A 57,671-nucleotide genomic window follows, 5' to 3' on the forward strand; every position below is an offset into this window, starting at 1 on the left:
AGGGACAAGTTTACAACCACAACTTTTTCACCATCGACGGCATGACCACGGGCCCGGACACCGAGATCCGCCTCCCCTTCCGCCCCGAAGGCGACTGGCGCGAGGCGTATGACAGCGTGGCGCTGACCGACACCGGCATAAATTTTTCGCGCGAACTAAACGCCGGCGAAAAAGTTTTCATGGGCAACCTCCACGGTCACGATCCCGCGCAAACCGGCTACGCCTTCGAACTGCACAACCGCAAATCGGGCGCTGGAGTGCGCGCCAAGGGCAGCGGACACCTCTCGCACATCGTCTTCTGGGCCTGCCCCGCAACCGCCTGCATCGAGCCCTACACCACACGCCAAGTCCACCCCGGCCAAACCGCACGATGGACAATCGAGTATGAATTTTTCGAGCGCTAATCGCGGCGTCGCCACGTCGCAAAAACTAAGCCCCCGCCACTCGCGCGGCGGGGACTTTGGCATGATCGTATCTTTCCAAAAAACCGGCGGCGCCGGTTAATTGATTTCGATTTTGCGAGGCTTGAGCGCCTCGGCTTTCGGAAGCGTGACGGTCAACACGCCGTCGGCAAACTCGGCATGGATTTTTTCCACGTCGATCCGGCCCTCGTGCTGGAACGAAAGCGCAAACGCCTCGTCGCCGGTTTCGCGATGGAGCGTGGTCCACTCCTTCGGGCTTTTCCACGCGCGTTCGCCGCGAATGCCCAACACCCCGTTTTCATCGGTGATGGAGAGGTCATTCTTGGCAACGCCCGGCAGGAACGCCTTCAGCGTCCACGATGTGTCGTTGGCGACAATGTCGTAGCGGGGCCGCACTCCGGCGGTCGTGTTGTGGTTCGCGGACTCGGCGCGATTTGCAGCCGGGAATATGGATTTGATGAGTGACATGATGTGTTTTCCTTTCTGTTTGAAATGCGGGTTAATGTTCATTCGCGGTCAGTTGACGGAGATTGTCAGCTTGCGCGGTTTCGCCTGCTCCTGTTTTGGAAGCGTGATCGTGAGGATGCCGTTCTCGCTCGCGGCGCTGATTTTGTCGGCCTGCGTGTTCTCGGGGAGAAGGACGCTGCGCTTGAGCGTGACGGTTTGCGAATTGTCGCCGTCGCCCGTCCTGCGCGCCGCGGAAATCTCCAGCGAGCCATCAACCACCTCGACCGTGATGTCGCCGCGGGCGATGCCGGGAAGCTCGGCGCGGACATAGCTGTTGTCCTTGTCCTCGTAGATATCGAGAGGGAAGAATTCGCCGTTGCAGGAGTTGCCCTTGCCACCCCAGAACAAGCCGAACAAATCCTCGAATTGTGTATCGAAATCACCCGCCATCCTGCGCGCCAGTTCGGTGCCGAACGCGGAGGCCGGGCGGAGTGTGCAAGGATATGCGTAACGTGTCATTTTCATGGTTGTTGCCTTTCTGTTTTTGGTTGTTGGTGAAAAGTTGTTCATGTGATGAATGGCCCCGTGGCCGTGATGCCTCCTTGTTAAGCTGAAACGGTGCCGAATGTGCGAAACGCGCAACACGCGCACTTTCAAAGACTTGATTTTCGAGCGCTGGGACACCTGTGAAAAGTTGTCCGCCCGGATGTCACACGCATCGGGAAATTTCGGCACGCCCCGCGCTTTTCCTTTTGCGGCGGCGACGGCGGGCGTGCAAAAATCCGCCAACAACAATGAGCGCGAAACTTGCCTTCACATGCGGAGACCCGGCGGGCGTCGGCCCGGAAATCATAGCGGCATGGCTTGCCGCGCATCCAGCGCGGGCGCGCGATGTCGCCGTGATCGGCCCCGCGCAATGGCTGCGCGCCCTGCCCTCGCACACACCCGCCGCGAAGGATGCGACGCTCGTAAGCGCGGACTCCGGACAATTCGAAATGACGCCGGGCCGCCCATCCGTGGAAGGCGCGCGCATCGCGCTCGCCGCCATGGAGCGCGCCGCCGAGGGTGTGCGAAATGGCGAGTTCTCAGGCGTCGTCACCGGCCCCGTCAGCAAAAGCTGGCTGCAAAAAGCGGGCTACCCGTTTCCCGGGCAGACGGAGTTTTTCGCGGCGCGCTGGGGCGGTGTTCCGACGATGGCGTTTTGCGGAGGTCGGCTGCGCGTTGTGTTGCTGACATGGCACATCCCGCTGCGCGAAGTGCCGGAACATTTAACGCCGGGGGAAATCTCGCGCGCCGTGCGCGCCGCGGACGAACTCGCGCGCGCCGACGGCATCGCCGCGCCGCGCATCGGCGTGTGCGGCCTCAACCCGCACGCGGGCGAAGGCGGCATGCTCGGCGTCGAGGAACGCGACACAATCGACCCGTTGCTCGACACACTGCGCGCCGGCGGTTGCCCGAAACTCTCGCGCTGCGAACCGAGCGACACGATTTTCGGACGCGCATTGCGCGGCGAATTCGACGTGATCGTCGCCCTCTACCACGACCAGGGGCTCGCCCCGTTGAAAACAATCGACTTCGACGAGGCGGTGAACGTCACCCTCGGCCTGCCGCACGTGCGCACCAGCCCCGACCATGGCACCGCCTTCGGCATCGCGGGCAAAGGCGAGGCAAACCCGAGAAGTTTCACCAACGCCGTGACCGTCGCACAACGGTTGATCGCGCTGCGGGCAGGATGATTTAAAAACGAGCACGGCACCAAGGGCGCCGCACAACGTGGCCCGAGGGTTGCGACGCGTGCGCAAGTAGGCGCAACTCTCGTCGCGCAGGGGCATCGCAAGCAGCGCGCGCAACCCATGAAATTTTCGCCCCAACAATTCTTGGATTGCCCGCGCAAACCTATCCATGCTCGCTTTCATCACCATGGACTTCTTTCAGGCTCAGGATAACGCGCGCAAGAAATCGGCGCGACTCGTGTTTTTCTACATCGCGGCGGTAATCGCGATCATCGCCACGATTTATTTCGCCATAGTATTAGGCATGCGCCTGCTCATCTCGGAGAGCAACAATCCCGATTTGTATTTTCCAATCTGGCAGCCGGAAGTATTTATTGGCACCGCGGGCATCACCATCGCCGTGATCGGGCTCGGCAGCCTTTTTAAAACGCTGTCGCTGCGCTCGGGCGGGGGCGTCGTCGCGCGCTCGCTGGGCGGGCAGCTTGTCTCGCCAAACACAAGCGATCCGCAACGCCGCCGGCTCGTCAACATCGTCGAGGAAATGTCCATCGCCGCCGGCGTGCGCATGCCTGAAGTTTACGTGCTGCCGGAGGAGGGCATCAACGCGTTTGCCGCCGGCTACTCGCCGGACGACGCCGCGGTGGCCGTCACGCAAGGCGCGCTCGACTCGCTCTCTCGCGACGAATTGCAGGGAGTGGTCGCGCACGAGTTCAGCCACATCCTCAACGGCGACATGAGGCTCAACATCCGCCTGATCGGATTGCTCTTCGGCATCCTGCTCCTGACGATCATCGGGCGCGTCATTGTGCGAATCGGTTTCTCGTCGGGGGGACGCTCGTCAAAAAACAAAAGCGGCGGCGTGGTCGTGATGGCGTTGCTCGGCCTCGCGCTCATCATCATCGGTTACATCGGCGTGATTTTCGGGCGTCTGATTCAGGCGGCGGTTTCGCGCCAGCGGGAATTTCTGGCCGACGCGTCCGCCGTCCAGTTCACACGCAATCCGGACGGCATCGCGGGAGCCCTGAAAAAAATCGGCGCCGCGACGTCGGGCTCGCGCATCGAAAGTCCGCACGCCACCGAGACCAGCCACATGTATTTTGCGAGCGCGCTGCGCTCATCGTTCGGCGGCGCCTTTGCCACGCACCCGCCGCTCGACGCGCGCATCAAGGCCATTGATCCTTCGTTCGACGGAAACTTCAAAGCGGCAAAAAAAACATCCATCGCAACCGAGGCGGCGCAAACTCGCGCCAGCGCAAACGCATCGCACCCGCCGCGCGTTCCCGGCATGCCCCCGCCATTGCCCTCGGCAGTCGGCGCGGCGGCGTTTTTGGCGGCAATCGCCTCCGCCGAGGCTCCCGACGCGCAAAAAGGCGCGGAAATACTGGCGGCGATCCCGGAGGATTTCCGCGAGGCCGCGCGCGATCCCGAACGCGCGCGCGCAGTGCTACTGGCGACGTTGTATGACAAGACCAACGCCGAGGCCGCCGCCAAGCAGGACGCCGCGATCGCGCGCGCGCTGAGCACGACGGAACGCGTGGCATTCATTGACCTGGTGGCGCGCATCGAAACCGTTCCCTCGTGGACGCGCATCGCACTCGGCGACCTTGCGCTCTCGGCGATCCGCCACGTGGACGCACGCCTGATCAACGCCACGATCGACGCGGTGGACGCCTTCATCGAAGCCGACGGCGAGGTGAGCCTGCACGAATACGCCCTGCGCAAGGTAATCCACCGCAACCTGCGCCCGCCCGGAAACCCCGGCGTGCTCATCAAAACGTGCGCGGCCGTCGCGGACGAAATCGCGCTCATATTGAGCGCGGCGGCGCGCGCCGGAAGCTCGGCGGAAGCTTCGCAACAACACGCATTTGAAACGGGCGCGTCCGCCATCCGCGAAACGCAACCGGACATCGCGCTCTCAATGGCAAGCGCAACCGGCATGAGCGCCAAAACCCTGACCCGCGCGCTCGACCGCCTCGACATCTGCACGCCCGCCGTAAAACGCACCGTGATCAACGCGCTCGTGCGAACCATCTCCGACGACGGAAAAATCGAGGTGGAAGAGCAAAACCTCCTCCGTGCCATCGCCGCCGCGCTGAACTGCCCGGCGCCAGTGCTGGTAGAGTGATGCGCACATTAATGATGAGCAAATGACAAAACTGCGTTTGTCAGAATATTAAGGAGCGTAAAATAACATCGGCATGAAAACACGGAATGGCCGCTTGCGCATCCCCAACGGGGATGAGTCCCTTAGCCCAGGGTTGGCGCGAGCTGCAAGCGCCTACCCTGGGTGTCATGAAAAAGAAAGCACAACCCTGAAGGGGTTGCATCCTCTGAAAACGCCCGCCGGCCAATCAGGCCACAACCCCGTTGGAGTTGTTTATTGTGTTTATCATTCCCAGAATAGTTCGCCGCGCTCGCAACCCTGGGCTAAGAGGCGGAAGCCCGTTGGGCTTCATTCGATGTCCCTTTATTTCGAAAAAATTGATAACACTGTTTTACACAAATGAGCATCGAGACAAAAACCCCCATTGATACTGCCGTGATCGTCCATGAGAAGCCGCCATCAGGAGCGTTCGATGAGATTCTATTTGGCCACGATCATGGGAATACACTTTGGGTGCTCTTTAGTGATAAAGATGGTATCCTTGAGTGGATAGGAAAATTTGCGTGTGGGTTTTCTTCATCAATGCGTGTCATTAAGCTTGTAGAGCCTGACCGTTTTTTAATCGTCGCTGGCGGAAATGCATATCTCATTGATGCGTCACGCAGAATGTTAATGAACCAATACTCAGGCATTTTCGGTGAAGAGATTGCATACGATCCAGAAAGGAATCATTTCATTGCGGCAGATGTTTGTTTACGCATCATTGAAAATGGCCAGGAAATTTGGACAAGTAAACGCATTGCCCTTGATGCTATCTACAACATGAAAATCGAAGGTCGCATACTTTCGGGCATGGCAGTCGTTGATTACAATGGTGACGAGAACAACGAGGAGCAGTTTGCGTTCAATCTTGATTCACGGGAGTTCATCTATGGCCCTGATTTGTCAGTGTGGGATACTCCATCTGCGCAAGCGAAGCCGAAACCGTGGTGGAAATTTTGGTGACTTTAACGGCGCCCGCACAGGCAGCCGCGCACGACGGCATGATAAACCGCGAGGAACAGGAAATCTTGCGCGCCATCGCCGCCGCATTAAACTGCCCCGAGCCGGTGCTGGTGGAATAGTGCGCAATCCCGAAGCGCAAAAGCAGCCCGCATCATTTTGAAACTTGGCAGGCTGTTTTTCCGGAGTCATGGATAGGCATCTTCATGCGTTCCAAGCAGACAAGGCTTCTTGACTCAATTTCGGATGCGTTTCCTGTGTGCGCAACACATGCAACACTTTCCTTGCGACAGGGCGACGAGATTGACTCATATAACACACCTCCCCCGGATATCGTGCCAGCTGACTGGCGTAATATTCCTGATGGCGATCTGGAGGCCTTCCATTGGGGATTCACGCATCTCGACACCGATTCTTGGCGCTTCTATTTGCCTGCTTTCCTTGCATATTCAATTCGACACATGTCCTGCGGCGAATCGCTCGTAATTCATGCCTGTCTCGGCAATCTTCGGCCACCAGACAGGATTCCAGCGCGTTTCAACACGCTCAACGACCAGCAACGGCGGACTGTGGTCAGCGTGTTGGAGTTTCTGGCGTTTGACTGCGAATCGGGTTTCGCGGCTGCCGCCTGTCAGGTCTTGGAGGAATATTGGATCAAGAACCCGTTTAACTCGGATACCTGATGCGTATTTCTTTCGATATTGATGACACTTTGGTCATCCACGCCCCGAACACGCCGACGGAACCCCGACGCTTTCCAGTCTTCGTTCACCGTTGGTTTGGCGAGCCTCTTCGTCGAGGCACTTGTTCACTGATGGCCGGGCTGCGCCGTCGCGGATGTAGCATTTGGATTTATACTTCATCAGGCCGCACACCATTTGGCATTCGCTTGTGGATGTTTTTGTATGGCATTCGAATTGATGGAGTAATCAACGACGAACGACATCGGCGCAATTTGAGCAAACACCGGTTTATTCGCATGCCATCAAAGTTCCCGCCTGCATTTGGCATAGATTTGCACATTGATGATTCCGAAGGCGTTTTGATGGAGGGACGGGATCACGGCTTTCGCGTGATTGTCGTCAGCCCGCATGATGAGCGGTGGACAAAAAAGGTGATGGATGCAGTAGATGCCGTGGATTCGGACATTCTTCCAAAGACTCCGGTCATCCCTACGCCGCCGCGCGGGTCAGGCGGTCGTTGAGGGCGGCGGCGAGGGCGCGGTCTTTTAACGCGGGACTGGCAGGGGCAAGCTCGGCGTGGATTCTTTTCCAAATTTTTTCCGGACCGTCGAGGGCTCGCAGGGCGGCGAAGAGGTTATGCGCGGCTTCGCCCAGGTCTTGTTTCTCAGAGAGCGGAAAGATGTTTTCGTCCCGGAGTTTTTCGGAGGCGAAGAGCGGGAGAACGGCTTCGTTCTTGGGAATGCGGGCGATAAGCGCGGGCGTGATGCGGGCGTGCAGCACAACGGGGGTTTTCGGGCTGTAGTGTTTGCTCAACATTCCCGGGGCGAGTTCGGCGCGGGCGGTTTTGGCGGGGCGTTTTTTTGCAGCCGCGGTCACGGGCACGCGAAGGACGCGGGCGATTTCAGCGGCGCCGATTTTTCCGGGGCGCAGAATTTTCGGGCAGCGCGGACCGCGCAGGTCGACAATAGTCGATTCGAGCCCGATGTCGCAATCACCGCCGTTTAGGATATGACGAATTTTTCCACGCAAACCGTCGCGCACATGCGCCGCGCAGGTGGGGCTGATGTAACCGAAGGGGTTTGCGCTCGGGGCGACGAGCGGCAGGCCGCACTTTTTGAGGAGCGCGCGGAAGAGCGGATGCGCGGGCATGCGAACGGCAACGCTCGGCAGTCCGGAGGTGGCGAGGTCGGGCACGGTGTCCTTTTTCGGGAGGACGAGCGTGAGCGGGCCGGGCCAGAAGGCGCGGGCGAGTTTTTCCACGGCGGGATTGCGGTGCGCGAGTTGATCGAGTTGCGCGAGGTCGTGGATGTGAACAATGAGGGGATCGTTTGCGGGGCGGCCCTTGGCGCGAAAAATGGCGGCGCAGGCATCAGTGGAGAACGCATTGCCCGCGAGCCCGTAAACCGTTTCGGTGGGCACGGCGACGAGCTCGCCGCGTTGAAGAGCCGACGCAAGCATGGCAAGGTTGCGCGGCGTGCCGCGATAGATGCGGGTTTTGAGGAAAGGCATCGGGGAAAAGTTTAGGTTTTAAGTTTAAGAGTGGCTGACTGTCGCTTCGCTCGAAACCGGCACTCCGGCCCTTGGTTTTCTGATTTTCAACCTTCAGGCTTCCATCTCTTCAGTTCTTCTCTCCAGAGGGCACAAAAAAGGCCGGAAGCATCCGGCCTTGGAAAGGTTGTTGCGCGGAACGATGGCCTGCCTTACTGGGCGAGGAGCATGTTGCGCGAGCGCTTGATGGTCTTCGTGATGCGGCGCTGCTGCTTGGCGGTGAGGTGCGTCCACTTGCGCGGGAGAATCTTGCCCGTGTCGGAGACAAAGCGGTTCATAAGCTGCGGCGCGGTGAAGGGAAAGTTCTCCGGCGTGAGGCTCTGTTGTTGTGGTGCGTCGGGCTGTTCTGTCGTGCTCATTTGAAAAAGAATGTGAATAGATAGGCGCTGAATCCCCGCTGTCAACAGGCGATTTTAAGCGTTTTTTTGGCAGGCGACGGTCAACTCATCTCAAATATTTTCGATGAATGAGGCGTTGCTTCCAAACCAAGCGGCGGTTGGCGGGCTGCCGGCCTCCGGTCTCGAAACCAAGTCACGGGGACGAGGCGCAGCGCGTCCCGCATGCCCTTATGCCTTTGGTTTTCGTGGCGGGTTGGTCACAGGGGCGGTTTCCTTGGCGTGTATTCGGGTGTCAATTCCGGTAACGGTGGCGATTGAGCGCTTTATCAATAATCTCATTGTATCTGTCCTCAAAATACGCATGCGTGGCGAGCTCCACATGTGTGAGCTGTTGCTGGTCGCGCCAGATTGCCAAAGTCACATGAAAAAAGCCGCATCTTCCATATGCGGAATACGAGCCACTGCGATTGTTCACCGGAGTCAATGCAATGCCCCGCGACTGAAAATATGCCCGCATTTTGGAAACAACCGCATCGCGCGTTTCATCCGTCGCATAAATGCAAGACTCAGCGCGAATCATTGGATGCGATACCGTTTGCTCATAGATGACATTCTCCCTTCGCACCTTGTCCCCTGGCAGCGGCGCGTTCGCGATCAAATCGGAAAATGTATAAAATGCCCCCGACATCGGCTCGCCGTGGCGAACCGTGCGAACCCATCTGGAGCCCGCTCTTTCACCGTAACTAAAACCGCATGTCGTGCAGGCAAGCGCCTCATTGCCCTTGCCCGCGCCGGCGGCAACCACGGTCTCATGCCCAAACGCGCATGACGTTGGAGGGCCAAAGTCGCAAAGCGGCAGATAGTCATCGTTGTGAAGCGCAACGGGAATAACCGTGACTCGCACCGGAACCGTGCGCGTGTATAACGCAAACGCGGCGATCACAAAAATGTAGGTGATCCAGCGGAACCTCGATATTTTGCGAAGAAAAGGGCTTTTTTCAGGAAATGGAGCGGTCATGGAATTAATGTGGTTGCACGCAATTAACACGCGCAACTCGGGGGAATATTAATGACCAAAAGCGGCCGCCCGAAAAAACTGCGGTTCTTCCCTCATTCCCGCACGAATTTATCCTTTGGCACCGGCAGGGACAGCTCGTTCAGTTTCCCCGCGGCGGAGACAACTTCGTAGGCTGTGCGGAAATGCAGCTTGCCGAACTCGCCCAAGGCGCGCGCGCCAAAACGCTCGATGATTTCCGTCGCCTGTTTTTTCACAAGGGGGCCCGCGCCTTTTTGCAGTTTTGCGCCAAAACGCTTTGAAAGTTTTTGCATCTGCCGCACGTATTCCGCGCGCGCGCAAATCGACGCGGCGGCGACGACCGGGTCCTCCTCCGCCTTCGTGCGCATGCGCAATTCGAACCCCTTCAGATTCTTCTTTTTCAATTCGCGTTGCACGAGCGGCTGCTCGCTGAACTGGTCGAGCAAACCCCACGGCACTTTTTTCTTGGCAAGCGCGGCAATCAAGCCCCGCGCGTGCTGCCAGGCGAGAAGCAGGTTCAGATTCGCGCGAGGACGCATCATGAGCTCGTTGTATTTTGTCATGTATTCCCACGCGAACACCTCCACGACCACGCCCGGTGTTTTGCGGATAATCTCGTCGAGTTTGACGATTTTGGTGTCGGCAACTTTTTTGGAATCGCGCACCCCCTCCTTGATCCATGACTCGATGGCCGCCTTGTCGGCAATGACCGTCGCAGTGATCACGGGGCCGAAAAAGTCACCCTTGCCGCTCTCGTCGAGGCCGGCGTGAGGCTCGAACCAGTCGGGGTGCAGCACCTCGTCGTAGCCGAGCTTGGCCGCGCCGGTGATTTCCGGCTCGATCACGTCGCGCACAAAATCCTCCGTGCCCTTCCCCGCAATGACGACCTTGCCGCTCGTGTAGGCGGTGACGTTGAGTTTCAGGTGGTCGGCCTTGTAGGCAAAACGCGAATACGCGACCTCGAACGACAGCCACAGGCGGCGCTCGCAGTAGGCGCGCAGTTTTTCCATCTGCGCGTCGTCGAGCTTGATTGTGTAACTGCTGAGTTTCTTCGGTTCCTCGTCTTTTGAGGGTTTCTTTTTTGCCATGAACTATAGGCCGCAAAATTCCCGCGAAATCACGAGCAGAAAAATCAATTCGCTGCCGCGGCTAAACGCGCCCGGACGCGGACGCGCCGCAAGATTATGCTTTTCGCATGAGCAACTTTTCACTTTTGATCCACCGCTTATGTCGCAAATCCAGCGCCAATATTTCGGCACCGACGGAGTTCGCGGCCCCTTCGGCGGGCCGGTGATCAACGAAATCTTTGCCGCGCGCCTTGGCATCGCCGCCGCGCGCTTCGCAAAAACCGGAAGAGTGCTCATCGGGCGCGACACGCGCGAGTCGGGTCCGCCGCTGCAGAAAGCCGTCGCCGCCGGACTCGCCTCGGCGGGCATGGAACCGGTCATTCTCGACGTCATCCCCACCCCCGCGCTTGCGATGGCCGTCGTCGCCGAGGGCGCCTCGCTCGGCATCATGGTCACGGCCTCGCACAACCCCGCCACGGACAACGGCATTAAATTTTTCAACGCCTCCGGCCTCAAACTCACCGATGCGCAGGAAGTCGAAATCGAATCACTGCTCGGCGACGAAGCCACCGCCCGCGACGCCCTGGCCCGTTTCGCATCGCGGCAAGGCGCCCCGCAAACACAACCACCGCCCGCCATCGGGGAACTGCGCGCGTATTTGGACAAAATGGCGTCGGTCCTTCCCGCGCGCGCACTCGACGGATGGTCCGTCGTCCTCGACACCGCCAATGGCGCGACCTGTGTCACCAGCCCGAGCATACTCGCCTCGCTGGGCGCAAAACTCACATTGCTGGGCAACGAGCCCGACGGCCGAAATATCAACGCCGGCGTCGGCAGCGAGCATCCGCAACCACTCGCCGCGCGCGTGCGCGAGACCGGCGCGCGGCTCGGCATCGCGCACGACGGCGACGGCGACCGCTGCGTCCTCTGCGACGAGCGCGGGGAGGTTTTGGACGGCGACGAAATCCTCACGCTGCTCGCCCTCCACGCGCTCCGGCAGGGCAAGCTCGCCGCCGGCACGCTTGTCGTCACCGTGCACAGCAACCTCGGCGTCGACGCCGCCGTCCGCGCCGCCGGGGGCAAAGTCGCGCGCTCCAATGTCGGCGACCGTTACGTGGCGGAAAAAATGCGGGAAACCGGCGCCACGCTCGGCGGCGAATCGTCCGGCCATATTATTTATTCCGAAATTTCCTCGACCGGCGACGGACTGCTCGCCGCGCTCAAAGTCCTCGAGGTAATGCTCGCCACAGGCAAACCGCTTTCCGAACTGCGCCAAGGGTTGAAAAAATTTCCGCAAGCGACAATCAACCTTCGCGTGCGCGAAAAAATCCCGCTCGCCCGGCTCCCAAAACTTTCAGCCGCCATCGGCGCGCTTGAGCACGAACTCGGGGACAGGGGCCGCGTGCTCGTCCGCTACTCCGGCACCGAGGCCAAACTGCGCCTCCTCGTCGAAGGCCCGTCGGACGCGATTGTGCGCGCCGGCGCCGAAACGCTCGAGGCCGCCGCGCGAAGCGAACTGGAAACAACGGCGTAAGGCTCGCGCACGCGTTCCGCGGCTGCCATGTTTTTCAGGGGCGAACTTGCCAACCGCGCGATGAGCCCCGCTTTATTTCCTCACTTTTTGCATCCATGACACTCGATCTTTGGCAATGGCTCGCGGTTGTTTTTGCCGCGCTCCTCGTTGGTTTCTCCAAGACCGGAATCGCCGGGCTCGGCATTTTGTTTGTCGCGATTTTTGCGAGCGTGCTGCCGAGCACCAAACAGGCGTCGGGAATCGTGCTGCCGCTGCTTATCATCGGCGACACCATCGCCGTGATCGCATACCGGAGGCACATGCGCTGGACGCATTTCTGGAAACTTTTTCCATGGGCCGCGCTCGGCGTGTTTGCAGGCTGGCTCGCGATGGGACGCATCGACGACGCACAGGCGCGCCTGCTCACGGGCGCGATCATCGTCGCGCTCACGGCAATGCACATCTGGCGGCGACGGCAGGCGTCGCGGCGCTCGGCGGCGGGCATCACCGATGAGCCCGCCCTGCCCGTCTGGTTTGCGCCGATGATCGGCGTGCTCGCCGGATTCACCACGCTCATCGCCAACGCCGCCGGTCCGCTCGCCGTGATTTATTTTCTGACGATGCGCCTGCCCAAGATGGAATTTGTCGGCACCCACGCCGTGTTTTTTATGATCCTGAACTGGTTCAAGGTGCCCTTCATGGTGTCGCTCGGACTGATTAATTTTGATTCGCTCAAGTTCAACGCCGTGCTCATCCCCGCGGTGCTGGCCGGCGCCGTGGCGGGCCGGTGGATGCTTGGCCGCATCAACCAAAAGATTTTCGAGAACGCGACTCTCGCGCTCGGCGCGCTCGCCGGGCTGAACCTGCTGTTGCGATAGGGCGATCCTCCGCCGACCGGGGGCATCGCGCCCTCCGGGAAACAGCCCGCTCGCAGTTCCTACGAAAGCCTGTCCGAGCCGAACATCACGAACAAATTGCCCAAATCGTTTTTCACGAACTCCGCGCGATAGCGTTTCTCGAGCTGGCCCTCGCGGGTGAGCTGGCGTTCGAGCGCCTCATCGGGATTTTCCGGCACCAACGACGGATTGCGCAATTGCTCGCGCTCGGCGTCGCGCTCGGCGAGCCGCGAAATCAGCTCGTCCCAAAAAATGGCGTTCTCATATTGTTCGAGCGTCGTCGCCGCCGGCGAATCCGCCTCGAGGTCCATTGACGGGTGATAAAAATCCTCCACCTCCTCATCCGCCTCCACATAGTTCGGACAGGCACCTTTTTGCGCGGCGAGTTTGTAAATTTTTTGAACAAGCTCGCCGTAACGCCCGCCGCCCGCCCCGGCATTATCACCAGCCTCGAGCACAACATTTTCGCCCATGTAAACGAGTTCGACCAACCGCCTGAATTCCTTGCGGGTAAGAGTGATGTTCATGCCCCGAGCATTTTGCGAAACCCTCGCGCGTCAATCCCGAGTAACGCCCCGCGGCGCGGCTTCGCGCTATGGCCGCCCGCCTGCATCGTCCGCATTTTGATTATTTGCGGCGGAGCGCGCATCGGCGGCGCTCGCGAGGCGGTTCAGAAGCGTGCCCGCGCCCATCACGACGGGCCCCTTGTGCTGCCCCGGCCGCGCGGCCCACGGTGCGGCGGAGGCCAGGCGTCGCGCCAGCAAGTAGGTGACGCCCATGAAAAACACCGACATGATGCCGACATACGAATACCCGACGAGGCGACCCGTCTCCGGGTCGCTCGAAACAAGCAATCCCGCGCACATCGTCGCGAGTCCGCCGCCCGCCTGCTGCACCGCCGCGTTCACGCTCATGAAACCTCCGCGATAGCGCGCCTCGACGGCGTTGGCGATCATCGCCATCGTCGGGCCGAAGCGCGACGACATCGTCGTTGTGAAAAACGTCGCCGCCATCAACGCCGGCACCAGCGACACGCGCGGCAGGTTCGTGAGAAGCACCACCGCGCAGATGGCGATGGCCGAAAAAACCCCAATCAGCCGCACCTTGTCGCAACGATCCGTCCAGCGGCCGATGAGCGGCGTGGTCATGAACGTCACCGCGCCGCCGCACAGGTAGATGAGAAACAAGTCGTCCTCGGGGATGCCGGCATTGGCCACCATCGCGGGAGCCATGAGCGGGATCACCGACGCGCCGCCAAAAACCAGCGCGATCGTCAGCACGAAACAGCGCCTGTGAACCGGGTGCGTGACGATGTCGCGCATTTGCCCCCACGGATTCGACGCCGGCGCAAACGCCTGGATCGACGGCAGGGTTTTCACACCCACGCCAAACACGATCGCGCTCATCCCCACGAGCATGAAAAACGGCGCGTGCCACTCAAACGCCCCCGTGAGCTTGAGTCCGAGCGGAATGCCCATGATCGACGCCAGCGGAAACGCCGCGCCCACAATGGCCATCGCGCGCCCGCGCTGCTCCGGCGGTATGATGTCGCCCACCATCGCCACGACCACCGAGCTCGCCACGCCGCCAAAGGCGCCCGCCGCGCAACGCGCCGCAAGCAGCGCCCAATACGTCGGCGCCAGCGCGCAGCACAACGTGGACAGCGCAAACCCGCCGTAAAGCGTGAGCAGCGCGTGCTTGCGATTCACACGATCGAGCACAAAACCCGCCAGAAACCCCGAGACCGCCGCCGCGAGCCCGTAAACGGCGACCAGTCTCGTGAACTGCCCCGGCGTGATTGAAAACACCGCCATCAGCCGCGAGCCGAGCGGCTGCATGATCATAAAATCGAGGATGTGCGTGAACTGCACCGCCGCCAGCACGAACAACGTGAGACGTTCGTTAATGGGTTTTCCGTTCGGAAGCGTTGCGGGCGTGAAGCTCATAAATAAACCGCGAACCATGCCCCCGCGCCCCCAAAACTGCTAGCCATTATTTTCCCATCCGCCGAAAAACAACGCGCGTAAGCGCGCTTCCGGCCGGCGCTCCGTAACGCGCATGGCGACATCGCGGAATGACATGCCGCGAGAACAACAGCAGAAGGGGCAAACAAAGCGGCGCGCCTGAAAAATGTTTTTGAACCGCGGATGCGGACGCGAGCCGTCCGCCATATTTATATTTTTTGCGAAAATAGCTTTCATGAAACAACTCACTCCCGTAACAAATGCGCTGTTACATAAAAATAATCTTTGCGACTTCATGCAATCACCTCACTCAAACAACCCCACTTGCGCAGTTTTCGCCACGACCCAGTGGAATGTTGTTTACGCCGCCGCGCAATCACAGCAACCCGGCGCGCGCGACGCGCTCACGCAACTCTGCCGCAACTACTGGACGCCCCTCTACGCCTTCGCGCGCCGCCAGGGACTCGAACCGCACAGCGCGCGCGACCTCGTCCAAGGTTTCTTTGAGTCACTCCTCGCCAACCGCACCTACGCAAACGCCACGCCCACGCGCGGAAAATTCCGCACCTTTCTCATCGGCGGATTAAAACATTACCAAAACGGCCTGCGCGACCGCGCCAACGCCCAAAAACGCGGCGGCGGCGCGCCCATGCTTTCGCTCGACGAAAACATCGCCGAAACCCACTACGCCGCGGACTCCACCACGCTCACCCCCGAAAAAATCTACGAACGCCAGTGGGCGCTCGCCGTCATCGACCACGCGCTCGCCAATCTGCGCGCCGAGTTCGCCGGGACCGGCGACGGCGCGGCATTCGACATCATGGCGCCGTTCCTCACCGGCGACAGCGCGCAGTCCTACGACGACGCCAGCGCCGCGCTTGGCATCACCGCCTCGGCCTTCAAGGCGCAACTGCACCGCCTCCGCGTAAAGTTCCGCGCGCACCTGCGACGCGAAATCGCCGGCACCGTCGGCACACCGCTCGAAATCGACGAGGAAATGCGCAACCTGCGCCAGGCCCTCGTTTCCTGACTCCAAAACAAAACCGCAACCATCCGGGGAAAAATCCCAATATCCCCGGTGAACCAGCCACACTCCCCCCTTGGACTTTACACCCGCCAGCACCTGCCCGCGTTGCCATAACCCGATGCCGCCCCCCGTCGGCGGCATGCCGCCCCTATGCCGCGTCTGCCTGCTCGACGCCGCGCTCGACATCACCGACGAAACCGTCGACACCCAATCCCCCTTCGCCCTTCCCTCGCCCGCCGAACAGGGCAACTTCGGACACTTCGTGATGGAGGAGGAAATCGGACACGGCGGCATGAGCATCGTATATCGCGCGCGCGAGTGCGAATCGAACCGCATCGTCGCGCTCAAGATGCTCCAGCTCTTTCTGCTGCGGACCCCGGAAATGCTCCGCCGATTCGAGATCGAAGTGCGCGCCATCGCCAACCTCGACCACCCGAACATCATGCCAATGTATGAGGTGGGCCAGCACGAAGGCATCCCCTACTTCAGCATGAAACTCGCCGAGCGCGGCTCGCTCGCGAAAAATATGGACGCCTATCGCGGCAAACCCCGCGACACCGCCCGGCTCGTCGCCAAACTCGCGCGCGCCGTGTTTTACGCCCACCAGCGCGGCGTCATCCACCGCGACCTCAAGCCGGGCAACATACTTCTCGACGCCAACGGCGAACCCTACATCGCCGACTTCGGCATCGCGAAATTCATGAACGCCGACGGCGACGACGCATGCCACACCACGGCCATCGGCACGCCAAACTACCTCGCGCCCGAGCTCGTCAAGGGCACCTCCGGCGAGATCACCCTCGCCGCCGACATCTACGGCCTCGGCGCAATTCTCTACGAACTGCTCACCGGCCGCCCGCCCGCCATCGGCAAGACCCCGCTTGATGTCATCGACAACCTCTCCAAAGGCCCGCCTCCCCAGCCCCGCACGCTCAATCCCGCCATCCCCCGCGACCTCGGCACGCTCTGCATGAAGTGCCTCGCGCACAACCCCGCCGAGCGCTACAACAGCGCCGCCGATCTCGCCGACGACCTCGGCAACTACCTCGCGGGCCGCCCCGTGATGGCCAGCCCGCCCAACCTCGCCGGCCAGTTCTGGCGCTTCTGCCGCCGCCAGCCCGTCGTCACCTCGCTCACCGCCGGCATCATCCTCCTGCTCGCCACCATTGCCATCAGCAGCGTGCGTTACGCCATTGACATTACCGCGCAACGCGACCGGGCCCTCCACGCCGAGGAATCCGCCCAGAACCAGCTTCACAATTCGCTCCTCATGCAAATGCGCCTCGGGCGGCAAACGGGAAAGGCGGGCCACCGCTTCGACGGCCTCGACGTCCTCCGGCAGGCCGCCGCCATACGCATCACCGACGAGCTCCGCAACGAAGCCGCCGCGCTCCTCGCCCTCACCGACATCCGCGTCGAGCGCACCCTCGAGGCGCGCCCCTCGCAAGCCTACGCCATCGCCTTCGCCCCCTCGCTCGAATACTACGCCGTCTGCACCGCCAGCCGGGAGGTCTCGCTCCGAAGCACCGCCGACAACTCCGAGCTCGCGCGTTTTCCCGGCACGGGCCAGTCCATCATCTCGCTCTCGGAATTTTCACCCGACGGGCGCCACACCGCATCGCGCCATTACAGCGGCCACATTCGCGTGTGGGACGCGCGCGAGCGCCGGCTCGCGTTTGAGCTCGAAAACCGCACCCCGCGCAGCCGCCCCTACATGAGCTCGCGATTCTGGTTTGGCTGCGCGTTTTCGCACGACGGGAAAACCGCCGCCATCGAATTGCCCGACGGCGGCTACACGTTGCACGACATAAACGACGCCGGGCGCGAAACCGCGCGCCTCCCCCTCCCCCGCGGCCCGCTCGCCCTCGCCTTCGACTCCTCCGACAAACGCCTCGCCGTCTCCAACCGCAGCACATCGACCGCCGAGATTCGCGACACCGCCACCGGAAAAGTCCTGCATGCGTTTCAACATCCCGCGCGGGTCATTTCACTCGCATGGGAGCCCGACGGCTCGCGCCTCGCCGTGGCCTGCCTCGACACAAACATCTACCTCTGGAACACCGCCACCGGCGAATGCGACCGCGTTCTCGGCGGCCACCGGGACCGCGTCCACCACGTGGCCTACTCGCCCGACGGACGCCTCCTCGCGTCCACCTCGGTTGACAAGACCATCATCCTCTGGGATTCCGAGCGCGGCACGCGCCTCGTCACCCTGGCCGGCCACGGCGACGAACCCGTTCTGCGCTTCTCGAACGACGGCGCGCGCCTTGCCACGGGCGATTTCAGCGCAACGGTGTCCATCCTCGAAATCGCAACCGGCGATGACATCTGTCTCACCTTCACCCCGCCGGGCAACGCCAGCATGTCCGTCATCACCGCCGGCGTCGATTTTTCGCCCGACTCGCGCTGGCTCGTCACCTCGACGCGCGAGGCGGTTCACCTTTGGAACCTGCAACGCAACCGTCTCGCCGCGGTCCTGCGCCCCGGCCCCGAAACCGAAACCTCGGCGCTCTTCACGCCCGATGGACGCTCGATGCTCGTGGCCAGCCGCAACACCGGCCTGACAAGTTATCCCTTTGACACAAACGCTGCGGACAATCCCCTCGGCGCCCCTGTCAAGCTCATGACGGAAAAGGGATTCACCCTCAGCGACTTTGGCTCCAGCGCGCAACACGCCATCCTCACGCATCGCAGCCAGGGAATCGCCTTGCTCTGGCCGCTCTCGCCCGCGGCGGGCAAACCCCGCCGCATCCGGGTGCAAACCGAGGCGTGGGACGCCGCGCTCTCCGCCGACCGCAAAACGCTCGTCACCACCTGCGCCGCGCAAGGCGACCGGCCGGACTCGAAACGCCTTCAACTCTGGAACGTCGAAACCGGAACGCAAATCACCGAACTCGAAGGCGGACAAGGCGGCCTCGTGCGATTCTCGCACGATGGGAAACGCATCTTTTCATCGAGCCGCGGCGCGCGCGGTTTTCACATCTGGGATTTTCAGTCGCTCGAACCGGTTTCCACCGCGCCCGTTTTTTCCGGACTCTTCGCCTACAACCTCTCCGCGGACGGACGCTATCTTTGCGTCCCCGTGCAGCGCGACATATGGCTGTATCAAGGCGTCAACTACGAAACACCCGTCATCAAGCTCACACCGCCCGGCGGGCCGAGCCAGATTCCCAAGATGGCATTCAACCACGACGGGGGCCTGCTGGCGATCCACGAAAGCGACGGCGTCGTCCACCTCTGGAATCTGCGCAACCTGCGCGCCGCGCTCGCCAAATACAACCTCGACTGGGGCGATCCGGCGCAGTGAGCGCGCGGCAAATCACAAGGCCGCGTCGCCTTGCTCCCCGGTGCGGATGCGTGTGATTTGCCCGACAGGCAGCACGAAGATTTTTCCATCGCCGATCTTGCCGGTCTTGGCCGAGGCCTCGATGGTTTTGACAACCTTGGCGGCCATGTCGTCGCTGACGGCGATCTCGATTTTCGCCTTGGGCAGAAAATCGACCGTGTATTCGCTGCCGCGATAGATTTCGGTGTGCCCTTTCTGACGCCCGAAGCCCTTGGCCTCGATGACCGTCATGCCGTCAACGCCAATGTCGGCGAGCGCGGTCTTAACATCCTCCAGTTTGAAGGGTTTGATGATTGCGATGATGTATTTCATTTTTGTGCGGGTTTGTGCTGGCAATCCACCGTGCGGGGATGCGGGAAAAAGGGATTTTGCGCCATGCTCCCTCGCGCGCAAAGCATTATTGATGCCAGCTTTCGCCAGTTCGCAAAAAACAAAAAAGGCGCGCGCGGAAATATCCGGGCGCGCCGCAAAAAATGAATAGGGCCCCAGAATCAGACCGCCGCGTCGCCGCGCTCGTCGGTGCGGATGCGCACGACCTCATCGACAGGCAGGACAAACACCTTGCCGTCGCCGATCTTGCCGGTCTTGGCCGACTTCTGGATGGTGGCGACGACCTTGTCCTTGATCTCATCAGTGACCACGATCTCGACTTTCACCTTGGGCAGAAAATCGACCGTGTATTCACTTCCGCGGTAGATTTCGGTATGGCCTTTTTGGCGCCCGAAACCCTTGACCTCGGTGACGGTCATGCCCTCGACGCCGATTTCGGCGAGCGCATCCTTAACTTCCTCCAGCTTGAACGGTTTAATAATCGCAATAATGAGTTTCATAATGGTGAATGGTCTAGTTTTGCTGCGAACAGATATTGAATGGAATCACACGAGCCAACCAGCGCAAGCACGCAGACCTCAAAAACGGGATTTTTTCGCCTGTTTTGCAAACCGCCCCCAAATAACAACCCCTCCGGTATGCGCCGGAGGGGCGGATCGAAGAGGGCTGTGAGTGCGATTTCGCACGTTTTGAATTCGCGAGGTTCGGCTGCCTATCCCTGTATCTCTGCATGTGTGTGCTGTCCGTTTGCGCCGGCCTGGGATTACTGAACCTTGACCTCTCTGCCTTCCAGCCCGGCGTTTTGTCTTTCAACCAACCTGTCTGCTTCCGACCACTATCGGCAATCGATCTTCGCGCTGTTTGTGCCTTTTGCTTCAACCGAAATGTTAGACTCAAAAAACCGGAATTGGTTTCGAATTTTGCCCCGCCAAATAGTTGTTTTCAGGGAAGTGCGCGATTCCGTCTCGCCGCCTAAATTTCCCCGGTTTGCAAAACCGTTCCGGTCACGCCGGGCTCACCCCGCGCGCACGACCACTTTTTCAGTCAAACAATCGTTCTTGGGCAATGCTTTCGCGGATTCTTTCCCTTGCCCATGCCGGATTGGTTCGCCACGGTCTTGCGCTTTAAAAGACCAACCTCAACCCAAGCCAGCATGTCCTCCACAAATGCGGAGCAGTCCGCTCCGTCCGCCCCCGCCCACGACCTTCCCCAAAAACGCAAGCGATTCCCAGGCACGTTCTGGCTCCTCAACTCGATTGAGATGGGCGAGCGCCTCGCCTACTACAACCTGCGCGTCGTCGCGCCGATCTACATCATGCAAGCCGACAATCCCGGCGGCCTGCACCTGACCGCCGCCGACAAGGGCACCATTTACGCATGGTGGGCGATATTCCAATCGCTGCTGCCCATCGTCACCGGCGGACTCGCCGACCGTTTTGGCTACAAAAAAACACTCTTCGGCGCGATTACCACGATGATGATCGGCTATCTGCTGATCGCATTCATGCGCGACATCAATTTTGTCAGCAATTACACCGCTTTCTTCTGGTCTATCATGGTGCTGGCCACCGGCACGGCGTTCTTCAAGCCCGGCATCCAGGGCGCGCTCGCAAACACCCTCACCAAGGAAAATTCATCGATCGGCTGGAGCCTTTTTTATTGGGTTGTCAATGTCGGCGCGCTCATCGGGCACTTTATCCCGACGATCCTCCTCGTCATGGGAGGAAACTCCGCCGAGGCGTGGCGCAACGTCTTCCTCGCGTCCGCGGTCTTCACCGGCTTCAACCTCGTTTTGCTCACCCGCCTCAAGGACGTGCCCACCGGCGCATCGCAAACCGAGCCGATTCTCAGCGTGCTCTGGCGCACGCTTAAAAACGTCTTCGAGCCGCGCCTCCTGTGCTGGCTCGCGATCATGTCCGGTTTCTGGCTGATGATGTATCAGCTCTGGGATCTGCAGCCCAATGTCATCGCCGACTGGGTGGACAGCTCGGCGCAGGCCCGCTGGATACAGGAAAACGCGCCCGCGTTCATTCACGGCAACCTCATTGAGGAAACCGCGCGCGGCCCGCAAATCCCCCAGCAAATCCTTCTCGGGCTCAACTCCCTTTCAATCATCTGCGGCGTTGTTCTTGTCGGCTACCTCACCCGCCGCATGCGCACGCTCTCCGCCATGCTCATCGGCATGGCGATGGTGGTCGTGGGCCTCCTGGTCGCCGGATGGACAATGAGCCTCTGGATGCTGCTCTTCGGCATTGTGTTTTTCTCGCTCGGCGAAATGACCGTCGGCCCCAAGAAAAGCGAATACCTCGCGCTCATCGCCCCGCCCGGCAAAAAAGGCCTCTACCTCGGCTATGTTAACATCCCCACCGGCATCGGCATTTTTGCCGGCTCAAAGCTGGCCGGTTACGTTTACGGGCACTACGGCGAAAAAGCCATGCTCGCCCTCCGCTACATCGCCGAAAAAACACCATTCGGCTCCGGCAAAAACTGGAACGGCGACGTGATGGCGCTGGAGGAAACACTCGGCATTGCCCGCCCCGAGGCGATGGCAAAATTGCAGGAACTCACCGGCCTTGACGCCGCCACCGCCACGCGCCTGCTCTGGGACACCTACTCGCCAAACGTCAACGTCTGGATTCCCTTCGCCGCGGTTGGCGCGGTTTCCGTGATCGCCCTTGCCATCTTCGCCCGCATGGCCCGCCGCTGGTCGGACATGAACGCATAAAAAATCCCTCCCTCCCCTCCCCTCGCACCCACTCCTCCACTTCCGCTCCAAATCATGCTCAAGAAATTCCCCGGCACCTTCTGGCTGCTCAACGTCATCGAAATGGGCGAACGCCTCGCGTTCTACAACCTGCGCGTCGTCGCCCCGATTTACATTATGCAGGCCGACAATCCCGGCGGCCTGCATCTCACCGCCGCCGACAAGGGCGCCATCTATGGCATCTGGGCGCTCTTTCAATCCCTGCTCCCCATCCTCACCGGCGGCATCGCGGATCGTTTTGGTTACAAAAAAACCCTGTCGTTCGCCATCACCATGATGATGGTCGGCTACCTCATGATCGGCTTCATGCGCGATGTCGGCTTTGTCAGCAACTACACCGCGTTTTTGGTCTCCATCATAGTGCTCGCCAGCGGCACCGCGTTTTTTAAGCCCGGCATCCAGGGCGCGCTCGCAAACACCCTCACCAAGGAAACCTCCTCGGTCGGATGGAGCCTCTTCTACTGGGTCGTGAACATAGGCGCGTTTGTCGCCCACTTCATCCCCACCATCATCCTCGTGGCCGGCAACAACTCCGCCGAAGCCTGGCGCAATGTGTTCCTCACCTCCGCCGCGTTCACCGGCCTCAACCTCATCCTCCTCGTCAAGCTCAAGGACGTCCCCTCCGGCGCGTCGAAGACCGAGTCCGTCGTCTCCGTCCTCAAGCGCACCATCGCCAACATTTTCGAGCCGCGCCTCATTTGCTGGATGCTCCTCATGTCCGGGTTCTGGGCGATGATGATGCAACTCTGGGATCTCCAGCCCAACGTCATCGCAGACTGGGTCGACGGCTCCGCCCAGGCGGCATGGCTGCAGGCCAACCTGCCCGATTTCATCCAAAGCAAACTCATCGAGCAAACGGCGCGCGGCCCGCAGATCCCCCAGCAAATCATCCTCGGGCTCAACTCGTTCTCGATCATCTGCGGCGTTGTTCTCGTCGGCTACCTCACCCGCCGCATGCGCACCCTCAGCGCCATGCTCATGGGCATGGTCGTGCTCACCATCGGCCTCCTGGTCGCCGGCTCGACCATGAGTCTCTGGACGCTCCTCATCGGCATCCTCTTCTTCTCCTTCGGCGAAATGACCGTCGGCCCCAAGCAAAACGAATACCTCGCCCTCATCGCCCCGCCCGGCAAAAAAGGCCTCTACCTCGGTTACAACAACATCCCCGCCGGCATCGGCACCTGGGCCGGCTCGATCATGGCCGGTTATGTTTACGGCCACTATGGCGAAAAAGCCATGCTCGCCCTCCGCTACATCGCGGAAAAAACACCGTTCGGCGAAGGCAAAAACTGGGACGGCGATGTGACAAACCTCTCGGAGACCCTCGGCATCGCCCGCACGGACGCGATGGCCAAGTTGCAAGAACTCACCGGCCTCGACGCCCCCGCCGCCACGCGCATGCTGTGGGAGACCTATTCGCCAAACATCCACGTCTGGGTGCCCTTCGCCATCCTCGGCGTGGTCTCCGCCATCGGCCTATTCATCTTCGCCCGCATGGCCCGCCGCTGGGCGGACATGGATGCGTGACACGATCCGTTTATTGATCTGCGCATTTGCGAATGCCGCAAGTGCGTGGCAAGTTTTGAGCCATGAATGACACCAATGCTCATGAACCGGTAAGGCACAACGCGGCCAAGTCCCGCTACGAACTGACGCCGCCAAACGCGGGCGAGCCATCCGTGCTCGAATATGTGCTGGAGCCGCAAACCAACCGGATGATCTTCACGCACACGTTCGTGCCGCCCGAAATGCGGGGCAAGGGCGTGGCGGAAAAATTGGTGCGCGCCGCCCTGGCCGACGCGCGTGCGCAAGGCCGCCGTGTCGAGCCCCAGTGCTCGTATGTGGCAAAATTCATCGAACTGCACCACGCGGAGTTCGGCGATTTGTTGGCGTAGGACGCAGCGGTCACGGAGGATAACGCCAGGAGTCTTATAGCGTTGGCTCGCCGGCGAACCGCATTCACTCACGTTGCGGTTGATAAAGAAAATCAACAAAATCCCACCCTTTCCCTTTTTCATCTCCTTCCGTCCAATTTCAAGTTTTTGTTAACAAGTCTCGGATTGACCCGTTTTTGACTTCCTCTTGCACGAGGAGCCTGGCTCGGCGTTTCCCATAAAATAGCTCCTGGCCAAAATCTTGGCACACTCGTTGCTATTGGTTGCCACATTTGCACCTTGCTTTCTTAAACAGAAGTAAAGCACCGATACCAATTATTGGTATAACAATACATATTACAAATATAATTTTATTTGATTTTATATATTGATTGTCCTGTTTTTCAATCATGCTCTTACTGAAATTCCAAATTTCTGGATTTTCTATATACTCTTCAATCTGCTTGCGATTTAAATAAAATGATATGACATATTCGTTATTGGGATTAATACCTGCTTTTAGGCGGATATATAAATAATCATCAACCGTTTCTTTCTTTGCCATTAATGATGTTAAGTAGAGATTTGCATTATCTGATCTAGTTGACATGTCCTCCGGGGCTGTTTTTAAAGTTTCTCGCTGAATGGATTCATTTAATATATGGCGATATTTTTCGACCAATGCAAGAGATCCGTCAGGATCGTTTTTTTCTGTCATAACAGCAAGCAAGGGCACTGAAAAATTTCTTTTAAGAAATACTACAGCATATTCACCATCTAACATATCTGACACATGCCTATTAACCTCTTTGGCATTTTCCATGACATAATTTCTTCCGCTAATAACTAGAGCGGAAGGCTTTTGATAATCATAAAGACATAGATTACCAGTCAACGCCGCCATTGCGGCAATTTCCACAGTCCATGTTTCCTTAGCCCTGCAAACCTGAAGAGAAATCAAGGACATGGATATATATATTATTGCTTTGTGTAACATAAATTAAATTAGTAATCATCAACAAGAGTGTTTCCTGTTTTTGAATCTATAGCATAACAGCGGGCGGACTTTTGACGGTGCAAGGGGGAATACTCAGAAAGATTGCGCCGTCCGCAGTCATTGACAAGCGCAACCTCTGGAGTGTCCCGCGACCTTTTCGCCCCTCCTTCTGACAATCCTCAAAAATCAACAAAACTCGGCCCGCCCCCTTTTGCCTCCCCGGCGGGCGCGCGATCTGCGGCAGGGCGTTCGCGCGACGTTGCCGCGCTGGCGGCTAAGGGGAAAAATCAACATCAGTGTCGTCGGAGGCTTGTCGGCCATTCAAGATATTCATTATTTTTATAATATTCTCCCCAAATGGCAGTGGATTTATGCATAATTTTTTGGTTTTTTCGCCTACTTTGTATTTTACAATCAACGCGCTGAACTGCATCGCGCCTCCAAATCGCAATGGCACCTTTTCCGTTCCGTGCCTGACGTTGATTATGTCAGAGCGAGATATGATGGTCGTCTTATAGCATCCACTGCGGTATTTCAATTCGTCTTGGCTGATGCGCACCAAAAAACCGCGGAGCCAGATGATAAAAGAAAATCCCCATATAATACATCCGACTATAGCCCATTCATATCCTTGATGAGTATAAAGCCTTGGATAACAAAGTAGCCCCATCACTATCCAAGGCCCAACCAACACAAAGTAACCAAATGCGCCAGCCCTATAATACAAGTGTTTCATTTTCGTGAACTACAGGACGGGAAGGCAAAAACAGGGCAATCCGAGACTTGTTAATTTTTCATCATTGCTCATTGCGACAGCGAGACATTCCTTTATGAAAACAACAAACCTTCAGCACATCGTGGTTTTGCGAAGCGCGCATAGCGGGCGGATTTTTGACGGTGCAAGAGGGCATGCACAGAAAGATTGCGCCGTCCGCAGCCATTGACAAGCGCAACCTCTGGAGTGTCCCGCGACCTTTTCGCCCTCACGAACGCGGAGGAAACTCCAGCCTTCTTTTTTGCAAAAACACGCTTTAGCTTTGGCACCATGCGTTTTCTTCTCACCAACGACGACAGTCTCGACTGCCCTTTTCTTCATGTCATCGCGCACGCCTTGCGCGAGGCGGGTCACGACCTCTGGGTTGTCGCCCCCAAAACCGAGCAGAGCTGGATCGGCGCGTCGAAATCCCGGCATCGCCCGGTCACGCTCGAGCAGGCGGATCGCGGCCTGGGATGCCCGACGTGGACCGTCACCGGCACGCCGAGCGATTGCGTGAACATCGCGCTCGCGCACATACTGCCGGAATATCCCGACGCGGTGATCAGCGGCTTTAACGTCGGGTTCAACGCATCGCTCGGCTTCATCCTCGCGAGCGGCACCATAGGCGGCGCGTGGGAGGGCGCGTTGCACGGTTTGCCGGGAATCGCGATTTCGCAGGATCTGCCCTTCGAGGTTTTCGACAAGATCAAGGAGCCCGGCACCCCGCCCGAGCCCGAGGTCGGGGAAACACTGAAACACTCCGCGGCCCATGCCGCGCGGATGATTCCCGAGCTCGCGCGCGACACGCCGCCGCGCAGTTTCATCGTGCACAACCTGAACTTCCCCTACCCTTGCCGCCCGCACACCGAGGTGAAACGCACCGTGCCCGCGCGCGTGATTGTGCCCGAGATTTTCAGCCCGCAGGCGGACGATGGCACGCATCGTTTTCTGTTCACCCTCGGCGAAATAATCGACCCGCCCGGCGGCCCGCTCACGGATCGCGCCGCGCTCGCCGCGAAGCAGATCAGCCACACCGTGCTTGATTACACGAAGATCGGGCGGATGCCGGAAAAGGCGTAGTTGCGAGCCTGGCGCGCGCCTTCCGCGCCCGCCCGCTTTGCGGTTGCGCATGCAGATCGTCCTTCGAATACGAGGGCGCACGCAAGGTGCGCCCCTACGGGGAATCGTCCGGTTTTTCTGAATCGGATTTGGCTTCCGCGCCGTTTTCCGCGCTTTGCGCCCACACGCGCTGGCGCACGCCGAAGGCGATCACGACAAGCCCGCCGAGCGCGACGATGTGCCCGATCGATCCGAGTATCGCGGAGGGTTTTGCGTCAAATTGTGGAGCCACCAGACGGACAATCGCCACGCCCGCGAGGGATGTGGCGATTCCGATTATCCAGTAAAGCGCCGTTTTGGTGCGGCGGGTCATTCGCAATCAGCCTCAGAGTTTTTCGAGGATGGGAATCAGCGTCACGTAGATGCCGGTGATGATCGCCGAGGTGATAACGCCGGAGATATTGGCACCGAGCGCCTCGGGCAGAATGATCGAGTTCGGATTGACCTTGGAGACTTCCTTTTGCGCGACCTTCGCGGTCGTGGGCACGCAACTGACACCCGAGATGCCGATCACCGGGTTGATTTTGCGACCGCTCACGATGTAGAGGATGTAACCGCCGCAGATGCCGCCGACGCCGGAGAGCAACAGCGCGAGGATGCCGAGCACGAGGAGCATCACGACTTTCGGGTTGAGAATCGTCGAGGCTTCGCAAAGCACGCCGAGCAACAGGCCCAGGAACATGGTCGCGCCGTAGAGGAACACGTTTTCAATCATGACCGTGAACACTTTCAGGCCCGCCTCGCGGACGGCGACGCCGAGGAAGAGCGAGAGGAAAAGCGGAGCGGCCGAGGGAAACAGCAGGCAGAGCACGCCGCAACCGGCCACCGCGAAGGCGAGTTTTTCACCCGCGGTGATTTTCACGACGGGACGCTGCGGGAGCTTGATCCCGCGCAGCTTGGCAGGCACGAGCAAGCGGATCAGGTAGGGATATCCGCCGTAGGCCAGGCCGAGATACAGATAAGCGACGACCGTGATCGGCACAAACATGTGCTTGGCAAGATTGAGCGATGCGAAGAGCACCATGGGGCCGTCCGCGCAGCCGACGAGCGCGATTGATGCGGCCTCGCCGAAGGAAAAGCCGAGCGCCTTGGCGATTGGAAAGGTGATGATCGTGCCAAACTCGCACGCCAGCGCGATGAACATGCTCAAAAACGGACGAGCCAGAAGGAAGCCCACGTCGAGCAACACGCCAATGCCCATGAACACGAGACACGCGATCAGGCTGTTGCCAAACGCGAACGTGTAGATCGGCTGCAGCGCCGTGATCTGCTGCATGTCCATCAATTCCTTCGGCTGCTGCACAAGCGGCGCAATCATGAGGTTGCCCGGCATTTCGCCGGACTGCGCCTTGTCCATGTCGGCGAGATATTGCACTCGGCCGGCCTGCATGGTCTCGAGCTGCTTGAACGCCTCGCCTCCGTTCGCGCCGGTAAAGGCAAGCTCAACCCGCTCGCGCGGCTGCTGGCCGATGGGCGCCGAGGGCTCCAACCCCTGGCGATTCGCGCCGATCGGGGAGCTTTCGATTGCGGTGCCGGCGCTCTTGCCCGTTGTGAAAAGTTTCCCGTTGATCGAGTAGGTGACGTCGACTCCGTTGGCCGCGCTCTTTTTGTCCGGGCGCGAGAGAAACGCGAGATTGTGCGCGGCCGCGGCGGCCTCGGGACCGGTCACGATCACCTTTCCGTCCTCCGTGTAGGCCGCCTCGACATTGGTCGTGATGGAAATGTATTCGGCGACGTTTGACTCGAGCGAGCCGCGGGTGACGGTTTCCGCCATCTGACTGGGCATGAAAAGCACGCCCGCATTGACGGCGACCATGCCGAGCCCCATCGGAATCATGAGCAACGGCTCGAGCGTGCCCTTTTTGCCCAAATAAACGAGCACCCCGCCGATTAGAATCAGCCCGATGCGGCCGATCATGATGTGCGAGGGCGAGTCGAAGAGCGTCGTGATGCCTTGGAAGATGTTGAGAATATCTGAAAATTGCATTGTCTAAAAAATGAAAACTATTGGCGGGTCATAATGAGTTATTGGCGCGGATGCGTGCGGTAAATCAGCCTTTCTTTTTTCCCGTAAAAATACGTAAAGCGCGAAATGACACGCTAATAAGCACAGCCACAAGCATGGCTATGACTGCTGCAATTCCATAAATAATGGCGGCATAGATGACTGGTTGCATAAAAAACGGTGTTTAAAAAGAGGTTTGGGAGGTCAAAATTTGAGAAAATTAGAGAAAGTTATGACCTATTCTTTTACGAGATGAAATGGGAAAATGCATTTTTTCCCATGGAAAACAGTGAGGTATTACCAATTGTGTTGGAAGCGTTGATTTTTGCTACTGACACGCGCGGGCGTCACGCCAGGGCAATTTGCCGCGTTATCTGGCAGTGAACGCCCTCGCTACGCAAAGTGGCAAATCCGCGTCACGGCCATCTTGCATTCATGCGAACACAATCCCGGCACGCTCCCGAACCATGGTTGGGTTTCGCCACAAAGGAGAGGCGTTCGCAACGGAGTTGGGTCGCCATGAGTCACTGAAGCTCGGCGACGCATCCCAATTTTTAGAGTTTTTTAGGTTTATCCTGTCGCATTTGAGGCAGGGCGAACCGTCCCGGTGAGCCGCAACATTACCGGCTCACCGGGGACGGTTCGCCCTACCCAACGCGGATACAGCCTCAGCTTTATTTAAACTGATCTAAAACGTGCCTTTGTTTCGATGGTCGGCATGGGGGCGCACGGTGCGCTTTAGCGGGATTGACATGCCGCCGGTCGATTCGAGCCAGTCGTAGAGTTCCCCCGTGAGCTGCTTGATGAGCGCCTGGTGCTCGGGAGCGGCGATCAGGTTGCGCATTTCGTCGGGGTCGTTTTGCAGGTCGTAAAACTCGTTGCAGTCCCAGATGCCGTAATAGCGCACGAGTTTGTATCTGTCGGTGCGCACGCCGTGCATTGTCGGGGTTTCGGGATGATTATACTCCCAGTAGTATTCGTAAAAGATGCGGTCGCGCCATGGCGTTTGTTTGCCTTTTAGCAGGGGCACGAATGATGAGCCCACCATGTGCCCCGGTTTTTGCAGGCCGGCGAGTTCAAGGATGGTCGGGGCGATGTCGGTGTTTTGGATCATGTTTTCAACAACCTGTCCGTCACGGAACAACTCGGGGCAGGTGGCGAGCATGGGAACGCGCACGGATTCCTCGTAAAAGTGGCGCTTGTCTATGACGCCGTGCTCGCCCCAGGAGAATCCGTTGTCGCCCATGTAGATCACAAGCGTCGATTCATACAGGCCGGCTTCCTTAAGGTATGCGATCACACTGCCGATGCTGTCATCCAGGGCGCGCAGGGTTTCGCAATAGCGAACAACCTCGTCCTTCCACGGATGCCTGCCGTGATACGCGTAATCCACGCCGTGATGGCTTTCGCGCTGCGCTTTCAACCAGTCCGGATGCATGGTCTCGCCGTAATAAGCCGCGCCGCCGGCGGGCGCGCCGGTTTTGGCGTCCGTGCTGGGGAGCGCGGGCGTGCCGTATTTGGGGGTTTTATACGAGCGGGGAAGCGGCACCTCCTTGCCGGCATAACAACCGGCGTGGCGCGCGGCGGGGGAGAAGTTGCTGTGCACCGCCTTGTGGGAGAGATAAACAAAAAACGGACGCCCGCTGTTTTGCTGTTCCTTCATCCAATTGATTGCGTGCTCGGTCAGCAGGTCCGTGGTGTATGTCTTGTCATCATACTTGGTCGGTTTGCCGTTAATGTTGAGCGTGACGCCATAATACTTCCCCTGTCCGCGAAAACTTTCCCAGTGGTCGAAGCCCGGGCGGGGCGCGGCGGTGGCTTTTCCCATGTGCCATTTGCCAAAAAAGGCAGTCCGGTATCCGGCTTTTTGCAGGTATTGCGGGAAAAACACGAGGTTCCCGGGCACGGGCGCGGCGTTGTCCACAACGGTGTGCTGGTGCGAATACATGCCGGTGAGAATCGAGGCGCGGCTTGGCGAGCAGAGCGAGGTGGTGACAAAGGCGTTTCGCAAATGCGCCCCTTCTCGCGCCATGCGATCCATGTTGGGCGTCTCAAGCCAGGGGACGCGTTTCATGAAGCCCATGAAATCGTGCCGGTGGTCGTCGCTTAATATAAAAACAACATTTCGCGGAGTCCCCGCGTTGGGGATGCGCGGCAGGTCGAGCGATTGCGGCTGGCTTTTGAGCGGTTGCGCGCCGACGGATGCCAGCAAGGGCAAAAGGCCAAGGTATTTGAGGCGGCTGAGGTTCATGCAGAGGGAAGCGATGTGGATTGTTTACGATACCATGGGTAGGGCGAGCCGTCCCGGTGAGCCGTTCACTGTCTCGGCTCACCCGGAGGGTTCGCCCTACCAAAATCAAAAGGCGAAACCTTTCCAGAAATCCATTTTTTCATCGCCCGCCGGACGGGCGGCGAGCAGGTGGTCGCGCATGGTTTTCACCTTGCCGGCGTATTCGGGTTTGCCGGCGAGGTTTTCCATTTCGAGCGGGTCCGCGGTGATTTCGAAGAGCTGCGTTGTGCGTGTGTTTTTGACGTTGTATTCGATCAGCTTGTATTTCCCGTCGGAATACGCGCGCTGGAACTGGCGAAACGCGAAATACATGCCGCCGCGGTGCGCCCGCGCCGGATTCGCGAGGGTCTTGGCAAAACTTTCCGTCTGCACGGAGGAGGGAATCGTGAAGCCGAGTTTTTCACAGAGGGTCGGATACACGTCCATGAGGTAGCAGCGCGCCTCGCTTTTGGCGTTTTTGGCGATGCCGGGGCCGGCCCAGATCATGGGGATTCCGATGCTGTGCTCATACAGGCTTTGCTTGCCCATCAGCCCGTGTTGCCCGACGGCCAGGCCGTTGTCCGCGGAGAACACGATGATGGTGTTCTCATACTGGCCGCTTTTTTTCAGGGCCTCAATAATGCGGCCCACTTGCGCGTCGAGGTGGCTGATCGTGGCGTAATAGTCGCGGATTTCGGCGCGCACGGCGCGCTTGCCGCGCGGCCATCCGAGCAGGCGTTCGTCGCGGCCTGTCATGTGCCCGTTGTCGAAGGGGTGCTCGGGCAGGAAGTTTTTCGGGAGTTTCGCCGCGTCCTTGCCGTCATACATTGCGTAGTATTTTTGCGGCACCTGCCTCGGGTCGTGCGGAGTGGTGAACGCGACATACATGAAGAACGGCCGGCTGGCGGCCTCGTTGCTTTTTATAAAGTCAACCGCGGCGTCGGCGAATATCTCGGCCGAGTGACGGTTGCTGTAAACATGGTCGCAAACTTGCCTGCGATCCCGCGCCCATTCGAATTTGTCGTATTTGCCCGTCTTGTCGTAGTGCGCGAGGGGGATTTCAAACTGGTTGTAGGTCATGCCGCCGAACAATATTTCGGCGCCGCCGGCGAAGGAGCGGTTGAAGGACGCGGTGCCGTTGTGCCACTTGCCGATGCCGTGGGTGGCGTAGCCGTTTTTGGCAAAAACCTCGCCGAGCAGCGTGTGCTGTTTGTTGATTGTCTGGCCGTTGCCGTCGAGTCCGAACATGGTTCTGCCGGTCATGAGCATGGCGCGGCTGGGCATGCACACCGCGCCGGTCAGGCCGCCCATGTTGTAGGCGCGGGTGAACGCCACGCCGGCCTCGGCGAGTGCGTCGAGGTTGGGCGTTATGAGCTCGGGGTGCCCGAGCGCGCGAATGGTTCCCGCGCGCATGTCGTCGGCGAGAAGCACAATCACGTTTGGTCGGGGGGCGGCGCGGGTTTGCTGGGGCGCGGCGGAGGCCTGCGACGCGGCGGCGCACGCGAGCGAGAGGGACAGCGCCACGCCGGCGGCGGGCGAGTTGGGGAGGTTTGCCATGTTCATTTTGTTGTTTTGGGTCGGGTTGTTATTTTTGGGTTTTTGACTGTGACTTTTTGGGCTTGGGCGCCAGCGCCGGCACGTTGAGGAATTTGGGGTTGATAAACTCCCATTCGCGCAATGTCGGCTGCCAGTGCTCGTTTGTTATTATTTGTTCGAAACGGTTTATCATTTCGGAATGGCGCGCGGAGAGGTCGGTTTGCTCTTCACGATCCTGATGCAGGTCGAAAATCTCCCACGTGCCGGGGCCTTCGTGCATGTTGCTTTTCACGCCTTTCCAGCGCCCGTCCTTGATGATGGCGATTTGCCCCGTTTTTTCCGTGAACTCGAAGTAGAGGTATTCGCGCGGCGTTTGTTTTTCGCGCGCGCCGAGCAGTGTCGGCAAAATGGAAATCCCGTCGGTTTCCCAATCACCCCGCGCGCCGGTCAATTCGCCCAGCGTGGCAAGCATGTCGTATTGCGCGGAGACGAGGTCGCACACGGAGCCTTTCGCAACCTTGCCGGGCCAGCGCACGATAAAGGGAATGCGAATGCCGCCTTCGTAGAGGTCGCGTTTTCGTCCGCGCAGGCCGCCGGTGGAATCGAAGAATTCGGTTTGCGCGCCGCCCTGGTTCGCGGTGGCGCCGTTGTCGCTGCTGATCATGACGATTGTGTTTTCGTCCAGGCCAAGCTCCTTCAACAGCGCGAGTATTTTGCCCACTTGTTTGTCGGCGTGGGTGATCATCGCCGCGTAAGTGGAGAGCGGATGTTTGCTGGGCACGTAGTTGCCTTTCAGATACGGCGTCTCCTCCGGGAATTGTCCGATGTATTCGGCGATCGCCTCCTTTTTGCACTGCAACGAAACGTGCGGCGGCGTGTAGGGCAGGTAGAGGAAAAAGGGGCGGTCCTTGTTGGCTTTTATGTAGCCGAGGGTTTTGTCCACCATCCGGTCGAGCGAATAATCCTCGCCGGTGAAGGCGTCGAAATCGGAGTCGGGCGCGTTCGGGGGCAGGTTGAATTTTGAGTGCAGGCGGATGGGTTTGTTTTTGAGCGGCACGCGGTTTCCGTTTTCCCAGAGATGCGTCGGGTAGTGATTCTGGGCCTGCTTCTGGTCGTAATAACCATAAAAATAATCGAAGCCGTGGCGGAGCGGATCGCCGCTGGTGTTCCTGAATCCGAGGCCCCACTTGCCAATCGCCGCAGTGGCGTAACCGGCCTGCTTCATGACGCGCGCGATGGTCATCGAGCCCTCGGGCAGGGGCATGTTGCCGCCTTCCTCATCGTCGGTGTGTCCGCCGAATTCGTAGTTGCCCCGGACATGCGCGTGCCCCGAATGCCGCCCCGTCATCAACCCGCAGCGGGCGGGCGCGCTCACTGGGAATGTCGTGTAGTGACGGGTGAAACGCATTCCCTCGGCGGCGACCCGGTCGATGTTCGGCGTGCGAATTTTTTCCTGCCCGTAGCATCCCAGCTCGCCGTATCCCAGGTCGTCGAAATAGATATAAATGACGTTCGGCTTTTGGGGACTTGCCGCGCCCGCGGCCAAGGCGCCGGCGCACAAGGAGAGCGCGGCGGCGGTTGCGAGTTTCTTTTTGTTCATGGGATTTGGGATGGTTATTTTGCGGCGGCGGTTTGTTTCACAGAATGGTTAACAAGAATAGCCGCAAAGAGGCACAAGAAGCGCAAAGGATTTGAAGTGAGTTTGCTTCGAGTTAGCTAGGGCGCGCTCGCCGACCGCGCCGAAGATTACGGAGGATAAACGCGGCGGCCTCGGCGAGGCCGCCCTACCCTTGATGAGATGTTATTATTTCACCGCAATCGATTCGCGGAGGGTGATGGTGTATTGCTGGTCGGCGTCCTCGAGCCATTGGTCGAAGAAGGGGGAGTAGCTGGCGACTTTGATTGTCTTTCCGTCGGGCTGGAATTCGAGCAGGCGAAGGAAGCCGGCGCCGCCGTAGCCGCGGTCGGGAACGATGCCGGGCTGGTAGTTGACCATCATCTGGTGCACGTCGTTGCCGTGCTCGCCCTTGCTCACGAGGTAGCCTGTGCCGTCGCCGAGGACGTGGCCGCTGATCACGAAGAGGAAATTGGGGTGCTTGGAGACGAGTTTTTTCCACATGTCCTCGCCGTCGTTGGAGCCGTCGGGGTGCTTGTTGGTTTCGTAGCCGGTGACGGGGGCGACGCGCTTGACGGCCTTGTCGGTGGCGCGGTCATAACGGCTGTCGTCGTGGTAGAGGTAGGCGTGCGTGAGGAGGATGACTTTGTGGTCGGGAAATTTTTCAACAATGGTGTTGGCCCAGTCGATGACGGCGTTGCGCGGGAAAAACTCAAGCGCCAGCACGAGAAAGTCGCCCCACGGGGTGTTGAAGGTTTGATAGGTGTTCTCCATGTGGTGGGGCTCGAAGTAACCGCGCTTGACCGAATACTTGTAGTCGGCGGAGAGGAAGTAGCCGTTCATGAGCGTGTCGCGTTTGTAGTTGGGCACCTTCTTTGACGACCCCCAAACGCCGATGTCGTGGTTGCCGGGCACAAGCACGAAGGGGACCTTGGCCTTGAAGAGCACATCCATCGAATGGCGCGCGGCGAGCCATTGCGGGTGGGTGTTGCGGTTGGTGATGTCGCCGGCTTGAAGGACGAACTTGATGTTGCGCGCGTCGCGGTTGGCGGCGATCCAGCGTGTCTGGCACGTGAACACATCCGGAAAGCCGTCGGTGTAACCTTGCGTGTCGGGAAGCACGGCAAGCGTCCACGCGCCGGCGGGGGCGGGCGAGCGGTAGTTGGAGGAAAAGGCTGAAAGGCTGAAGGGCTGAAGGCTGAATGTCACGAGGAGCGCGATGAGGAGGGAGGTTAGGCGTTTCATGGTATTTGATGTGTGTGGGTGTGTTTGTGTTGTGTGTGATTTGTGTTGGTTGATGCGTAAATACTACGGGCGCTTTTTGGCGTATTCGAATTCGGCGGAGAGAAAATAGTGGTCGCTGGGGTAGCGGCGGACGCCGTCGGTGACGCGGCTGTCCTTTATGATTTCAGTGACGGTCGGGCGGAGGCTGGCGTTGCTGAAAATGAAATCGATCTTGCCGCTCGTTTTGCCGTAGGCGTGGCCGAGAAATTTGTGATAGGTGTAGCCGGGATCAGCGGGGCCGTGAAGCGCCGTGTGGGTGTCGGTGAATCCGGCGGATTTAATCGACTTGTAGGCGTTGTATTTGGCGGTGCAGTTAAAATCGCCTGTCACGATTTGCGGAATGGCGGCGGGTTGTTTTTTCAGGAAGTCAGCGAGCACTCCGGCTTGGGCGTCGCGCGCGGGCTGGCGCTTGCCGCCGGCGGAAAAGTGCGTGTTCCAAATCATCAGCTCGCGTCCGGTGAGTCGGTCTTTGAGGTGAAGGCGGTTGAAGTGGCGCGCGGTGCGCGGTGCGTTGGGAAATGTGGAGAGGTAAACCTCGGGTGTCGGCGAAAGAAACGCGCCGGTGTGCGCGATTTTTTCAAAGCGTTTTTTGGAGTAGAAAATCATGTTGGCCATCTGGCCGTCGTCGCCGTCAACAAAACCGGCTCCGCCGTAATCGGGGAAAAAATTTTTGAGGAAGTCGAGGTGCGCCTTGCGAAATTCCTGGAAGCAGATGATGTCCGCGTCCTGAGCGAGAAGCACGTCGCGCGCGAGCTCCTTGCGGTGGGCCCATTCGTTGCCGGTGCCGTCGTCCTCGGGGACGAGGAAGCGGATGTTTGCCGAGACGACGCGGACGGCTTCGGGCGACTGGCGCTTGCGCTGGGGGATGTCGGAGTCGGGCGCCGCCGCGAAGGCGAGGTTGGCCGCGAGCGCGAGTGACAGGATTGGGAGGAGGATGCGTTGGAGGGATTTCATGGGCGTTTTTGTAGGGGCGCACCTTGCGTGCGCCCTCGTTTACGAAAGACTGTTGGCGCGGGTAGTCACAACGCGGGCGGGCGCGAGGGCGCACGCGAGGTGCGCCCCTACGGCGTCAGATGTTTGTGCGCGTTTCATTTTTTGGTTTTCACGTATTCAAATTCGGCGGAGATGAAGTAGTGGTCGCTCGGGTAACGGCGGACGCCTTTGACGATGTGGCTGTCCTTGATGATTTCGGTGGCGACCGGGCGAAGCGGCGCGTTGGAAAAGACGAAATCAATCTTCCCCGTGCGGTTCCCGTAATCGGCGCCCCTGAAGGAATGGAAGGTGTTGCCCGGATCGGCGGGACCGTGAAGCACCGCGTAGCTGTCAACAAAACCGCTGGCGAGGATTGTCTTGATCGCCTTGGTCCTGGCGGCGCAGTTGAAATCCCCGGTGATGACTTGCGGTATGTTCGGCGGAGCTTGTTTTATCAGGGTCATCAACACGCCGGCCTGCTTGTCGCGCGCGACCTGGCTTTTGTGATCGAGGTGCGTGTTCCACACCAGAATCTGCTCGCCGGTCAGGCGATCCTTGAGATGCAGCCCCGCCACATGGCGCACGCTCACAGACTCCTCGAAATGCGAACGGTAAACGCCGGGTGTCGGGGAGAGGAACGCGCCGGCATGGCTTACTTTTTCGAAGCGTTTTTTTGAAAAGAAAATCGTGTTGGATTTCTCCCCCTCATCGGTGTCGACAAGGCCGAACACCTCGTAATCGCGAAAGTATTTTTTGAGATATTGAAGGTGATCCTTGCGAAACTCCTGGAAGCAAATGACGTCGGCGTCCTGCGCGAGGAGCACGTCGCGCGCGAATTTTTTCCGCCTGTCCCAGTCGTTGCCGGTCTCCGCGTCCGCGGCCGCGGGAAAGCGGATGTTTGCCGAGACGACGCGGACGGCGGTGGGTGACTGGCGTTTGCGCTGGGGGATGTCGGAGTCGGGCGCCACCGCGAAGGCGAGGTTGGCCGCGAGCGCGAGTGACAGGATTGGGAGGAAGATGCGTTGGGTGGATTTCATGGGCGTTTTTTGTAGGGGCGCACCTTGCGTGCGGCCTCGTTTACGAAAGACTGTTGGCGTGAATATCCACAAAGCGGGCGGGTGCGAGGGCGCACGCGAGGTGCGCCCCTACGGTGTCAGATGTTTGTGCGCGTTTCATTTTTTGGTTTTCGCGTATTCAAATTCCGCGGAGAGGAAATAGTGGTCGCTCGGGTAGCGGCGGACGCCGTCGATGGAGCGGCTGTCCTTGATGATTTCGGCGGCGGCGGGGCGGAGCGCGTCGTTGCAAAACACGAAGTCGATTTTGCCCCTGGGTCTGCCGTAATCGAGGCCCTTGAAACCGTGATAGGTGTAGCCGGGCTCGCCGGGGCCGTGGATGGCGGTGTGGCTGTCGGTGAATCCTGCGGCCTTGATGGTTTTAATGGCCTCGGTTTCGGCGGGGCAGTTGAGATCGCCGGCGACAATTTGCGGAATGCCGGCGGGCTGTTTTTTCAGGAAATCGACGAGCACGACGGACTGCTTGTCGCGCGCGACCTGGCTTTTGTGGTCGAAGTGCGTATTCCAGAGCAGCAGTTCGCGCCCGGTCAGGCGGTCCTTGAGATGGATGCGGACGAAGTGGCGCACATGCGAGGACTCGGGGACCTTGGAGCGGTAAACATCGGGCGTCGGCGAAAGAAACGCGCCGCCCTCCGAGATTTTTTCAAAGCGCTTGGCGGAATAAAAGACCGTGTTGACTTTCCGCCCCTCGTCGGTGTCCACAAACCCGTAGGCGTGATAATCGGGGAAGGATTTTTTGAGTTCGTCGAAATAGCCCGGGTGAAATTCCTGGAAACAAATGATGTCGGCGTCCTGCGCGAGAAGCACGTCGCGAAGGAGTTCCTTGCGCTTGTCCCAGTCGTTGCCGCTTTTTTTGTCAACGGCGATGGGCATGCGGATGTTTGCCGAGACGACGCGAACGGCCTCGGGCGACTGGCGTTTGCGTTGGGGGATGTCGGAGTCGGGCGCCGCCGCAAATGCGAAGTTGGCCGCGAGCGCGAGCGACAGGATTGGGAGGAGGATGCGTTGGGTGGATTTCATGGGTGTTTTTGTGGGGGCGCACCTTGCGTGCGCCCTCGTTTACGAAAGACTGTTGGCACGGGTAATCACAAAGCGGGCGGGCGCGAGGGCGTCGCAAGCGACGCCCCTACGGGGACAGTTGTTTGTGCGAAGTTCATTTTTTGGGTTTCGCGTATTCGAATTCGGCGGAGACAAAATAGTGGTCGCTCGGATAGCGGCGGACGCCGTCGATGACGCGGCTGTCCTTGATGATTTCAGCGACTGTCGGGCGGAGCGTGTCGTTGCAAAACACGAAGTCGATTTTGCCGTGAGTCTTGCCGTAACTGTGTCCCTTGAAACCGTGGAAGGTGTAGCCGGGGTCGGCGGGGCCGTGAAGCGCGGTGTAAGTGTCGATGAAACCGCCCGCCTTGATGGTTTTGATCGCCTCGGTTTTCTGGGTGCAATTGAGGTCGCCGGTGATGATGTGGCCGATGTTCGGGGAATGTTTTTTTGCCAGCTCGACGAGCACGGCGGCCTGCTTGGTGCGGGCGGGGCTGCTGCGGTGGTCGAAGTGGGTGTTCCAGATCATCAGCTCGCGTCCGGTCGCGCGGTCGCGGAGGTGCAGGCGGGTGACGATGCGCACTTGGGAGGACTCCTCGAATTTGGAGCGGTAAACATCGGGCGTCGCGGAAAGAAACGCGCCGTCAGCCGCGATTGTTTCGAAGCGTTTTTTGGAATAGAAAACCGTGTTCAGTTTTCGTCCGTCCTCCTTTCGCTCAACAAAGCCGAACGCCTCGTAGTCGGGAAACTGGCCCTTGAGATAATCGTAATGCGGATTGTTGAATTCCTGGAAGCAGATGATGTCGGCGTCTTGCGCGCGGAGCACGTCGCGCGCGAATTCCTTGCGCTTGTCCCAATTGTCGCCGGTGGCGATGTCGGCCTTGGCGAGGTAGCGGATGTTTGCCGAGACGACACGGACGGCTTCGGGCGACTGGCGTTTGCGTTGCGGGATGTCGGAGCCGGGCGCCGCCGCGAAGGCGAAGTTGGCCGTGAGTGCGAGCGACAGGATTGGGAGGAGGATGCGTTGGGTGGATTTCATGGGTGTGTTTGTAGGGGCGCACCTTGCGTGCGCCCTCGTTTACGAAAGACTGTTGGCGCGAGTAATCACAAAGCGGGCGGGCGCGAGGGCGCACGCGAGGTGCGCCCCTACGGTGTCAGTTGTTTGTGCGCGTTTCATTTTTTGGTTTTCGCGTATTCAAATTCGGCGGAGATGAAATAGTGGTCGCTGGGGTAGCGGCGGACGCCGTCAACGGTGCGGTTGTCGCGGATGATTTCGGTGACAGTCGGGCGGAGCGCGTCGTTGCAAAACACGAAGTCGATTTTGCCGTGAGTCTTGCCGTAATTGTGACCCTTGAAGTTGTGGTAGGTGTAGCCGGGATCGGCGGAGCCGTGGAGCGCCGTGTAAGTGTCGATGAAGCCGCCGGCCTTGATGGTTTTGATGGCCTGGGTTTTGGCGGGGCAGTTAAAATCGCCGGTGATGATTTGGGGAATATCGGCGGGGTGTTTTTTAATTTGCTCGACGAGTGCGGCGGCCTGCTTGTCGCGACCGGCTTGATATTTGTGGTCGAAATGCGTGTTCCAAATCATCAGCTCGCGTCCGGTCTTGCGGTCGCGGAGGTGCAGGCGGGTGACGTTGCGCACGCTGGCGGACTCCTCGAACTTGGAGCGATACACATCGGGCGTCGGCGAGAGAAACACGCCGTCAATGGCAATTTTTTCGAAGCGTTTTTTGGAGTAGAAAACCATGTTGGCCTTCCGCTCGTCGGGTCCGTCCACAAAGCCGGCGTGGTCGTGGCCGGGGAAATAATCCTTGAGAAACTCATGGTGCTGTTTGCGAAATTCCTGGAAGCAAATGATGTCGGCGTCCTGCGCGAGGAGCACGTCGCGGGCGAGTTCCTTGCGCAGTTGCCACTCGTTGCCGGTGCCGTTGTCGGCGGCAAGGGGGAAGCGGATGTTTGCGGAAAGAACGCGAACGACTTCCGGCGACTGGCGCTTGCGTTGCGGGATGTCTGAGTCGGATGTGTTCGCCGCGAAAGCGAGGTTCGCCGCGAGCGCGCAGAGAAAAAACGCAAGGATGCGACTGGGGGGGAGTTTTTTCATGGGTGTTTTTGTGGGGGCGCACCTTGCGTGCGCCCTGATTTACGAAAGACTGTTGGCGTGGATATTGGCGAAGGTATCCACAAAGCGGGCGGGCGCGAGGGCGCACGCAAGGTGCGCCCCCACGGGAGCCGCGCTCACGGGCGCACTTCGAAGCGATACACGCCGGAGCCGGTTTCGCAGACAACCTCGCCCGGGGTTTCGGAGGCGATCACGCGCACGCCGGGGGCGGATGCGAGGGGACGTCCGCTTTCGGTGACGGCGGTCGCGGCCTTGGCGGGTAGGTGGATTTTTGCGCGCGAGCCGACGGGAATCGTCACGTCGAGCGCGAGCCCGCCGCCGGGCAAAACTTTCCAGCCGCTTTCGATGCGGCCGGTCGCGGCCTCGTAGGCGGCGCGCGCGTGCGTGAGTCCGCCGCCGGGGATGGGACGAATCACGATGTCGCGGAAGCCGGGCGTGGCGGTTTCGATGCCGGCGACGTGGCGGTAGAGCGATTCGCCGACCGCGCCGAACGCGTAGTGGTTGAACGAGTTCATCGTGACCGCCTGGAAACCTTCGTTGGGCGTCCAGCCGTCCCAGCGTTCCCACATGGTGGTCGCGCCGAGTTTCACTTGGTAGAGCCACGACGGGTAGGTGTCCTGCATGAGCACACGCCACGCGGTTTCGTTGAGCCCGGCCTCGAACAATCCGGGCATGAGGCGCGGCGTGCCGATGAAGCCGGTGGCGAGGTGCCAGTCGAACGCCTTGATCGAGTCGTTGAATTTTTCCGCCGTCTTTTTGCGAAGTTTCGGCGGCACGAGGTCCATCGTGAACGCGAGCGCGTAGCCGGTCTGGCTGCTTTCGAGAATGGAGCCGTCGGCGAGCAGGAACTCGCGCTCGAAGGCGGCGCGCACTTCGTTGCGCAGGGCCTTGTAGCGGGCGGCGTCGGTGGTGCGGCCAATCGCCTCCGCCATCTGCGACATGAGGTCGCACAGATACGCGTAGTAGGCGGTGTCCATGACCTCGGTCTTGGCGGTGCCGCCCTTGTGAAGCCAGTCGCCGTAGCCGCCGACAAACACGATGCCGTCGCGCGCGCGGCGCTCCAGCCAGCCGATGTAGCGCGCGAGCGCGTCGAAGTGGCGCTCGATCTGGCGCGTCTCGCCGTATTGCTGCCAGAGCACGTGCGTGACGATGATCGAGGCGTCGCCCCACGCCGTCGAGGGGCGCACATGGTAGCCGGGGAAGTTCGGCGCGACGCCGGGGAAAACGCCCTCGGCATTTTGCGAGTCGCAGATGGCCTCGATCCAGCGTTCGAGAAACGCGCGCGTGTCGTAATTGTAGGAGGCGGTGCGGGCGAAGAATTGCGTGTCGCCGCTCCAGCCGAGGCGCTCGTCGCGCTGCGGGCAGTCGGTCGGGATTTCGAGGTAGTTGCCGCGCTGTCCCCAGATGATGTTGGAGAAAAGCTGGTTCAACGCCGGGTCGGAACTTTCGAACCAGCCCGTGCGTTTCATTGGGCTGTGGACAACAACGCCGGTGAAATCGGCCGCGGACGGCGCTTGCGCGAGGCCGCGCACTTCGAGGTAGCGGAATCCGTGGAACGTGAAACGCGGCTCGAGCGTTTGCTCGCCGTCGCGCATCCAGAACTCATCGACACCGGACGCGCCGCGCAGGTTGGACGTGTGGATGGAGCCGTTGGGGTTGAGGATTTCGCCGTGGCGGAAAACAACGTGCGTGCCGGCGGCGCCGCGTGTTTTCAGGCGCGCCCAGCCGACAAAGTTTTGCCCGAAGTCAACCAGCCACACGCCGGGCTCGACCTCGCGCACGGTGCGCGCGGGAAGCGTCTCGGTGATGCGCACGCCGTCGAGCGTCGCGCCCTCGACCACGGTTTGCGCAAGCGTGTAGGCGGACTCGTCGGGAATCGAACGGCGGCCCGAGGCGGCGCGCGTCCACTTCGAGTCGTTGAAATCGGCGCGCGACCAGCCGGGGATTTCGAGGCGCGCGTCGTAGCCGCAACCCTGCATGAGGTCGGCGTAGCGAATGGGGCCGAACGCGGCCTTCCACGAGCGGTCGGTGGGGACGCGCGTGACGGTGCCGTCGTCGTGCTCGATCACGAGCAGCGCGCGGGCGCGCGGGTAACCGTTGTAAACATGGCGCTTGCCGCCGAAGCCCATGATGCCGGCGAACCAGCCGTCGGCGAGCGTGATGCCGATGGCGTTTGCGCCGCCGTTGACTTGCGCGGTGACATCGTAGGTCTGCGTGTGGACGCGGCGGCGGTATTCGGTGCAGCCGGGCGCGAAGAAGTCGTTGCCGACGCGCGCGCCGTTGATCTCGACTTCGTAAAGGCCGGTGGCGGTGGCGACGAGCGTGGCGCGCTTGACGGGTTTCTTGACGGAAAACTTTTTGCGAAGCATCGCGACGGGCGCGTAGTAGTGCGTGACGTTTTCGGGCGTGCTCCAAGTGGGGCGCGAATCGGCCTTCGGTTTTTTCCAGGCGCCGGCGGCGGCGAGCGCGGGCGCGTCGGGCGTTTTCGCGTCGGACTCGACGGCGAGCCAGCTCGCGTCGATGGGCACGCGCTTCGTGGCGGTGTTAATGGTGGAGGGGAAAAGTTCGATCTCGCCGGTGACGGCGGGCGCGTAGCCGTCGTTTTGCGTGACGCGCAACATGGCGCGATTCTCGCCCTCGCGGAGATGGGGCGTGAGATCGATTTGCTTTGTAATTTCCCAGCGCGCGGACGTGCCGATGCGTTTGCCGTTGAACCAGATTTCGCACTCCATGTCGGGCACGACCCAAATGGCGGCGCGGTCAATCGCTGCCTTGCTCTCCACGCGGAAGGTTTTCGAGAACCATGCGGTGAGCGGTTTGTCGGCGGGCATTTCGGTGTCGGTGGGCGGCGCGACGACCTTGGCGTCGAACGCGGGCGTGGGACGTTTTTTGATGCCGCTCATCACGGCCTTTACCCACTTCAACTGGCGCGTGCGCGCGCGGTGGCGCTGGTCGTCGGTGAGGTTTTCGGTGCGCTGCGCGTCGCTCGGGTCGAGGCCGATCCAGTCGCCGGGCCAGTCCTTGAGGTTGACGGTTTCCTCAAGGCCGCGCGACCAGGTGGCGGGCGCGCTCCAGTCGGAGGGCTCGCCGGCGCCGTCCCACACGCGCACCTTCCACCAGACCTGCTGGAGGGCGTCGAGTTTGCGCCCGGCGAAAACCGCGCGCGTATCCGTGTTTTGGATACGGCCGGAATCCCACACGTCGCCCTCGTTCGCGGCGAGTTTTTCGGGCGTGGAGGCGACGAGCACCCGCCACGCGCTTTGCACGAGGCCGCGGTCGGCGGCGTTGACGGCCTCAAGCCGCCAGGTGAGGCGCGGCCAGACTTCGCGAAGGCCGAGCGGGTTGTCGCGATGCTCGCATCGCGGCTCGGTCGGTCGGATGGTGCCGGCGGAGGCGGCGAGGGTGAGAACGGAAAGACCGGCAAGCATGGCGGTCCGTATGAGGGTGCGGAGTTTCATTGAAGCGTTGTTTCGGGTTTGGGTTGGGTTGTTGAATCGTTGTTTTTTTGGGGAAGGGGGTGCCGAGAATTGGTGTTCCTTGGGGTTTTGCGCCGTAGGGGCGGTGAGTTGGCGGCGCCCGGTTTTTCAAAATCCCACCTGCCAGGGCAAGGGCGTCGCAAGCGACGCCCCTACGGGCGGTGAGTTGGCGGCGCCGGCGTCACTCGACGAGGGTTTTGTAGATGCAAATGTGGCGGTAGGTTTCGCCGGGGCGGAGCACGGTGGAGGGAAACGCGGGCTGGTTGGGGCTGTCCGGGAAGCGCTGCGTTTCGAGGACGATGGCGCTGCGGTGTCCGTAGGTTTTGCCCTGCTTGCCCTTGAAGGTGTCGTTGAGGAAATTGCCGCCGTAGAACTGGATGCCGGGCTGGTCGGTGCGCACTTCGAGCACGCGACCGCTGCGGGGCTCGACGACGCGCGCGGCGAGGAAGAGCTTGCCGGTGCCCGCGTCGGTGGCGGGACGGTCGAGCACCCAGTTGTGATCGTAACCGGCGCCGTTTTTAAGCTGCTCGAAATCCTGGTCCAGGCGCGAGCCGACGACCGTGGGCTTGCGGAAATCCATCGGCGTGCCATCGACGGACGCGATCTGCCCGGTGGGGATGAGGACGTCGCTCACGGGTGTGTAGCGACTGGCGTTGAGGGTGAGCAGGTGGTCGTTGATGCTGCCGTTGCCCGCGCCGAGGAGATTGAAGAAGGAGTGGTGCGTGAGGTTGAGGACGGTGGGTTTGTCGGTCATGGCCTCGTAGGTGATTTTGAGCTCATTGTCGTCGGTGAGCGTGTAGACCATTTTTACGTCGAGGTTGCCGGGGAAGCCCTGGTCGCCGTCGGGGGAGAGGAGGTTGAACTCGAGCGTGCGCGAATCGGGCTGGCGGGTGTTCCAAACGACGGCTTGAAAACCCTTGGTGCCGCCGTGGAGGGCGTTGGGCTCGTTGTTGATGGGAACGGTGTAGTCCTTGCCGTCGAGCGTGAACTTGCCCTTGGCGATGCGGTTGCCGAAGCGTCCGATGGCGGCGCCGAAATACGGCTCGTTGGAGTCGATGTAACCCTGGACGTTGTCGTAGCCGAGCACGATGTCCTCCATCTTGCCGTCGCGGCCGGGCACGAGCCAGGAGACGACGCGCGCGCCGTAGCTGGTGACGCAGATTTCAACGCCCTTGGCGTTGGTCAGGACGAACAAGTCGGACTGTTTTCCGTCGATGACTTTTTGGAAGCGCTCGCGGTGCAAGCCGGATTTGGTGGGCGCGCTGGTTTCGTTGCGCTTGGAGCAGGCGGTGACGCCGAGCATGAGGGAGGCAAGCAGCAGGCTTGCGATAACGAGTGTGTGTTTCATGAGTTTGGGTTTTATGCGTGATTTAGAGTAAAAGGGGGAGCTGCCTAAAAAACATTTTCTGACGCGAAGCGCGATTTTTTGCAGAGGAAACGCAAAGTGGCGAGCGTGATAATTATTCAATTTCGACGCGTCCCACGTCCGCGGTGCATTCTTGATAAAAGCGGCGTTGTCCCCCGCCCTGCCCCGCCCCACGTCCGTCAATCCCACACGCATCAGCAAAAAGGATGCCCTCAATAACCGCTTCCCATTCATCGGCAATCCCGCTAGCTGTGATCGCGTTTAGCTTCAACGCGACGCCAAAAAATCTTACGCATGTGACCCGCGCGCTCGCGGCACGGAGGCTTTCCCAAAACATTCTCCCAAATACAGCACACCCACGACATGCCAAAAAACCTCATGAATAATCAAAACCCCATCCGTCTCCCTGAACTCGCCTCCGCCAGCCTGCCCCGCCGCGCCTTTCTCAAGGGCATCCTCGCCGCCGGAGCCGTCTCCGCCATCGCTCCCGGCGTCATTCTCGCGGCGAAAGGCTCCGGAGGAAAAGGCAAACCCAAGGACGGCAAAAAAACCTCGCGCAAATACACCGGTGAAAAAGTGAACCTCGCCTGCGTGGGCATCGGCAACCGCGGCGCCCAAATCATCAGGGCTTTTCACAAAACCGGCCTCGCCAACATCGTCGCCTTTTGTGACACCGACATGGGCGCACCGCACACCGAGTCCATCTTGAAACAATTTCCCGACGTGCCGCGTTTTCAGGACTTCAGGCAAATGTTCGACAAAATGGGCAAACAAATCGAAGCCGTCTGCGTCGGCACGCCCGACTTCTCGCACTTCCCCATCACCATCCTCGCCATGTCGCTCGGCAAGCACGTCTATGTCGAGAAACCCATGGCGCACAGCTTCCGCCAGATCGAACTGCTCATGGCCGCCGAAAAGAAATACAATGTCGCCGCGCAAATGGGCAACCAGGGCCATTCCGACGCGAATTATTTTCAGTTCAAGGCATGGACCGGGGCCGGCATTATCAAAAACGTCACCCGCATCACCGCCTACATGAACAGCGGACGCCGCTGGCACGACACTCCAAAATTCGCCTACAGCAAACTCACCGATTACCTCCCCGAACAACCCGTCCCCGACACACTCGACTGGGACGGCTGGCTCGCCACCGCGCAAGCGCACAAATACAACAACGGCTACATGAACGGCGAATGGCGCTCATGGTATGACTTTGGCAACGGCGCGCTCGGCGACTGGGGCGCGCACATCTTCGACACCGCGCACGAATTCCTCGACCTTGGCCTCCCCGAGGAAGTCGATCCGGTGATGCTCGAGGGACACAATCATTTCGTATTCCCGCAAGCCTCCACGCTCGCCTTCCGCTTCCCGAAACGCGGCGCCATGCCCCCGCTCGAACTCACTTGGTATGACGGCGTCAAAAACATTCCCGCGCTCCCCGCCGACATGGGCGACCCCGTTGGCGGCACCGACATCCCGCCGCCCTCGACCGGCTCGATTGAAACCAAAAAACTTCCTCCCGGAAAAATCCTCTACGGCGAAGGCCTCACCTTCAAGGGCGGCTCGCACAGTTCGACGTTAAAAATCATCCCCGAGTCAAAGGCTGCCGACATGGCCTCGCACCTGCCCGAGGTGCCGCGGAGCCCGTCGAACCACTTCGCCAACTTCCTGCTCGCCTGCAAAGGGCGCGAGAAGTGTCGCTCGTCGTTTGCCGTGGCCGGCCCGCTTTGCCAGATGATGGGCATGGGCGTGATCGCGCAACGCCTTAACACCAGGCTCAAGTTCGACCGCGGCGCGAAACAATTCACCAACAGCAAAGCCGCCAACGAACTCCTCCTCGGCGCCCCCCCGCGCAAGGACTGGGAGCAGTATTATAAACTGTGAGGCAAACTCCCGAAAAACGAGGCTTGTCGCGGGAAAACAAAAAAACATTTATAAAAAAACATGCGAAACACTATCAATGCCCTGTTAATTTCATCCGTCCTCTTTGCGCTGGCCGGATGCCAAAGTTCGTCATCCAAACCCACGCCCGTCACGCTGGCGACCAACCCCAAGGCTCCCAACGACCTGATACAAATGTTCTACGGCGGCGCGCAATGGAATAGAATCAAGGACATGCAATATGACGGCTTCGTTGTAATGAGAGGGATTATAGCGGACAACAGAACCATTCCAAATCCGCGTATTGTAAAATCCTTTCCCGATGATTCACGCAATGAACGGGCGCTGGAATTTGCCAAGGAAATCCGCCTCACCCCGGTTACAGTGGGAGGCAGGGTAAGGGGCGCCGGAGAGATACATGTTTATTTTTACGAAACCAAGATTCCACCACGCGAAGCGCTTGTCATAGCCAAGCAACAGGACACAGTCGGCCCGACGGCCTCGGCTGGCGGAACCTTTTATTTGGTAACCGTATCCTATTAAAAAGCTAATTATATAAAAAAGACGCGAAAACATTTTCGCGTCTTTTTTGAACCAATTATTCGGAAAACTACTTCATATATTTCGCCAGGAATCGCTCCAAGGTCGTATAATAATCGCGGTTGTTTTCCTGGAGCACAAAGCCATGCCCCTCGTTGTTTTTTAGCATCAGCTCCACGGGAATCCCGCGGGAGCGCAATTTGGAGACAAATCGAGTGGCGTGCTTGACATCAACACGCTCGTCGAGCTCGCCGTAGGCGAAAAACACGGGCACGCGAACTTTGTCGGCATGCTCCAGCGGAGAGGTCGCCTTGAGACGCTCGCGATCCTTCAAGATGTCTCCCGCCTTGAGTTCCAGCTCCTCGCGAGCCGGCTCCCAATGCTTGGGTATCGTTTTCAACAATAACGCAATGTCGGTAACCCCGACATAATTTATGCCGCAGCAATACAGCTCGGGAGTGAACGTCAGCCCGGCCATTGTTGCAAAGCCGCCATAACTCGCGCCATAAATCGCAATGCGCTTGGGATCGGCGTAGCCTTGGTCTATCACCCATTTCACGCCATCAGTGATGTCGTCCTGCATGGCGAGACCCCACTGGCCGTAACCGGCCTCCAACAGTTTGCCACCGTAACCGGTGGAACCGCGGAAGTTCATCTGAAGCACGGCATAACCGCGGCTGGCAAGGAACTGAATCTCATAATTGAACCCCCAACTGTCGCGCGCCCACGGACCGCCGTGCGGATTGACAATGAGCGGCAGGTTGCGAGGTTCCTTCCCCGCGGGAAGCGTCAGGTAGCCGTGGATTGTCATGCCATCGCGCGCCGTGTATGAAATCGGGCGCACCTCGGACATTTGTTTCGGATTAATCCATTCCCGGGGACTGAAGACTTTTTCCATCGTCAGTTCCTTGGTGTTAAAAAGATAATAGGTGCCCGGATCGCGATCGCTGAACGCCCGGACAATCGTCCACGCGCCGTCCGTGCTCATGCTCGAAAAATAGTTGACCGTATCCGGCAATTCTTGGTTGAGCAGCGATTGAAGCGCCTTCAGCCGCTTGTCCTCCCACACCCATGTGGGGCGAGCCCCATCATATGCATAACCCAGAAGCCGGTGATCATCACGGGCGAGCACGACATCCTCAACATCATAGGTGTCGCTCGCGAACAGCTCTTTCACATCGACACCCTTTTCAGGGTCGAAAAGCCGGATGGATGCCGTGTCGCGGCCCACATTGCTGCTCACGTAAAGCATCCTGTTGTCCTGGTCGAAAGCCAGTGGATGAATTCCGCCCTCGGTGACTTTCCAGCGTTTGATTTCACGCCACTTGCCATTTGCCGTGTCGCGATAGAGGAAGAAGCGCTCGAGCCCTTTTTGTCCAAAAGCCGCGCGCACCGCACCCTTGTGATCCGCCACCCAGTATTGGACCCCGCCGGGATTGGTGGCGACCACCCTTTTGATTCCTGTGCGGACATTCATGCGATAAACATCCGGCTCAAGCGCGCGACGCTGGTTGCTGCGAACCAATATCTCATCCGTGGAATCCCCGTAATAACTAAGAAAATTAACCCCGCGATATCCCCCGCCCTTTTTTCCTTTTTGGGTCGCGCTTTCATTAAGCACTGTGGGATTTTTGCCATCAGCATCGATTGCAAACAACCCGCCGTTCGCACTCTTTCCTCCCCATATTATCTCCTCAACTCCGGTGAAAATCAGCCGGTTGTTTCCCACCCATCGAACATTGACGACATCCATGGTCGGCGGAGCGGTGAGGATTTTTCGCTCCTTGGTTTTCAGGTCGATAACCGACAGCGCGAGTTTTTCCTTCCATCGCGCCGTCACGGCAACCTTGCTTCCGTCAGGGGATATTCTGATTTCGCTAAAATCAGGCTCCTTCAAAAAGTCGTCGAGCGGGATTTCCGCGCAAAGCGCTGTGGCAGTAAACAGGGCGGTTAAGAAAACAAGGAGTCGTTTAGGATGCATCGTGAGTAATATTTTTGGTGTGGGTTTGTTTTAAAACGCAAAAAACGCAAATGCCAAAGGAAAAACGTCTCCCCAAGCATCTGCGTTTTTAATATTAAATCAAAAAATAAAAACCGGCCCGCATTCGGCGGAAAGCGGACCGGTTCGTGAAACACTATTTCATATTAGAAGTCGCGCGAAACACGCACATACCAGAGCGCGGGCGAGGGATCGTTGATGCCGGCGGTGGTGCCCGTGCCGTCATAGGGATCGACGGGGGCGGTCTGGTTGAAGATGTTGGTCGCGCCAACAGTAATCTTCATTTGGCGGAAACCGGAATAGGTGACGGAGGCGTTTGTCCGAAGCTGCTTCTTAACAGTGTATACAAGGTAGAGCGGATCCACCTCGGGGTCGGTGTTATAACCCAGATACATTTTGCGGTCGCGATCACCAAGATAGGTTTCATAGACATTGAACGACCAGTCGCGGTAGGCCCAGTTGAACTCGACCACGGCATTGAAGCGCGGTGTCAGCCAGGTGCCAACAATGTTGTCGCCGTCGATCTTGTCACTGATGAGATAAGTGCCCGCGGCCTTGACTTGGAACTTGCCCCACTTGTCGGTGTTCCAGCGATAGCTGGCCTCGAAATCGATGCCCTTGTATTTGCGGCTGGAGATGTTGGTGTAGTCATCCCTGATGTAGAGGAGGGTGTTGTCGGGAGCGCGCACAACCATCGGCGCAAACAACGGGTTGCCCAAGTTGGCCTGCTCGAGGAAGTAGTTGTAGGCGTAAAAATCGGTCAGCTGCGCGAGCAAATCCTTCTGTTTGTAATAGAAGAAATCGACCGATGCCACGAAGCCCTTGAGCCATCCGGACTGCGGCTCGATGACGACGCCACCGTAGTAGGTGTCGGTTGTCTCAGGCTTGAGGTCGGGATTGCCACCCACGCGGATTTGCAGCTGGTCGCTGTTTCCGGTGACCGGATCCACGTAGTTGCCGGACGTGAACGTGGTCGTTCCCTTGGTGTAGAGATACGCCAGATCAGGAGCCTTGAACGACTCACTGTAGGATGTGCGGAGAACGAGCCAGGGCAAGGGCTTGAACTTAAGGCCAACCTTGGGGCGAACCTTGCTCTTGATGCCGTCGTCGCTGTAGTCTTCCCAACGACCGGCAACTTGTGCCTCAAGCCAGCTGGTGAAAGGAAGGGAAACCTCGGCGTAAATGGCGTTCACATCGCGCTGACCGCCAAAGCTCGTGCCTTGTGAACCGCCAATAATGTTGCCGGTTTGGTTAAGGTCTGTCTGCGAGCTCGCCAGTTTTTCAGTGCGACGCTCTGCGCCCACCGCAATGCCCGCCATGCCGCCGGGCAGTGAGATAAGCGAACCACTGGCCTTGACGTCATAATTCCAGAACTGGATCGCGGCCCTGACAGGATTTTCAATCGAGAGAAAATCGACAAATGCCTGCTCATTGAGTCCAAACCAATTAAAATACTCACGGTCGGCGATCGCGGTGGTCGGATCCCATGTGAGACTGCCATCACCCATGCGGGTCAGACCCATGAGAGCCTGCTGCATCTTGTAATCGGCAACCGAACCCAAGTTACGGTTGGTGACGGTGTTCTTTGAGTAAAGCGCGCCCGCTTCCCAGGTCCAATCACCAGTAATGGTGCCTCCAAGGCCAACGAGTATGCGCGGCGTGTCGGATGTGACATCATTGACACGGTTGCCGACTTCAACAAGACGGCGGCGCCCGCTGGCAATATCCACGCCCCAAGGATTGTATGCGTTATAGGAGGGAATATACATCGCCTCGTCCACGGTCAGCCCATTTTCCCCCGCAAGGTTAACCGGAGTGGGAGCGGCATCAATTTGTGTTTCAGAACGGGAAAACGAGAGCTCGGCAAACCCATACAACCAAGGTGTGAAATCGTGCTTCATGCGCGTGTAGAACGAAAAACGGCGGATGTCGGGGAAAAGCCCGGCAACTTCTTGAAAGTTATAGAGATGGGATCCCGTCACTGCATCTCCAACAGTCGGGGTATCCGTGGCTTCGGCAAAAGTCTTATTTGAGCCACCCACAGACACATAACCGGGATATCCCATTGAGGAACGTCCATCAAACAAACCCAAATAATCCACATCGGCAGGATTGTCAGGAAGGCCGAAATCACTGATAGGAACCGGGGATTCCCAGCGGGGATCGGCTTTGCTTGCAAGGGATGTTTTGTCCGCATTTTTGGAGCGACCGAGATCGCGCGCATAGACGGACTTCTGGTCGTGCCAGTTTGCGGCAAACATAATGTGCGTCTTGGCCGTGACAACACCGCCGGTGAGGGAGGCTTTCTTAACCAAACCATCGGTGACGATATGATTTCCCGCCTGAACGGTCGTGTTAACACCCACATAGTCGTTTTTCAGCTTGAAATCGATAACACCGGCAACGGCATCCGAACCGTAGATCGCGGAACCGCCGTCCTTCAAAATCGACATGGATTCGATCGCGGCATCGGGGATGCTGTTGATATCGAACACTGTCATGAACCCATTAAAGCCAGGGGAGGCGTAGGGCGTGGTCCGACGGCCGTTGAGAAGCACGAGTGTGTTGTTACTGCCGAGACCGCGAAGGTTGAACGAGTTCACGCCCGGCGTGAAGCTGGTTCCGGCATCAACGGGAGTAAGCGCCTGTCCGTTCATAAAGGGAAGCGAACGGACGACGTCGGCCATGCTCACGTAGCCGGATGCCTCAATTTGATCGGCGGTGAAAATTTGCACAGGGCTCGCTGTTTCAATATCCACGCGTTTGATGCGGGTGCCGAGCACCTCATGTTTTTCAAGATGCACTACGTCATCTTTTGTTTCATTTGCTGGCTTTGTCGCCTGGCCAAAAGCCAGCGTCGTTGAAAGGAGCATGGCGGCTCCGGCAATTAACAATTTACGCGAGCGCGCACATGCGCCCCCGACTTGGGAGTCATTCTTGGTCTTCATTTGGCTTGTTTGGCTTGGTTGGATTTCGCGCAACCACTGAGCCTTCCATCCGAAAATGGGGACTCATAGGGAGCACAAAGATTCACATGGGTGCGTAATTTCAAAAAAAAGCGCAAGTCAGTTTTTCACTTTTTTTACAGCAAACCGCGGCGCTTCTGCCCGCCCGGGCATATCGCACATTACTTTCATATCCGTGTGCGCACTAAAAATTTGAATCTTTTGGCAGGACGCGCGTCCATCTGGTTGTGTTTGCGCAAAAGGGTTGGCAACAAGGCCGCCCTTTGTTTTCATTCACACCAGTCCCCCCCTTCACCCCATGCCTCACTTATCCAGCATACCCTTGGAGCATTCCACCCCGCCGGCGCATCCCGGCCCGTTGTGCACGTTTGTGTCCGGACCGCGCGACTCGGGAAAAACCCGTCATATTCTCGAACACTTGCGCCGGACCGTGGCGACCTCGCACACACCCGAGGGAACGGTGGCCGTGCTGCTTGCCGAGGCGGGGCGCACGCGCGCGGAAACCCTCTCGGCCGCATTTCCGGGGTTGATTTTGCGCAGGCTTTTTCTGCCATGCCAATGCTGCCCGGAACTGGCGCGCCTGCCCGCCGCGCTTCGGGCGACCAAGGAGGCCAATCCGCGCCTCGAACAGGTTTTCATCGAAGTGCCGGATATCGCCGCACTGCGGTTTCTCGATGAATTTGACGCCGTGGTGGGCTGGCCGCGCAACGTGGTGTTGTGCCTGAGCGCGGCATGGGCCAAGGCGCGGCGTCTCGACATGCTGCTGCCGTTTCAAAGCGCGTTGATCGAAAGGGCGGACACAATCATCGAGCACGAAGGCAATCCGCTGGCGCAACAGCTCCTGCGCACCGACAACTCGCCGACAACCGCCCCTTTCGACCTGACGCTGCCGCGGTAGGAATTGGGAAAACAAGGCGGCGCTCAAGGCAACACGCGCGCATGCGAAAAGGCCGTTGTTGCCAGCGCGCGTTTTTTTGCGCTGGTTAATGCCACGCATCACCAATGTCCGCCTCCGCCCTTCCATACGAAACCATCCGCGACGCGCTGCGCGCCCAGCCGCTCTTCGAAGACAAGACCTGGCGGCTCTCGCCGTCCGCGTGGCCGCTCACGCCGGATCAACTCGCGCAACTCAACGACATCGGCGACGCCTGCCTCGAATTTCACCAGGCGCTCGAAACCCTCTACCTCCGCTCCGTTGCGGGCAAAAATCTCCTCCGCAACAAACCCCTCGTCGCCCCGTGGGTCGCCGATTACCTCGACCGCGGCAAACCCGCCTCCGTCATCGCCCACACCCGCGACCCGAAAAACCGCGGCGCGTTTCCCAACGTCCTTCGCCCCGACCTGCTCCTCACCGACGACGGTTTCGCGCTCACCGAGCTCGACTCCGTCCCCGGCGGCATCGGCCTGACCGCGTTCCTCAACCGCCTCTACGCGTCCGACCGCGCGCCCGGCGCGAACGACGCCATGCTCCGCGTCTTCCACGATTCGCTCGCCGCGCTGCGCCCCGACCAGCGCAACCCGCTCATCGCGCTCGTCGTCAGCGACGAAGCCGCCACCTACCGTCCCGAAATGCGCTGGCTCGCCGAGCAACTCCAGCGCCTCGGCAAGCGCGTTTTCTGCCTCGATCCCGACGATGTTTTTCCACTCGGCAACACGCTCTGTTTCGACATCGAGGGCGATCCCGAGAAAATCGACATCATCTACCGATTCTTCGAACTCTTCGATCTGGAAAACATCCGCTCCGCGCCCTACATCATCGAATCGTGGCAGGCAGGCGAAGTCGCCATCACGCCGCCCATGCGCCATTTTCAGGAGGAAAAACTCGGCCTCGCGCTCTTCCACCATCACCTCCTCGCCGACTATTGGAGCGAGGCGCTCAGCTCGCGCGCGCACAAACTCCTCAAGCAACTCATCCCCGCCAGCTGGATCATCGATCCCGCCCCGCTTCCGCCCGGCGCCGTGCTCGACGGCCCCCGCGTCGCCAACCGCGCGCTTTCCGACTGGCGCCAGCTCGCAGCCGCCTCGCAAAAGGAACGCGACCTCATTATTAAAATTTCCGGCTACCACGAAACCGCCTGGGGCGCGCGCAGCGTCGTGCTCGGCAGCGATTGTTCGCGCGAGGAATGGCAGGACGGCATCGACATCGCCATCGCCGACGCGCCGCGTAACCTCCACATTTTGCAGGAATACAAAAAGCCAAAACGCGTCCGTCACACCCTTTACGACCGCGACCACCAGCCGCAAGAAACCGACGGACGCCTCCGCCTCTGCCCCTATTATTTTATCGTCAACGGCAAACCCCAACTCGGCGGCGCGCTGGCGACATTTTGCCCTCCCGACAAAAAAATAATCCACGGCATGCAGGACGCCGCGCTGCTGCCGTGCGTGTGCGTTTAATTCCCGGGAACGCGGGCATCTTGCCCGCAGGTTTGGATGTTTGTGCGGCGCGTCGCGCCGTCATTGCGGGCAGGATGCCCGCGCTCCCGGGTGCGCAATCCTCACGCCGCGCCGCACTCGGGCGCGAGCGGGCCGAGAATGGCCTCAATCACATCGCGCGCGCTGTAGTTGTCGGCGCCTTCCTTGATGTAGCGCACGATGTCGGCCAGCGAATCGCCCGCCGTCGCAACCATCGTCTCGACAAGGCCGCCTCGGTTTTGTCCCAGCCCGGCCGAGGCCAGCAGTCCGTTGCACAAACACATGCGCTTGCACGTCTCGGCGAGCGCGCCGCCCTTTGCGACATACGCCGCGATGGATTCGGCGGCGCAACGGAAACCGATGCCGCCATCCGGCTTGCGGTGGGCGGTGCGCAGAAGGCCGATGTCGCACACACGCTCGCGTTGCCCGTAGAGCGCCGCGTCCGAAAGCGTGCCCTCCGCCTCCACGATTTTGAAGGGGAAGCCGGTGGGCGACGCGTGCGGGTCGGTGAACACGCGCGCGAGTTTTTCCCGCGCAAGGGCGATGATGCGGTTTTTCAACGAGGCGATCATGCCCGATTCGTTGCAAAAAGCGAACGGCGTGCCGACCTGAATCCCGGCGGCTCCGGAGGCCGTGGCCGAGGCGAGGCCCTCGGGCGTGGCGAACCCGCCCGCCATCCAGAACGGAAGCCCGAGGGCGGCGATTTTGTTCAACTCGGGTTCGTCGCGCGGCCCGTAAACGGGCTGGCCGGACGCGTCGAGTTGCAGCAGGCCGCGCGGCGGCGCGTTGTGTCCGCCCGCGATGGAAGTCTCCACGACAAAACCGTCCACCTTGCCGCTGGATTTTTTTGCGAGCGAAAGCGCGAGCGTCGCCGAGCTGATGATCGCGAGAAATTTTGGGCGCGCGAGTTTGCGCGCGAAACCGTCCGCGACGCAGGCGGGATCAAACGCGAGCTCCGAGTCGGCCTCGCCCGCGACCTCATACTTCACCGAGGCGGGCAAGCCGTCTGCAAACCTGTCGAGCACGCCGGGCACATGGCGCGGAATGCCCGCGCCCATGAGCACGTAATCGACACCCGCCAGCATCGCCCCGTAAAGCGAGGGCAGTTGCGGCATGCGCACCTTGTCGAGGAGATTGATGCCGATGCGGGCCTTGATGTTGCCGGCGCGGGCCAGCGCGACCTCGGCGTAACTGGACAGGATCGTGAGATCGAAGAGCGCCCTGTTGGGCTTTTCGCCGGCGAGCGGGATATTTTTATACGGCGCGCCCTCCGCCCGGCCCCCCGGCGAAAACCAACGCTCAAGAACGCGCTGCACCACGTCGGGAAACGGAAACGTTTTGTAAACATTGCGAAGAAGCCCGCCCTCGTCGCCATCCTGAAGGATGCGGGCGTGGACCGTGTCGATGGCCGTGCCTGAGACAACGCCCAGGTGTCCCATCTCGGCGACAGCGCGGGCGAGCCGCCAATTGGAAATGGCGACACCCATGCCGCCTTGGATAATTTTGGGGAGTTGCATGAATGGAGAGAGACGCACGCTGGGCGCGCCGCCTCCATTAAGGAAGAACTAAATGCAAAATAAAAAAATCCCGCCCGCCGCCGTTCCCGCGTGCGGCGCTTAAAATATATTTTTGAAATTTTTGTTTTGGACTTTGAACAATAGAAACCCAGTAACAGGCCGCGTGACATCCGCCATCACATCGCTGAAAACAAATCCCGCCGACGCCGGCCAGCCGCTCACGGCGCTCGCGCCGATGCAGGACGTCACCGGCCTCGCCTTCATGCGCGTCATCGCGCGCTACGGCGCGCCCGACTACTTCGTCACCGAGTTCTTCCGCGTCCACGCGCAATCGCGCCTCGAAAAACACATCCTGCGCTCCATCGACGAAAACACCACCGGCCGCCCCGTGTTCGCCCAGCTCATCGGCGAAAACATCCATCACCTCACGCGCGCCGTCGCCGAGCTCCTGCGCCATCCCGTCGCCGGCATCGACCTCAACCTCGGCTGCCCCGCGCCCAAGGTTTACAAGAAAAACGTGGGCGGCGGGCTTCTGCGCGAACCGGCCAAAATTGCCGAAATTCTCGCCGCCCTCCGCGCGCAAATCCCCGGCCTGCTCACGGTGAAAATGCGCATCGGCTTCGAGGACACCCGC

The 57,671-nt window shown here is 59.7% G+C and carries 50 protein-coding genes (2 of these 50 only partly in view); 20 read left to right on the forward strand and 30 right to left on the reverse strand.

From position 1 onward, the window contains the following. On the forward strand, positions 1-404 hold the final stretch of the coding sequence (locus tag M2447_RS05915) for a hypothetical protein (protein ID WP_277557804.1). It extends 562 nt beyond the left edge of the window; 404 of the gene's 966 nt are visible here — the last part of the coding sequence; its start codon lies off the left edge, out of view; its stop codon occupies positions 402-404. 96 nt (positions 405-500) lie between these two features. On the opposite strand, the gene M2447_RS05920 is transcribed toward M2447_RS05915, so the two are convergent. Both M2447_RS05920 and M2447_RS05925 read right to left on the reverse strand, forming a co-directional pair. Continuing rightward, a complete protein-coding gene (locus M2447_RS05920) occupies positions 501-890 on the reverse strand; it encodes an Hsp20/alpha crystallin family protein (protein ID WP_277557805.1) in 390 nt (129 codons plus the stop codon). A gap of 48 nt (positions 891-938) precedes the next feature. Continuing rightward, positions 939-1,394, reverse strand: a complete 456-nt coding sequence (locus M2447_RS05925; RefSeq protein ID WP_277557806.1) for an Hsp20/alpha crystallin family protein — start codon at positions 1,392-1,394, stop codon at positions 939-941. Between the two features lie 269 nt (positions 1,395-1,663). On the opposite strand from M2447_RS05925, the gene pdxA reads away from it, so the two are divergent. From pdxA to M2447_RS05955, 6 genes are all read left to right on the forward strand, one after another. Beyond that, the gene (pdxA, locus tag M2447_RS05930) at positions 1,664-2,605 is read left to right on the forward strand and encodes a 4-hydroxythreonine-4-phosphate dehydrogenase PdxA (protein ID WP_277557807.1); all 942 of its coding nucleotides are present in this window, start codon (positions 1,664-1,666) and stop codon (positions 2,603-2,605) included. A 166-nt stretch (positions 2,606-2,771) separates the two neighbouring features. Then, positions 2,772-4,727 (forward strand): M48 family metallopeptidase, encoded by a 1,956-nt coding sequence (locus M2447_RS05935; protein ID WP_277557808.1) that lies wholly within the window; start codon positions 2,772-2,774, stop codon positions 4,725-4,727. Between the two features lie 378 nt (positions 4,728-5,105). After that, positions 5,106-5,711, forward strand: a complete 606-nt coding sequence (locus M2447_RS05940) for a hypothetical protein (RefSeq protein ID WP_277557809.1) — start codon at positions 5,106-5,108, stop codon at positions 5,709-5,711. Then, positions 5,708-5,830, forward strand: a complete 123-nt coding sequence (locus tag M2447_RS05945) for a hypothetical protein (RefSeq protein WP_277557810.1) — start codon at positions 5,708-5,710, stop codon at positions 5,828-5,830. The genes M2447_RS05940 and M2447_RS05945 overlap by 4 nt, the downstream gene beginning before the upstream one ends. An 84-nt stretch (positions 5,831-5,914) precedes the next feature. Then, positions 5,915-6,391: a DUF6714 family protein gene (locus tag M2447_RS05950; protein WP_277557811.1), complete on the forward strand. Its 477-nt coding sequence runs from the start codon at positions 5,915-5,917 to the stop codon at positions 6,389-6,391. After that, positions 6,391-6,912, forward strand: a complete 522-nt coding sequence (locus tag M2447_RS05955; protein ID WP_277557812.1) for a hypothetical protein — start codon at positions 6,391-6,393, stop codon at positions 6,910-6,912. The genes M2447_RS05950 and M2447_RS05955 overlap by 1 nt, the downstream gene beginning before the upstream one ends. Here M2447_RS05955 and M2447_RS05960 read toward each other — a convergent pair. The 4 genes from M2447_RS05960 to rnhC form a co-directional block, all read right to left on the reverse strand. After that, positions 6,881-7,900, reverse strand: coding sequence for an L-threonylcarbamoyladenylate synthase (locus M2447_RS05960; protein ID WP_277557813.1), 1,020 nt, complete (start codon positions 7,898-7,900; stop codon positions 6,881-6,883). The genes M2447_RS05955 and M2447_RS05960 overlap by 32 nt on opposite strands. A gap of 191 nt (positions 7,901-8,091) precedes the next feature. Beyond that, positions 8,092-8,298: a 30S ribosomal protein S18 gene (gene rpsR, locus M2447_RS05965; RefSeq protein WP_108825708.1), complete on the reverse strand. Its 207-nt coding sequence runs from the start codon at positions 8,296-8,298 to the stop codon at positions 8,092-8,094. Between the two features lie 271 nt (positions 8,299-8,569). Further along, positions 8,570-9,295: a hypothetical protein gene (locus M2447_RS05970; protein ID WP_277557814.1), complete on the reverse strand. Its 726-nt coding sequence runs from the start codon at positions 9,293-9,295 to the stop codon at positions 8,570-8,572. Between the two features lie 92 nt (positions 9,296-9,387). Then, positions 9,388-10,401, reverse strand: a complete 1,014-nt coding sequence (gene rnhC / locus M2447_RS05975; RefSeq protein ID WP_277557815.1) for a ribonuclease HIII — start codon at positions 10,399-10,401, stop codon at positions 9,388-9,390. On the opposite strand from rnhC, the gene glmM reads away from it, so the two are divergent. Together glmM and M2447_RS05985 are read left to right on the forward strand one after the other, a co-directional pair. Beyond that, positions 10,400-11,914, forward strand: coding sequence for a phosphoglucosamine mutase (gene glmM, locus M2447_RS05980; protein ID WP_277557816.1), 1,515 nt, complete (start codon positions 10,400-10,402; stop codon positions 11,912-11,914). The two genes, rnhC and glmM, sit on opposite strands and share 2 nt — an antisense overlap. Before the next feature lie 95 nt (positions 11,915-12,009). Beyond that, entirely contained in the window at positions 12,010-12,771 is a 762-nt protein-coding gene (locus M2447_RS05985) for a sulfite exporter TauE/SafE family protein (RefSeq protein ID WP_277508830.1), read from the forward strand. A gap of 59 nt (positions 12,772-12,830) precedes the next feature. On the opposite strand, the gene M2447_RS05990 is transcribed toward M2447_RS05985, so the two are convergent. The 3 genes from M2447_RS05990 to M2447_RS06000 all read right to left on the reverse strand — a co-directional run bounded on the left by M2447_RS05990 (position 12,831) and on the right by M2447_RS06000 (position 15,050). After that, positions 12,831-13,316, reverse strand: coding sequence for a hypothetical protein (locus M2447_RS05990; RefSeq protein ID WP_277508831.1), 486 nt, complete (start codon positions 13,314-13,316; stop codon positions 12,831-12,833). 66 nt (positions 13,317-13,382) lie between these two features. Beyond that, positions 13,383-14,735 (reverse strand): MFS transporter, encoded by a 1,353-nt coding sequence (locus M2447_RS05995; RefSeq protein WP_277557817.1) that lies wholly within the window; start codon positions 14,733-14,735, stop codon positions 13,383-13,385. Between the two features lie 39 nt (positions 14,736-14,774). Next, complete coding sequence (locus tag M2447_RS06000; protein WP_277557818.1) at positions 14,775-15,050, reverse strand: hypothetical protein; 276 nt, start codon at positions 15,048-15,050, stop codon at positions 14,775-14,777. Between M2447_RS06000 and M2447_RS06005 the strand changes: the two genes are divergently transcribed. Together M2447_RS06005 and M2447_RS06010 are read left to right on the forward strand one after the other, a co-directional pair. Next, on the forward strand, positions 15,049-15,783 hold the full coding sequence (locus M2447_RS06005; protein ID WP_277508833.1) for a sigma-70 family RNA polymerase sigma factor: 735 nt from the start codon (positions 15,049-15,051) through the stop codon (positions 15,781-15,783). The two genes, M2447_RS06000 and M2447_RS06005, sit on opposite strands and share 2 nt — an antisense overlap. A 115-nt stretch (positions 15,784-15,898) precedes the next feature. Next, a complete protein-coding gene (locus M2447_RS06010; protein WP_277557819.1) occupies positions 15,899-19,087 on the forward strand; it encodes a protein kinase in 3,189 nt (1,062 codons plus the stop codon). A gap of 12 nt (positions 19,088-19,099) precedes the next feature. On the opposite strand, the gene M2447_RS06015 is transcribed toward M2447_RS06010, so the two are convergent. Together M2447_RS06015 and M2447_RS06020 are read right to left on the reverse strand one after the other, a co-directional pair. Beyond that, complete coding sequence (locus tag M2447_RS06015) at positions 19,100-19,438, reverse strand: P-II family nitrogen regulator (protein ID WP_277557820.1); 339 nt, start codon at positions 19,436-19,438, stop codon at positions 19,100-19,102. A 179-nt stretch (positions 19,439-19,617) separates the two neighbouring features. Further along, positions 19,618-19,956, reverse strand: coding sequence for a P-II family nitrogen regulator (locus M2447_RS06020; RefSeq protein WP_277557821.1), 339 nt, complete (start codon positions 19,954-19,956; stop codon positions 19,618-19,620). Positions 19,957-20,609: 653 nt separating this feature from the next. On the opposite strand from M2447_RS06020, the gene M2447_RS06025 reads away from it, so the two are divergent. From M2447_RS06025 to M2447_RS06035, 3 genes are all read left to right on the forward strand, one after another. Beyond that, a complete protein-coding gene (locus tag M2447_RS06025) occupies positions 20,610-22,181 on the forward strand; it encodes an MFS transporter (protein ID WP_277557822.1) in 1,572 nt (523 codons plus the stop codon). Between the two features lie 54 nt (positions 22,182-22,235). Next, complete coding sequence (locus tag M2447_RS06030; protein ID WP_277508839.1) at positions 22,236-23,747, forward strand: MFS transporter; 1,512 nt, start codon at positions 22,236-22,238, stop codon at positions 23,745-23,747. A 62-nt stretch (positions 23,748-23,809) separates the two neighbouring features. After that, positions 23,810-24,115, forward strand: a complete 306-nt coding sequence (locus M2447_RS06035; RefSeq protein ID WP_277557823.1) for a GNAT family N-acetyltransferase — start codon at positions 23,810-23,812, stop codon at positions 24,113-24,115. A 256-nt stretch (positions 24,116-24,371) separates the two neighbouring features. On the opposite strand, the gene M2447_RS06040 is transcribed toward M2447_RS06035, so the two are convergent. Both M2447_RS06040 and M2447_RS06045 read right to left on the reverse strand, forming a co-directional pair. Next, positions 24,372-25,061: a hypothetical protein gene (locus M2447_RS06040; protein ID WP_277508841.1), complete on the reverse strand. Its 690-nt coding sequence runs from the start codon at positions 25,059-25,061 to the stop codon at positions 24,372-24,374. A 304-nt stretch (positions 25,062-25,365) separates the two neighbouring features. Further along, the gene (locus M2447_RS06045; protein WP_277557824.1) at positions 25,366-25,827 is read right to left on the reverse strand and encodes a hypothetical protein; all 462 of its coding nucleotides are present in this window, start codon (positions 25,825-25,827) and stop codon (positions 25,366-25,368) included. A 309-nt stretch (positions 25,828-26,136) separates the two neighbouring features. On the opposite strand from M2447_RS06045, the gene surE reads away from it, so the two are divergent. Further along, complete coding sequence (surE, locus tag M2447_RS06050; RefSeq protein WP_277557825.1) at positions 26,137-26,928, forward strand: 5'/3'-nucleotidase SurE; 792 nt, start codon at positions 26,137-26,139, stop codon at positions 26,926-26,928. Positions 26,929-27,022: 94 nt separating this feature from the next. Here the strand turns inward: surE and M2447_RS06055 are convergent, their stop codons facing one another. The 14 genes from M2447_RS06055 to M2447_RS06120 form a co-directional block, all read right to left on the reverse strand. Further along, complete coding sequence (locus M2447_RS06055; RefSeq protein ID WP_277557826.1) at positions 27,023-27,280, reverse strand: hypothetical protein; 258 nt, start codon at positions 27,278-27,280, stop codon at positions 27,023-27,025. 12 nt (positions 27,281-27,292) lie between these two features. Next, complete coding sequence (locus M2447_RS06060; protein ID WP_277557827.1) at positions 27,293-28,954, reverse strand: sodium ion-translocating decarboxylase subunit beta; 1,662 nt, start codon at positions 28,952-28,954, stop codon at positions 27,293-27,295. A gap of 64 nt (positions 28,955-29,018) precedes the next feature. After that, complete coding sequence (locus M2447_RS06065) at positions 29,019-29,144, reverse strand: hypothetical protein (RefSeq protein ID WP_277508845.1); 126 nt, start codon at positions 29,142-29,144, stop codon at positions 29,019-29,021. A gap of 516 nt (positions 29,145-29,660) precedes the next feature. Beyond that, the gene (locus M2447_RS06070; RefSeq protein WP_277557828.1) at positions 29,661-31,223 is read right to left on the reverse strand and encodes a sulfatase; all 1,563 of its coding nucleotides are present in this window, start codon (positions 31,221-31,223) and stop codon (positions 29,661-29,663) included. A 105-nt stretch (positions 31,224-31,328) separates the two neighbouring features. Beyond that, positions 31,329-32,798 carry a sulfatase-like hydrolase/transferase gene (locus tag M2447_RS06075; protein ID WP_277557829.1) on the reverse strand — a complete coding sequence of 490 codons (1,470 nt, stop codon included), beginning with the start codon at positions 32,796-32,798 and terminating at the stop codon, positions 31,329-31,331. Between the two features lie 28 nt (positions 32,799-32,826). Continuing rightward, positions 32,827-34,377 carry an arylsulfatase gene (locus M2447_RS06080; RefSeq protein WP_277508848.1) on the reverse strand — a complete coding sequence of 517 codons (1,551 nt, stop codon included), beginning with the start codon at positions 34,375-34,377 and terminating at the stop codon, positions 32,827-32,829. A gap of 204 nt (positions 34,378-34,581) precedes the next feature. Next, positions 34,582-35,637 (reverse strand): metallophosphoesterase, encoded by a 1,056-nt coding sequence (locus tag M2447_RS06085; protein WP_277557830.1) that lies wholly within the window; start codon positions 35,635-35,637, stop codon positions 34,582-34,584. 63 nt (positions 35,638-35,700) lie between these two features. Further along, positions 35,701-36,630 carry an endonuclease/exonuclease/phosphatase family protein gene (locus tag M2447_RS06090; protein ID WP_277557831.1) on the reverse strand — a complete coding sequence of 310 codons (930 nt, stop codon included), beginning with the start codon at positions 36,628-36,630 and terminating at the stop codon, positions 35,701-35,703. 134 nt (positions 36,631-36,764) lie between these two features. Beyond that, positions 36,765-37,685, reverse strand: a complete 921-nt coding sequence (locus tag M2447_RS06095) for an endonuclease/exonuclease/phosphatase family protein (RefSeq protein ID WP_277557832.1) — start codon at positions 37,683-37,685, stop codon at positions 36,765-36,767. A gap of 135 nt (positions 37,686-37,820) precedes the next feature. Next, positions 37,821-38,741 (reverse strand): endonuclease/exonuclease/phosphatase family protein, encoded by a 921-nt coding sequence (locus M2447_RS06100; RefSeq protein ID WP_277557833.1) that lies wholly within the window; start codon positions 38,739-38,741, stop codon positions 37,821-37,823. 133 nt (positions 38,742-38,874) lie between these two features. Continuing rightward, positions 38,875-39,798 carry an endonuclease/exonuclease/phosphatase family protein gene (locus M2447_RS06105; RefSeq protein ID WP_277557834.1) on the reverse strand — a complete coding sequence of 308 codons (924 nt, stop codon included), beginning with the start codon at positions 39,796-39,798 and terminating at the stop codon, positions 38,875-38,877. Between the two features lie 134 nt (positions 39,799-39,932). Beyond that, positions 39,933-40,859: an endonuclease/exonuclease/phosphatase family protein gene (locus tag M2447_RS06110; protein WP_277557835.1), complete on the reverse strand. Its 927-nt coding sequence runs from the start codon at positions 40,857-40,859 to the stop codon at positions 39,933-39,935. A gap of 134 nt (positions 40,860-40,993) precedes the next feature. Then, positions 40,994-44,335 carry a family 78 glycoside hydrolase catalytic domain gene (locus tag M2447_RS06115; RefSeq protein ID WP_277557836.1) on the reverse strand — a complete coding sequence of 1,114 codons (3,342 nt, stop codon included), beginning with the start codon at positions 44,333-44,335 and terminating at the stop codon, positions 40,994-40,996. A 199-nt stretch (positions 44,336-44,534) separates the two neighbouring features. Continuing rightward, positions 44,535-45,701 carry an aldose epimerase family protein gene (locus M2447_RS06120; protein ID WP_277557837.1) on the reverse strand — a complete coding sequence of 389 codons (1,167 nt, stop codon included), beginning with the start codon at positions 45,699-45,701 and terminating at the stop codon, positions 44,535-44,537. 396 nt (positions 45,702-46,097) lie between these two features. Between M2447_RS06120 and M2447_RS06125 the strand changes: the two genes are divergently transcribed. Both M2447_RS06125 and M2447_RS06130 read left to right on the forward strand, forming a co-directional pair. Beyond that, entirely contained in the window at positions 46,098-47,603 is a 1,506-nt protein-coding gene (locus M2447_RS06125) for a Gfo/Idh/MocA family oxidoreductase (RefSeq protein ID WP_277557838.1), read from the forward strand. A 60-nt stretch (positions 47,604-47,663) separates the two neighbouring features. Continuing rightward, positions 47,664-48,143, forward strand: a complete 480-nt coding sequence (locus tag M2447_RS06130; RefSeq protein WP_277508858.1) for a hypothetical protein — start codon at positions 47,664-47,666, stop codon at positions 48,141-48,143. Between the two features lie 67 nt (positions 48,144-48,210). On the opposite strand, the gene M2447_RS06135 is transcribed toward M2447_RS06130, so the two are convergent. Both M2447_RS06135 and M2447_RS06140 read right to left on the reverse strand, forming a co-directional pair. After that, positions 48,211-50,121: a S9 family peptidase gene (locus tag M2447_RS06135; RefSeq protein WP_277557839.1), complete on the reverse strand. Its 1,911-nt coding sequence runs from the start codon at positions 50,119-50,121 to the stop codon at positions 48,211-48,213. Positions 50,122-50,285: 164 nt separating this feature from the next. After that, positions 50,286-53,087, reverse strand: a complete 2,802-nt coding sequence (locus M2447_RS06140) for a TonB-dependent receptor (protein WP_277557840.1) — start codon at positions 53,085-53,087, stop codon at positions 50,286-50,288. A gap of 316 nt (positions 53,088-53,403) precedes the next feature. Here M2447_RS06140 and M2447_RS06145 point away from each other — a divergent pair, with 316 nt between their 5' ends. Next, on the forward strand, positions 53,404-54,003 hold the full coding sequence (locus M2447_RS06145; RefSeq protein WP_277508862.1) for a hypothetical protein: 600 nt from the start codon (positions 53,404-53,406) through the stop codon (positions 54,001-54,003). A 104-nt stretch (positions 54,004-54,107) separates the two neighbouring features. Beyond that, positions 54,108-55,502, forward strand: coding sequence for a hypothetical protein (locus tag M2447_RS06150; RefSeq protein ID WP_277557841.1), 1,395 nt, complete (start codon positions 54,108-54,110; stop codon positions 55,500-55,502). Between the two features lie 101 nt (positions 55,503-55,603). Here M2447_RS06150 and M2447_RS06155 read toward each other — a convergent pair whose 3' ends face one another. After that, complete coding sequence (locus M2447_RS06155) at positions 55,604-57,037, reverse strand: nitronate monooxygenase (RefSeq protein WP_277557842.1); 1,434 nt, start codon at positions 57,035-57,037, stop codon at positions 55,604-55,606. A gap of 235 nt (positions 57,038-57,272) precedes the next feature. On the opposite strand from M2447_RS06155, the gene M2447_RS06160 reads away from it, so the two are divergent. Further along, a protein-coding gene (locus tag M2447_RS06160) for a tRNA-dihydrouridine synthase family protein (protein WP_343215378.1) crosses the window boundary here: on the forward strand, positions 57,273-57,671 show its 5' end (the start). It continues 591 nt past the right edge of the window; only the first 399 of its 990 coding nucleotides appear in the window; it begins with the start codon at positions 57,273-57,275; its stop codon lies off the right edge, out of view.

This window comes from Ereboglobus sp. PH5-10, assembly GCF_029504735.1.
Classification (GTDB): Bacteria; Verrucomicrobiota; Verrucomicrobiia; order Opitutales; family Opitutaceae; genus Ereboglobus.

Bases quoted from the DNA above. Each gene is read 5' to 3' on its own strand.
- M2447_RS06120 (WP_277557837.1), bottom strand. From the start codon at position 45,701: ATGAAACACACACTCGTTATCGCAAGCCTGCTGCTTGCCTCCCTCATG.
- M2447_RS06035 (WP_277557823.1), top strand. From the start codon at position 23,810: ATGAATGACACCAATGCTCATGAACCGGTAAGGCACAACGCGGCCAAG.
- M2447_RS06135 (WP_277557839.1), bottom strand. From the start codon at position 50,121: ATGCATCCTAAACGACTCCTTGTTTTCTTAACCGCCCTGTTTACTGCC.
- M2447_RS06140 (WP_277557840.1), bottom strand. From the start codon at position 53,087: ATGAAGACCAAGAATGACTCCCAAGTCGGGGGCGCATGTGCGCGCTCG.
- M2447_RS06085 (WP_277557830.1), bottom strand. From the start codon at position 35,637: ATGAAACGCCTAACCTCCCTCCTCATCGCGCTCCTCGTGACATTCAGC.
- M2447_RS05985 (WP_277508830.1), top strand. From the start codon at position 12,010: ATGACACTCGATCTTTGGCAATGGCTCGCGGTTGTTTTTGCCGCGCTC.
- M2447_RS06080 (WP_277508848.1), bottom strand. From the start codon at position 34,377: ATGAACAAAAAGAAACTCGCAACCGCCGCCGCGCTCTCCTTGTGCGCC.
- M2447_RS06010 (WP_277557819.1), top strand. From the start codon at position 15,899: ATGCCGCCCCCCGTCGGCGGCATGCCGCCCCTATGCCGCGTCTGCCTG.
- M2447_RS05950 (WP_277557811.1), top strand. From the start codon at position 5,915: ATGCGTTCCAAGCAGACAAGGCTTCTTGACTCAATTTCGGATGCGTTT.
- M2447_RS06110 (WP_277557835.1), bottom strand. From the start codon at position 40,859: ATGAAAAAACTCCCCCCCAGTCGCATCCTTGCGTTTTTTCTCTGCGCG.
- M2447_RS05995 (WP_277557817.1), bottom strand. From the start codon at position 14,735: ATGAGCTTCACGCCCGCAACGCTTCCGAACGGAAAACCCATTAACGAA.
- M2447_RS06025 (WP_277557822.1), top strand. From the start codon at position 20,610: ATGTCCTCCACAAATGCGGAGCAGTCCGCTCCGTCCGCCCCCGCCCAC.
- M2447_RS06070 (WP_277557828.1), bottom strand. From the start codon at position 31,223: ATGAACCTCAGCCGCCTCAAATACCTTGGCCTTTTGCCCTTGCTGGCA.
- M2447_RS06060 (WP_277557827.1), bottom strand. From the start codon at position 28,954: ATGCAATTTTCAGATATTCTCAACATCTTCCAAGGCATCACGACGCTC.
- M2447_RS06005 (WP_277508833.1), top strand. From the start codon at position 15,049: ATGCAATCACCTCACTCAAACAACCCCACTTGCGCAGTTTTCGCCACG.
- M2447_RS06105 (WP_277557834.1), bottom strand. From the start codon at position 39,798: ATGAAATCCACCCAACGCATCCTCCTCCCAATCCTGTCGCTCGCACTC.
- M2447_RS06150 (WP_277557841.1), top strand. From the start codon at position 54,108: ATGTCCGCCTCCGCCCTTCCATACGAAACCATCCGCGACGCGCTGCGC.
- M2447_RS06130 (WP_277508858.1), top strand. From the start codon at position 47,664: ATGCGAAACACTATCAATGCCCTGTTAATTTCATCCGTCCTCTTTGCG.
- pdxA (WP_277557807.1), top strand. From the start codon at position 1,664: ATGAGCGCGAAACTTGCCTTCACATGCGGAGACCCGGCGGGCGTCGGC.
- glmM (WP_277557816.1), top strand. From the start codon at position 10,400: ATGAACTATAGGCCGCAAAATTCCCGCGAAATCACGAGCAGAAAAATC.
- M2447_RS06090 (WP_277557831.1), bottom strand. From the start codon at position 36,630: ATGAAATCCCTCCAACGCATCCTCCTCCCAATCCTGTCACTCGCGCTC.
- M2447_RS06020 (WP_277557821.1), bottom strand. From the start codon at position 19,956: ATGAAACTCATTATTGCGATTATTAAACCGTTCAAGCTGGAGGAAGTT.
- M2447_RS06115 (WP_277557836.1), bottom strand. From the start codon at position 44,335: ATGAAACTCCGCACCCTCATACGGACCGCCATGCTTGCCGGTCTTTCC.
- M2447_RS05920 (WP_277557805.1), bottom strand. From the start codon at position 890: ATGTCACTCATCAAATCCATATTCCCGGCTGCAAATCGCGCCGAGTCC.
- M2447_RS06065 (WP_277508845.1), bottom strand. From the start codon at position 29,144: ATGCAACCAGTCATCTATGCCGCCATTATTTATGGAATTGCAGCAGTC.
- M2447_RS06015 (WP_277557820.1), bottom strand. From the start codon at position 19,438: ATGAAATACATCATCGCAATCATCAAACCCTTCAAACTGGAGGATGTT.
- M2447_RS06145 (WP_277508862.1), top strand. From the start codon at position 53,404: ATGCCTCACTTATCCAGCATACCCTTGGAGCATTCCACCCCGCCGGCG.
- surE (WP_277557825.1), top strand. From the start codon at position 26,137: ATGCGTTTTCTTCTCACCAACGACGACAGTCTCGACTGCCCTTTTCTT.
- M2447_RS05925 (WP_277557806.1), bottom strand. From the start codon at position 1,394: ATGAAAATGACACGTTACGCATATCCTTGCACACTCCGCCCGGCCTCC.
- M2447_RS05990 (WP_277508831.1), bottom strand. From the start codon at position 13,316: ATGAACATCACTCTTACCCGCAAGGAATTCAGGCGGTTGGTCGAACTC.
- M2447_RS05935 (WP_277557808.1), top strand. From the start codon at position 2,772: ATGCTCGCTTTCATCACCATGGACTTCTTTCAGGCTCAGGATAACGCG.
- M2447_RS06045 (WP_277557824.1), bottom strand. From the start codon at position 25,827: ATGAAACACTTGTATTATAGGGCTGGCGCATTTGGTTACTTTGTGTTG.
- M2447_RS06040 (WP_277508841.1), bottom strand. From the start codon at position 25,061: ATGTCCTTGATTTCTCTTCAGGTTTGCAGGGCTAAGGAAACATGGACT.
- M2447_RS05955 (WP_277557812.1), top strand. From the start codon at position 6,391: ATGCGTATTTCTTTCGATATTGATGACACTTTGGTCATCCACGCCCCG.
- M2447_RS06030 (WP_277508839.1), top strand. From the start codon at position 22,236: ATGCTCAAGAAATTCCCCGGCACCTTCTGGCTGCTCAACGTCATCGAA.
- M2447_RS06155 (WP_277557842.1), bottom strand. From the start codon at position 57,037: ATGCAACTCCCCAAAATTATCCAAGGCGGCATGGGTGTCGCCATTTCC.
- M2447_RS06075 (WP_277557829.1), bottom strand. From the start codon at position 32,798: ATGGCAAACCTCCCCAACTCGCCCGCCGCCGGCGTGGCGCTGTCCCTC.
- rnhC (WP_277557815.1), bottom strand. From the start codon at position 10,401: ATGGCAAAAAAGAAACCCTCAAAAGACGAGGAACCGAAGAAACTCAGC.
- M2447_RS06055 (WP_277557826.1), bottom strand. From the start codon at position 27,280: ATGACCCGCCGCACCAAAACGGCGCTTTACTGGATAATCGGAATCGCC.
- M2447_RS05970 (WP_277557814.1), bottom strand. From the start codon at position 9,295: ATGACCGCTCCATTTCCTGAAAAAAGCCCTTTTCTTCGCAAAATATCG.
- M2447_RS05940 (WP_277557809.1), top strand. From the start codon at position 5,106: ATGAGCATCGAGACAAAAACCCCCATTGATACTGCCGTGATCGTCCAT.
- M2447_RS06125 (WP_277557838.1), top strand. From the start codon at position 46,098: ATGAATAATCAAAACCCCATCCGTCTCCCTGAACTCGCCTCCGCCAGC.
- M2447_RS05960 (WP_277557813.1), bottom strand. From the start codon at position 7,900: ATGCCTTTCCTCAAAACCCGCATCTATCGCGGCACGCCGCGCAACCTT.
- M2447_RS06000 (WP_277557818.1), bottom strand. From the start codon at position 15,050: ATGAAGTCGCAAAGATTATTTTTATGTAACAGCGCATTTGTTACGGGA.
- M2447_RS06100 (WP_277557833.1), bottom strand. From the start codon at position 38,741: ATGAAATCCACCCAACGCATCCTCCTCCCAATCCTGTCGCTCGCGCTC.
- M2447_RS06095 (WP_277557832.1), bottom strand. From the start codon at position 37,685: ATGAAATCCACCCAACGCATCTTCCTCCCAATCCTGTCACTCGCGCTC.
- rpsR (WP_108825708.1), bottom strand. From the start codon at position 8,298: ATGAGCACGACAGAACAGCCCGACGCACCACAACAACAGAGCCTCACG.